We start from the raw sequence: 57671 nt of genomic DNA on the forward strand, positions 1-57671 counted from the left end.
TGTTGGCGTAGGCGTTTGGCAGCATTGGAATCCAATTGTCTTGGCATTAACCCCGGAGCACGTTCCACCACGGACGCGGAAAGCCCCAGGTCGATCATGACTTTGGCCGCTTCCAATCCCAATAGGCCACCACCAATGACCAGTCCCGTGGAGGCTCCGGTTTCGTCAACATGTCGACGGATGGACTGCAAGTCTTCCAACGTGCGATAAACGAAAACACCGGTCAGGTCCGCACCGGGAATCGGAGGAACGAACGCGGAGGATCCCGTCGCCAACACCAGTCGATCATAGGGATGCCGAACGCCGTTCGAATCGACGACCTCGCACTTGGTTCGATCGATACAGTGAATCCGGCGTCCGGTGTGCAGTTCAATTTGATGGTCGGCGTACCACTGACGGTCGGCCAACAGTAAATCGTCTTCACTACGACCGCCAAAGTACGACGACAAGTGAACGCGATCGTATGCCGGCGTCGGTTCGTCACCAATCAGCGTGATTTGATAGAAGTGGTTGGCATTGCGTCGCACCAAGCGGTCGCAAAGTCCCCACCCGGCCATGCCGCCACCGACAATGACCAAGCGTTCGTGAATGGTCGATGCCGGATCCCCGGTCGGCGCGGTCCGCAGCGATGCGGGATCGGTCGGCGAATCGGGAAATGTTTGCATGCGGCGGCCGAAACCAAGAAGCGAACGATGCATCGCAACGGTTTCCTGGTCCCCCAACAATCAAGCCGACCATCCTGCAGAAAATGGCTTGCAGGAATTGGCGATCATTCATCGTGGGCGGTCCGAGGCCGCTGCGTTGCCCGACACGCATTCGCAACCGCAGCGCCGTAACGTCGACAAAGGGCAATGAAAAAGAACAGCGGTGTTGGAAACCACGTCGTGGTATTGCTAGCGGCACGCGGATGGCCGCAAAGGTCCGGTTCGACTCGGCCGGTTCCCACCGTCGACGTTGTGGGGAACGACCGTACGATGATGCGGTGCCCAGAATTAAGGCAGGGTGACGCGTGAAACTTTATCAGTTCACATCCTGCGATGTTTGATCGCATCGAGCGCCCGGCGGTGCTAAATCATCTGCCGAATGTCATGGCTGAAACTTGGGAAGACGAACAAGGTGGATTTGACGTCCGCTGCAGTCAAATTGTGTTTCATGGCCATCGCAAACAGGTTGATCGTTTCTTCGGCACCAGGGCCCAATAGATGGGCACCAAGGATTGCATCGGAGTCGCGGTCAATCAGGACCTTGTATCCCGCCACGGTTTTGCCGGTTTTACGTACACTGCTCCAATCGCTCATGTCACCGGTTCGCACCTCCAGATCGGCCGACGTTTGGCAGGCCTGTTCTTCGGACAGCCCGACCGAAGCGATTGCCGGGGTGGTAAAGCAAGCACGCGGAACCATCCCGTAATCAGGACTACGTACCGGACGATCCGCGAAAAGGTTTTTTGCCACGATCCTGGCGTCTTCATTGGCCACCGGTGTCAAACGTGGTTGAGCCGTGCGGGCGCAATCACCAACCGCGTAAACTCTTTCGTTGGATTGGCTCCGCAGATGTGCATCGACTGACACGCCATCTTGATCGTGTTGGATCCCAGCCACGTCCAGCTGCATTCGATCGATGTTGGGGACGCGTCCGGCGCCGTGGACCACACAGTCAGCCGACACCGTCTGGCCGTCGCGCAGCTTGATGCGACGTGATTCGTCACCCAGAACGTCGATACCTTCGATGGTTTGATTCAACAGGAACTGAATGCCCTGCTGATGAGAGTGCGCCGTCAATGTTTTCACCAGATCAGGATCAAACCCCGACAGAACGCCGGAGTTTTTTTCGATGATGGTTACCCGTGAACCTGCCCGCGCCGCCACGTGGGCGAACTCCATGGAGATGTATCCGCCACCGACGAATGCGATGTGTCGTGGCAATTGTGACAAATCCAGAAAATCATCACTGGAAATCAAACAAGCGCTGTTCGGGAAGTTCAGTGTTCGCGGGCGGCCGCCGGTTGCGATGACGATTCGTTCGGCTTCGTAAAATTCGCCCGCGATGGATAGCGTGCTGACGCCAATGAACTTGGCCGTCCCGTGCAGTGTGGTGATGCCGGAATCTTGAAACGATGCTTCGGATCCCTCAGCCACAGGACGCGTGAACGTTTCCTTGAATGCGTGCAATTTTACCCAGTCGATTCGCGTGGATGCATCAGCCACCAGTTGATCGTTGGAACGCCGAACACGGTCCACGAGTTGACCGGCATTGACGTAAACCTTTTTCGGATTGCACCCTCGCAACGCACAAGTTCCCCCAAAGGTGCGTTCGTCGACGATTGCAACCCGTTTGCCGGTTTCGGCGACTTTGCGGGCGACAGTTCCACCGGCGGGACCGGTGCCGATGACGATCAGATCAAAATGGGTGGGTGAAGACATCCGAACACTTGGGAAAGATGGAAACGCAAACTAACGCACTTGGGATCGGCATCCCTGGGCGCAGGGCAGGCGGTAAGGCTGTACCGGACCAAGTCGGCCAACTTGGCGAATAGACCAAGGGCAAAGAAAAAGGGGCGGCTGTCAATCAGCCGCCCCGATGGCGAAGTCAGTCACGAACGTGACCATCGATGTGTTACGCCTTTTTGAAAGAATCTCGCAGATCACGGATCTTGTCGTGACCCGATTTGACGATGGCGTATTGCGCATTCAGTACGTCGCTCATCGCGCTGCCGGCAGTTTCCTTCAAGACGTCTTCATAGGCATGCTTGATATGATCTTCGCCACGTTCGGCCTCGATCAAAATCACGTGCGGGTCACCACCGTTCAGCTTACCGCGAATGTCGATCCATGTGCGGTGGATGGACGCCGCGACGGACCCATCGGTTTCCGGTGCTTCGCCATTCCAGCTGACAAAGTTTTGCAGTTCGGTCGCGAACTTGGACCGCTGATGTGCGATCTGTCGAAACAAATCTGCCAATGCGGGATGTTCAATCTCTTCGGCCGATTCACGAAAGCCATCATAGGCGTCGATATTGGCCTGAATCAGTTGTTGCAGTCTCTTGACGGTCGTTTCGTTCAATTGGTCTTTGGTTTCCAAAGTCATGATGACTCCTTTGAGTGTTGTTTAGCGATGCACACGGTCACGCCAGCGACGCAGTGGCGTCGGATTGGTCGCGGTGTGAATCGAGTTTCGATCTAGGGAATGTGGAATTGAATGTCGAGCGGCGATATGCCGTAGACAGGCTGCGTCAGGATCAGACAGCGGAGCCTCGGCGACCAAAGATCAGGCTCAAGACGAACAACACCAAGAAGACGACGAACAGGATCTGTGCGATGCCTGCGGCGCTACCGGCGATTCCGCCAAACCCGAACAGTGCGGCGATCAGTGCGATCACGAGAAAGGTCAATGCCCAACCCAACATGTTTATTCTCCCAACGAGTGATATTTCGAAGCACAACCAACCGGAACAGTTTCCGGCGTGTCGTGGTACGAGGGAGACTTAACGCATAAGCCGTACCAATTCCCGACGACACGGCAAAATGCTGGTTCAACCCGTCAAGTTCTCGGATATCGCGGTTGCTTTGCCGCTAGGAGAGACATCGATCCACAACGAGAGCAACGGAATATCGTCCAATCCGGTTGCTTGGCGATCAAATGCCCTTCTTTGCGAGGCCTTGTGTTGTCCCTTGACCATACCGTCGCCATCGATGGGCAACTCAAGCGAAAGGCAGCAGTGTCTCCGGAAAAGGCATCGAGGCTGAAACCGTGTCCGCAACTTCGGTCGTCGACACCGACCTCAGATCAAAAATTGACGAAGATGCCAAAGCGGCCCAACGGTTCGCCGAAAGGCGTTCTGCGACGATGTAGCTTCGGGGCTTCATGGATCTCCAAAAATCGTCGTACCGCTGAGCATGGAACGTGGGAACTGAAATCGCGGGAAAGCAGAGACTATTGTTCGGACAATCGCTTGTGGAGATCTCGTTCGGGCAACAGTACAAGCATCCATAGTGTCAGCTCGTCGCCCAGTTGGAATTGTTTCGCTGCTCCCCACCATTGATCGCCGTTCGATTCAAAACGATAAATTTGCTTTCGGTCGCTATTGAACGAGAAGACACTTGCAGCTTGCGTCGCATACGGTTGATTGATTTCTTCCAGGGGTTTCATGAACCACTGTTTCCATTGCATTGGCGTCGCAAACTGAGCGTCTTTGGGCAGCGCGACTAGCCTCGCATCCTCCGTCAGTACCAGCAACTTTCCGTTCTGTGTCGGTTGTTTTCGCGTGGTGAATCGTGTGATGTCCTGAAGCAATAAGTCGAAAGCGACAACCGTTGTGACATGACCTCCATTCGAATCGGGGATCGCCATTGATGCTGTAATGCCCAAGTCTTTGGTCGTAAAGAACAGGTAGGGTTCTGTCCAATGAATTGCTTGCCGTCGGTTCTGGTCGGCATTGGATTCGTCAAGTCCGTTGACGGCTGTCCGAAACCAAGGTCGGGTGCGAGGGTCGTACGAAAGCGATTCGGTGTGCTGTTGAATCGTGGGTTGCTTGCTCGTCCATTCCGTCCAGCGAACCTCATCCTGCCACTGATCGAGCCTTGTTTGCCTGCACCTCCAAAGATGGTTGGTTTGCCCGTCTATTTGTTGTTCGGTTCGCAGAAGCATATGCTCGCGTCCGCGGTCATCAGCGATCATCAGTGATGAAACTTGCGGATAATATTCGATCAGCGGGACCAGAAAATCATTCGCGTCTTTTGGCGTTTCCACGTCGATCAGACCGGCGCCCACCCTGTCTCCGGTCACAGACAACTGCTGTTCGACAGGCTGAAAGAAGAGTCTGAGCCACTCATCGGTCTCCGACAGTGTCTTGCTCAACACCATGTTCGATAACGTTTCGACAGATCGTTGTTGTTGCTCGAAACGACGCTGCTCTGCTTTCGCGCGATTTAAGAAAGTTGTGACGGTGATCGCTGCAAAAAACACCGTGAAAAGCAGTCCGGCGGAAAGCAGCGTCGGAAGCGGATTACGTCGACACCATCGCCAGAGATGTTCAATCTGACCAACAGGCCGTGAACGAATGGGTTCGCCACGCCGAAAGGAAGTGAGCTCCTCCACCAATTCGTTAGCTGTTCGAAAGCGACGTTTGATATCCTTGTGGAGGCATTTCAAACAAATCGTTTCCAGATCGCGAGGGATGCGCGAGTTGATTCGTCGGAGTGGGATAGGATCCTGATGGATAACTTGATTGAGGGTCTCCATCGCCGTCGGTCCCTGAAACGGGGGATGGCCCGTCAATAGCTTGTAAAGCATTGCGCCGAGCGCGTAGATATCCGCCGTTGGCCCGATCAGTGACTTTTGGCCGGATGCTTGCTCTGGTGGCATGTAAAAGACGGACCCCATGATGGCGCCGTCCTGCGTCAGTTCGTCATCGGAATCAATCAGTTTCGCCAGTCCGAAATCAGTGATCCGTGGCTGGCCGTCGCGATCGATCAAAACATTTTCTGGCTTGAGATCGCGATGAATGACGCCTTGCGCGTGAGCGTACGCAACCGCGTCTGCGATCTTCAAAATCAATGCGGCTGCCTCATCCGCTGGCATCGGATGTTCGCCGACTTTTTCTGCCAGGCTTGGTCCATCCACATAGGCCATTGAGAAATAGTTCGTGCCGCCGTGTTCCCCGAAGTCGTAGACGGGAACAATTCCGGGATGGTCCAGGTTTGCCGAAGCCTCCGCTTCGACCAAGAACCTTTTGACATTCTGTTCCGATGCAAGTGCACCACCCAGGATCATCTTGACCGCAACGAGACGTTTCAGGCGAGTCTGCTGGGCTTTGTAGACAATGCCCATGCCACCGCGTGCGATTTCTTCAAGCAACTCGTAGTCGCCGAAGTAATGAACACGTTCTCCCTGGCGATCCGTTGCCGCTTGTTCGCTGGGGTTTTGTTCGCTGGTGGCATGTTCGCGGGGCGTTGCGTCGGCGAGTGTCCTTTCCAGCGTCGGAGCCGAAGCCGCTGTGTCCCCAGGCTCTCGATACTGAGTCGGTTCGAGATGGGGAGCAGGTGAATCTGGGCTCTCGTCGTTTGGCTTGTTTGAGATGTCTCTTCGCGGCGACACTGTTACCCGCTATCGAATGTTGTTTGTTGAAAAAAGTTGGTCGATGATTCCCGCTCCGTACCGGCAAAAGTATACTGCCGGATCGGTCGGCATTGCTTGCCGAATTCCCCCGAGCGAAGAATCCGCTGGCGGATCGGGGGCTTTTCCGTGCTTTTCTTGCAATTCGCTGTTGCGGAGACCTGGAGTCTGGTTGACATGAAGAACCAAGCCCTTCCGGATCGTGCGTTTTCTTTTCTAGCCGCTTTGACGATTGGATTTTTCGGTTCGCTGCAAGCGCAGGAATCCGACCAAGCCACTGCGGAGAGTTCCGCCGCGCGAGACGAAACCGGTCAAGTCGACCGTGAGGACATTCACCACACGATGGAGCATTTTGTCAAAGCGTTCGAGTCCCGGGATGCGGATGCCCTTGCCAGCTTCTTCACGGTCCAGTGTGAGTTTGAAAACGTCGAGGGAATGAAGGTACGGGGACGGGCAGCACTCAATGATGCCTTCGCCAATTTCTTTGCTCAAACTCCCGAGGTCAGTGCGAAAGTCACCTCCGAGTCGCTCAGATTTTTGTCACGTGGCACCGCAATTGATGAGGGCGTAGTCAAGATCCAAAGGGGCCCGGCCGCTAGCCAGACAGAGGCGAACTACAGCGCTTTACTGGTGCGTGACGGTGAAGCCTGGCGGATCGCGAGTTTTCAAGAATCACCCAAGACCGATGAACCCACGATCGATGATTTGGAGTGGTTGATTGGCAAGTGGACGTCGAGAGCTGACACGGGCGCGATGATTCGGACAACCTATCAATGGTTGCCTGGTCGCCGCTTTATCAAGTCGCAGTTCTCAATCGACGATGCGGAGCTCTCATTCGCTGGTGCTCAAATCATCGGAGTCGATCCTGCGACCGGAATGCTGCATTCATGGACGTACGAGTCGGATGGTGGGATCGGTGAAGCTGACTGGTATCCCGATGACAACCACTGGTCACTCGACGCGGTCGGAACGTTGGCAGACGGAAGAACGCTAGCTGAACTGAATATTCTGCGGCGGATCGACAACGATACGTTTACGTGGCAGTCCACCAATCGTGAACTTGATGGAGAATCGTTATCTGATCTGGCACCGGTGAAGGTCGTTCGAGTCAGAGAAGCAGTTTCCGAATGAGTCTGCGACACGCGATTTTGATCCGAAGTGAGCCCAATCATGAGTTTTAGGTCGATTCTTCTTGTTTCCATGATCGTTGGCATGCTCTGGCCGGGGCCCTGTTTGCAAGCGCAGCGGGGAGGGCGTGGCGGCAGCGGTGGGCGAGGCGGGGCCGAACGCGGCGGTGGAAGCCAACGTGGTGGATCGCGAGGTGGGAGCGGTCAGAGTGGTGGCGGTATGCAACGCGGTGAGCGTGGCGGAAGCTCCGGAAGTTTCGGAGGCTTCGGTAGCGGATTTGGAGGCCGGGGCGGAAGCAGCAGCCTAGGCGGATCTAGCGGGCAATCGCAGCAGGACCGGAGAGGCTTTGGGCGCGGATCGCAACAAGGAAGTGGCAGAGGATCCGGTGGTGCCCAGCTCGGTGGCGGGAGCCAGTTCGGTGGTCGTGGCCAGCAGCGGAGCGGTGGAGGATTTGGGGCTCGCTCTGGGGGCGCTGACTCCGGTCGATTCACCGGTCCGCAACGGGGCGGTTTCAATGGACGAGGCGACCAAAGGGAAACATCGTCTGCGGTTTCGTCGGGTAGATCAGGGCGTAGCGGCGGATTCGGCGCCGGGCTTCCATCGAATCGATTCGGCGGAGAATCTGAAGTGGGCAGGCCATCTATTGGTCCCTTCGGCAATCAGTCCGGATCCGACGTGTCCGACCGTGGCTCTGGACGCGGATTCTCACGAGATCAAGCGGCGAAGGATCTACCCGAGAGATTGCAGTCGCGACTGGGCGGCGGCGGAGTTGGCGGGCCGGCGAGTGGCATTGGTGTTCGCCCGGGAGCAGGAGCCGGTGGCGCGGGTGGACCGGCCAGCGGTGTTGGTGTTCGCCCGGGGGCCGGAGCGGGGCCCGCCGGAGCGCCGAGCGGCTTTGGTGAAGGAACACGCTATGTCACGGCGAACTCCCTGTCGGCACAGGGAGCGGCCGTTCGCAGTCAAGCGTCTCGCTACGGGGCGTATTCAGTGGCGACTTTCCGGGGGCACCCCGACGCCTGGGTGCCGATCAACGTCGTCACCTCCTCGCTCTACACGCACCCCGGCTATCGAAATCTCGCCGTCGGTCTGGGACTGAGTCAACAACCGATCGCATACGACTACGGAGGCAATGTCGTCGTTCAGCAAGATACTGTTTATGCCAATGGCAACGTATCTGGGACGACGCAGGAGTATGCGGCACAAGCGGCTCGGATTGCCGAAACTGGACAGAGTGCTGAACCAAACGGGGATACAAAGTGGTTGCCGCTTGGCGTCTTTGCGCTGGTCGAAGCAAACGATTCGACGTCAGATAACATCTTTGAAATTGCTGTTAGCCAAAAGGGAATCATCCGCGGTAATTACCACAATCGACGCACCGACGAGATCGAGCCTCTTTCCGGAGCAGTCGACAAAGAAACCCAGCGGGCAGCTTGGACGATTGGTGGCGATCAAACGCCGATCTACGAAAGCGGCATCGCCAACCTCACCAAAGACGAAACGCCACTGCTGGTGCATCTCGGCGAAGGGCAAACACGGCAAGTCGCACTCGTGAGGTTGCAACAACCCGACCAGTAGCATTCAAGCCCGGTAGTATCCAGATTCATTGCAATCGGAAATCCATCGTTACCATGTGCATTACTTCCCCGGCCCCAAGTATGACTTCATCGGAGAAGGCATCTTTTTCCACGCGATTGAAAGCGAGTGGTGAGCGACCCGCGACGGTATCGAAAATTTTAATGCTTTTCTCGCTTGGTTTGGCGATTCTGGGATGCCCGCTCGATCGATGCTCAGCGCAGATTGCTCTTGACCCAGCTGAGATTCGCAATTTGTCGGAGCAGGCGTTTATCTATGGCTACCCGATCGTGGCCGGTTATGGGGTGATGCACCAATACGCCATTGATCGATCGGCCGCTGAATACAAGGCGCCCTTCAACACGCTTTACAACACGGCTCGAGTCTACACACCTGCCGACACGGCCGTGGTGACCCCCAACAGCGACACGCCGTACTCGTTTGTCTGGGCGGATTTGCGTGCCGAGCCACTCGTGTTTCACGTACCCCAAATCGAAGACGGTCGGTATTACTCGGTCCAACTTGTGGATCTTTACACGTTCAATTTCGGATATGTCGGGACGCGCACCACGGGGAATCAAGCCGGCACCTACATGATCGCCGGGCCAGGATGGAAAGGCCAGAAGCCTGATGGAGTTGATCAGCTATACCGTTGTGAGACGGATTTTTGCTTTGCGATTTTCCGCACGCAATTGTTCGGTCCCGAAGACCTGGAAAATGTCAAACAAGTCCAGTCCGGTTATCACGTGGAAACGCTGTCCGCGTTTCTGGGTCAGCAAGCACCACCGGCAGCTCCCGAAATCGAGTGGCCGAAGTACGACCAAGCGACGGCGACGACCAATCCGTTCCGCTATCTCAATTTCATGCTGCAGTTTTGCCCGAAGACGGAAGCCACAGAAAACGAGAAAGTCCTGCGGGAGCAATTTGCAAAGATTGGAGTTGAAGCAGGTGCGCCATATTCCCTCGATCCGTTGTCGGAAGAAGAACGAACGGCCATCAAGCAGGGGCAGGAGGCGGCGCTGGCGAAGATCAAACAGCAGGTCGAAAACGTAGGCAGGTCGCGTTCCGGCTGGCGACTGGGCTCGGCGGCCGGCGATCGTCATTTTTTTGATGGCGACTGGTTACTGAGGGCAGCCGGGGCCATGGCCGGGATTTATGGTAACTCGCAATCAGAAGCGTTCTATCCATTTCTTGTCCAGGACAGCAAAGGCAACAAACCCAACGGTCGCCTGCACGACTACACGATGACTTTCCCAGCTGGTGGATTACCTCCGGTCAACGCCTTTTGGTCCGTAACGATGTATGATGCAAGGACGCAGTATCTGGTTGAAAATCCGATCGATCGCTACCTCGTCAATTCGCCCATGCTGGACCAGATGCGGAAAAATGATGATGGTTCCCTTACGATTTATATTCAGAGAGATTCGCCAGGCAAAGAATATGCGTCCAACTGGTTGCCGGCGCCGGATGGACCGATTTTTCTCGTGATGCGTCTGTACTGGCCGAAGCACGAGTCTCTGGATGGGACATGGAATCCGCCTCCGCTCGTGCCGGTGAGCGATAATCCAAAGGCTGCAATTCAGCACCATCGGCGATTGCGTTTCGGCGATAAGTCTCTCGAGAACATCGTTCGCACGGACGAAAGATACGGCCACGACGATTTGTTCCAGGGGCCCAGAGGATGGGCTTATTGGAATAGTCTCCAAAATCCGCGACCGATTCAAAATCCGAATCTTTGGCCGGATACACAATCGACCTATTTCATCGGACGGTTTGAGCTACCGGGCGGCAGTCGTCTGACGATTCCGATAAGTTTCCCCCGCGCGCGGTATTTTCAGTTCGCCCTGTACAAGAGCCAAAACAACACGTTTGTGTCGATTGGTGAATCTCTCACGGGCGCGGACATTGTGCCTGACCACGGTTCGATCAATCCGTTTCGGGTGGGAGCGAACCGGAGAGCCAGCAATCGAAAATGCACGTTAAGAATTGTCGCCGAGGACGCACCCGGCGCGCAGACGGAACGCGAAGCCAACACCATGTATGTCGGCGAAGACGGCGGGCTATTTCAAAGCGTGATCCGCATCTACTTGCCTGATCAAGGCTGGGACGGAGCGGGCTGGGCACCGTCGAGCTCTTCCCATTGTAGCAATGCTTTTGAATATCGAGGGGCATTGGCGGACGGAACCTCATTGACGAAAACGGACATTGTTGATCGGTTTGCGCGGCCCATCGCGGGGGCGACGGAAGCACCGATCGCTGCAGAACAATGGATCTCGTTGGTTAACGACAGCACAAACGATCCGGCGCTCGATCCGGAGACCGCTCCGGCACGCGCGGAACCGAAATGGGAAAAGTATTGGGGAATTCCTTATTCGATCCTAGGAGCGTTTAAGTCGCCCCAGGCTCGTGCCAAGATTCCTTTCGGGGGCGCAATCGACGGCGGTGGAGACCCGAGCACTCAGTACTTCCTGACGCTACTGAACAGAAAATTTGGGCCGGTCTACGTCATGCAAGGAAAGATGCCGAGTTTCCCCGACACCTACGCCGGAGCGGACGGGAAGGGACGCATCCTCATGCCCGAGGCACAAACCCAGTATTGGTCTCTGGTTAGCTGCGAAGCTGCTCCGTCGGGACAAATCGTTGATGGTCTTGCTGACATGCAGGTCCCGCTCGACGAAAACCGCAATTACACGATCGTCTATAGCCGACTGGAAGACCGCCCCAAGAACGCCACGCCTGAAAATGGCGTCGCCTGGATCGAATGGAGTCCTCGTGGTGAAGGATTGGATCATCCGCACAATCGCGAAGACTTCGGCATGTTGATGCTTCGAATCATGAAGACCAACCCGCAATGGAGTCAGCGGCCGGACCTTGTCACGAAACCTGGCATGGAAGAACAGGTCATGGGCGAGTATCTACCCCGTGGATACTACACGGATCGATCGACATTCGAAACGAGTGGACCCAAGATCAAGTAGAGCCATCACCCGCGAGAGAATTTAAGAAATGTCGTTCAAACCAATCTACGTTTACTCATTGTTCTCGATGATTCTGCTCATCTGGATGGGAAACCCGTTGTCGGCGCAACGGAGTGCCGGGCAACAGGATCAAATCTCAGATCTTTCAGCGGCGAATGGTCCGTTCCCGGGCGACCTCAGTCTCTATCAGCACGAACTCGAGATTTCGAAAAATACAACCTCGCCTGGATACTATCCATCCTTGAACGCCGCCGAGATATCGGGCGCTCAACGCAGCGGCTTCTTTCCGGGGGCATCGTTTACCGGTTCCTTTGAAGGCCCCAACCAAGTCTTTGCGTGGCGGAGCGCGGACAAGTATCAAGGCCTAACCTACATCTGCAATCGCGAGCCCGGTGAACTGTATCTTGTCGGCGGTGACTATCCGCCACCAACCGGTTTGATGCCGGCTGGTCCCTATCTTGCCAAAGCCGATGCCACGACCGGCAAAGAGATCTGGAGGACGTACGTTGATAACGCCAATGTCTCTGGGCGTTGGATTGGTAACGGCAATCTGAACATTATGGAAGACGGAAACATACGCTTCTCGTGGTCGAATCAGATCGTGTTGATCGATGGCGACAGTGGCCGGATCCTCAAGCACAACACACTGCCCTCCGGTAAAGCACCGGCGGGAGATGTCAATTACAAGCACCTCACGATTGCTCCCGACCGCACCTTGCTTTTGAAGTGCCAAACTCGACCGACGGGCGAAAAGTCGCAAGGGACAATGGCGATCTTCAAGGGCTTGGCGAAAGGGCTCAAGCAGCCGAATTCACATCTTGTTGCCGTCCATCCGGACACGCTGGACGTTCTCGACGAGACACCGCTTCCCGAACCGGCCTCAGCGCCTCATATCGTCACGATGCATGATGGCAAGATCGCGACGTACATCCCGGTCGACAGTGGCATCCTTCGATATTTCTGGAATCCCGAAAAGCAGCAACTCTCTAAAGACGATGGCTGGCTGATGACCGCCCAGCAAGAAGGCCAATCAGCATCAACCGCAGCGACGCTGATCGGAGACTGGGTCGCCGTCCAGACAAACGGAGCGGGCTCGTTTGATTCGGCATCGAGCATCGTCGTTGCTCACCGGAACGACGCTAACAAAAAACATACTATTTTCCCCTTTGGTGATCTGAATCAGGGGGAATGGAGTTTCGCGCCGCCGAAAGCGGGCGTTGACCCTGAGAACAACATGATCTATTCCGCGGATGCCGGCGTCGGAAAAGTCGCTGGAATTGAAGTTGATCCGGAGTCAGGTGAACTGTCTGTCGCATTTGTGGTTGACGATCGCACGACCACATTCCAGCCGACGATTGGGCCGAAAGACAAACGGGTCTTGCTGCTGACCAACATCAAAATGAATGATCCGCAGCAACCTATGATGCAGGCCATGTTCTCCGCAAACTACAAAGAACAGCTGACTTGGAGAGAAGCGTCGTCCGGTAGGATTCTTGCCGAATCCGATTTTTTTGAACCGCTGACGATCAATTCACTGACAACTCCCGGTTTTGGCGGCCGAGTCTATTTCCCCACGATCAACGACTACATCATGTTTCAGGTGCTTCCAGTTTCTCGTTGACCAGATCGACCGTTCCATCCCCATTCGACGACGCGGTGGGCAAGCGAATGTCCTCTTCGCAGGAGGCGATGTCGTCGGGTCAGAACTTTGCTTTGAGTCTTGTAACGGCACAGGCTTTGAAAGTGTTGCTTTGGAATTCGATTTTTGGAATTGAAGTGGTAATCCGACGCGTGAGCGAGGCAAATTGAATCGCCCCCGTCAATCCCTCTGACGCATCGGGTTATCAATGAGATCTGGCGATTGTTTTCGAACGCTTATGCCCTATCAGTTAGCATAAGTTCTGCGTCCTCGGTCGCGATGATCGATACTGAGTCTTCGCTGAATGCTCGCTGCTTATAACTCGGTGCAATGTTGCTGGCGCGGGGCCCGAAGGCTTTTCCGGGCGCGGCGCGGTCTTCGTTCATCACTCGCAAGCGGCGAAAACCCCGATGCTGTGAGGCGCGGTCACCGCCGAACGAAAACGTGTGATTGGTGTGCAGGCACCCATGGTCGGGATAGCCACGGTTTTCTGCTTTGCGAACGGAACAACACTGGTCATCTCTCGATGGTTTGTGGCTCAAAACCAAACTCGACACAGTGTCGGAAGCAGCGATTAAAATTCGGCTTCAAGAGTCACCACGTGTCACGCGGATGATTGATGCCGCGTTTCTTTGAAAAAGTCTTCCTCCATGATTCGTTGTTCACGTTTGCCGTTATTGTTCTGTTCCGTCTGGATGGCAGTCGCCTTAGGGTTTGCGCAGGCCAAAGCACAGGAGGCGGCCAGGCCGGCCGATCCGGCAGCGGCGACTTACCAGTATGAAGCCAAGCCAAACGACGTCGCGTTCGAAAAGCTGAATCCGCGGTTGGCACCGCCGCCACCGGCAAAGCTGTTGCTGGAAAAGGGCGATTTGTTGGCGATCGCGGGGGATTCCATCACCGAGCAACGCATGTATTCGCGTCTGATCGAGACCTATTTGATCGCCTGCATGCCTGAAATGGAAATCGAAGTCCGGCAGTACGGCTGGAGCGGTGAAAAGACCGACGGTTTTTTGCGTCGGATGGACAACGATTGTCTGCGATTTCAACCCGACGTCGTCACACTTAGTTATGGCATGAACGATGCAAGGTATCGGCCATACGACGTGACCAACGGGCGATGGTACGCGGACCACTATCGGCAAATCGTTCGCAAGTGTCAGGCGGCGGGTGCGGAGGTTGTCGTCGGATCACCGGGGTGCAGCGGCAAGATCGCGACATGGGTCAAGAGTCGATCAGGCACTCTGGATGAACACAACCAGCATTTGTGTGCGCTTCGGGACATTGCCATTGATGTCGCCGAACAACAGCACGTCGCGTTTGCCGATGTCTTTTGGCCGATGTATCAAGCCAAAGTGTTTGCGCCGGGACGCTACCCCGGGCAAGGTTGGCGACCTTATGAAATGTGTGGCCGCGACGGCATCCACCCGGATTGGGCGGGACATGCGATCATGGCTTACGCCTATTTGCGTGCTTTGGGTATCGACGGCGATTTGGGACGCATTCACGTCGACATGTCGGCGGACACGGCAACGGCTGAGGGCGGTCATGAAGTCGTGTCGATGAAACAGGGCGAAGTGTCTTTGATCAGCCACCGTTATCCGTTCTGCGCCGACGGCCCGGTCGATCGCGACGATTCGGTGCGATCGGGGATGACGTTCGTTCCCTTTGACGATGACTTGAATCGATTGATGTTGACGGTGTCGGGATTGTCGGGGATCGCGACGGTCACGTGGGGGAATCAGTCGCACACCTATTCACCTGCTCAGTTGACCGCCGGTGTGAACCTGGCCGCCGAATTCACCGACAACCCGTTTGTCGACGCGTTTGAAGATGTCAGCCAAGCGGTGGCCGAGAAGCAGGCCTTTGAAACTCACCAGATCAAGAAGGTGTTTCACGGCCAATCGGGTCAGAAGAATATGGAGAAAGCCGTTCGTGAAACGGAACAGCAACGTGCACCGTTGGCTCAGGCCGTTCGTCAGGCGGTCCGGCCCGTCCGACACGTGATTCGAATTCACACGAAGGGTTGATCGATGCCGTAGAGTCCCACTGAAGATCACCTGTCAGGTTTTCCCTTGAGAGTGAAGCGATGGCCGACCTCACGCCACCGTCGACTTTCCAACGACATGCTTGGCGGATGTCGACTCGTCGGTGGCTATTGCAATCGATAGGCCCGCCGCTGATTCGCGAAACCTGCGACTGGGGATCGGGTTTTAAACCAGCAGGGTTTGATTGAAACAATGCTGACGCACGGCAAACGATCATCAATGGGGACGAATATGGAATCCGAAACCATCACCGCGATATGTCCGCTGGGGCATTTTGTTCACGACGATGCGACCAAAGTCGGAACTTGGGTGAACTGTCCGCAATGCGACGCCGGTTTTGAATTTAGTGATTCTCAACAACCCAACGTCATCACCCAGCCCACACACGCGCCGGCGTCGGTCACCGATTCGTGCGTGATGCGAATTTTGGAATCGGATGTTCCCCAGCAAGACCAGGAGACAAAGCAGTCACAGGCGGATGTCGCGACGGAAACATCGCATTCGGACGTTGTGTTAAGTCTGCGACCGGGTGGCGTCGCCGCAGCAGTGCGTGCAATTCGGTCCGCGTTCGCGGTGTAGGCGGCGGTTCGTTTGGGTGCGGCAACAAGTCTGCCCGAAGGCAAGATTCAAACCAATCCACGGCGGATGGCTGCCGCCGTCGCGCCGGCGCGCGTGTTGACGTGTAACTTCTGGTAGATCGCGCGAACGTGTTTGTCGACGGTGTGTCGGCTGATGCCCAACGCGACCCCGATCTCCTCCTTGGTCATGCCTTCGACTAGACGGCTGAGCACTTCCATTTCTCTGGGCGAAAGACCGCTGTCGTCGGCGGTCGGTCGCGAATGGTTCATCAGCGTGAGGACTTTTCGAGCCACTTGCGGCGTCATCGAAGCGCCGCCGGCAAGGGTTTCACGAATCGCCCGCTCGATATCTTCGTTGGACGAAGTTTTCAACAGATAGCCATCGGCGCCGGCACACACGGCACCGAAGATGCGATCGTGATCGTCAAAGACCGTCAGGATGACCAGCTTGCAATCGGGATAGATCTCTCGAATCTGGCCGATCGCTGTGATGCCATCGATACCCGGCAAGCCAATGTCCAACAAGACGACATCCGGTTGTCTGCCTTCCTTGAATCGCCGGATCGCCGATTCGGCGCTGTCAAAATCGTATTCGCATACGCAGTCGTCCAGCAGGTCGATGACGCGTGACAAGCTACGTCGGTACGCATCGTTGTCTTCGATCAACCAGACTCGGATATTCGAACCGGGCGTGGCCGCGGGTGAGATTTCGGCGTTGTGTTCAGGGTTCATAAGTGGCGGCGAAGTTTAGCTGATTTTCGTTTGCAACGTTGCGACACGTCGATCTTGTTGGACAAAGCGGATGTGGCCGCCAATTTCTCGCATACGTTTTTCGATGTTGGTCAGGCCTTCGCCCCGATGCACGGTGGCGGGATGGAACTTTCGGCCGTCGTCGGTGATAACGATCTGAAATCGTGGTGCCCGGTATTCGATCCAGATGGAAACGTGTTCGGGATGTCCGTGTTTTTGCAGGTTGTGAAGCAATTCTTTATAGCACAAGAAAACATTCCGTCGCCAAGCGACCGAGACCTCCATCGCAGGGATGTTCTCGGTCACATCGACTTGTAACTGACAGTGTCCCAGCATTCGGTTGGCGGTCTGTCGTAGACGACCCACAAATTCATCCAAATTCATCGTTGTCGGCTTGATCAGCCACAAGATGTCACGCATCGAATCGCTTGTTTCGGTGGCGATCTTGGCGATCTCGTGGATGTCTTGGCGGAGTTCGTCATCGCAATGCGGGTTCATCAAGATCGTTTGGCTGATCAATCGGATGGTTCCCAGATTGCTGCCGATGTCATCGTGCAAATCGCTGGCGATGCGATCACGAAGACGTTTGGTTTCTCGTTTCGCTCGGGCGCGTTCGCTGGTCATGCCCCAAGTCAGCGATCCGATGATCACCAAAATCGTCGCTCCGCCGCCGGCCGCCAAACGCCGCCACAGTTGCGAATAGGCATTGCCCAATTCACCACGAATCTTCTGTAACGCCTGTTCGTCGAATTGTCGGCGTTTGATTCGCACCAACCAATCATAGTCGGGAATCAGTTTCCAGCGGCTGTTGAATCCATCGACCAGTGCCGATGAACTCCAGCGTTCCGACGTTTCGGATGCCGAGACAGATTTTCCAAGTGCAACGTTCTCATTGCCCGCGAAAACTTGTAGTTCTGCTAACGCGATCACGGGAGGCGATAGTCGTGAATCACTGCCCGATACGTACACTTTGACGAAGCGTGCGGTGACCGGGTCAACGGGCATTTCCGGAATGGATTCCGACGGAGAGGCGGCGAACAGGGGTTGGTTGCGAGTGAAGAACGGACGCGTGCCAACGGGAATGATTAGCGGTCGATCCGTCCAGTGCCTAAGATCAAATCCTTCGAAACCCAGCAGCACCGTCGGGTCAGCAAAATCCGCGGTTTGACTGACTTCCACGCGGAATCGTGCCGGAAATCCCCAGCCCGGTGTGAAGGGTTCCGATTTCGGCTGTGCCGGATACAACCTCAGTTCATCGATGTCGTAGGTCTGACCCAAATCGACGACGATTTCATGGGGCAGTGTCAGGGTGTCACGGACGAGATAGCCATCGGTGCTGCTTGGCGTGGCAATCTGTGGAGCCGACAGGATTGAGAATTCGTCGACTAGAAATTCCACTGACCATCGCATGTCGGTCTCAATCGAACTGGACGTCTTCAGTGGTCGCCACTGGGCCACATTCCGATTGCCCGAAATGACGATCAGTTCGCCCAGCGACGCAAAATACTGTCCGTCCTTGTCGGCCAATTCCGAAAGAGTCACCCGAATGAATCGTCCACGTCGGCCGTGCGAAACGAACTGAATCGGGTAACGCCCCGTCGTCTCCGATGCATTTAGTTGTCGTTCAGCCAGCAATCGCGGCGACGCAAAGTCTTCGGTATCGGAGGCTTCGATTTTGACGTGTCGGGGCAGACCATATCCGGTGACCAAACGATTGTTGTTGTCGCGGATGCATGTGGGCGCCAGAACGATTCGATCCAATGCAAATTCTTTGCCCAGATCCACGATGACCCATTCGTTGGCGTCGGCAGAATCCTGGTATCGCGTGTGGAATCCGGCCCGCAAGGGATCTTGAGGTTCGTACAAAACGTCGCGGTCCACCGTGGACGACAAGTACGCTTCTTCTTGTTGCAGACGTCGGACCTCCGCCGGCAACCAGCGTCCGTCGACTCGCAACACCAGTGTCATCATCAGGGCCAGCATCCCAAGGCCGCCCACAAGCAGGATCAGTCGCCAACGCCGGCTTTCGGCGATCCATCGCGAAAAACGATCGGGCAACAAGTTCATCAATTCGGTGGCGACGTGGCGTGGGGACAGGAAGATCGCGACCAAAGGTCGCGGGCTTTGGCGGGTGGGGCGCCCCGGTCCAGTTTAACCACATCGTGGATCAGCCGAGCGGAAGCGAAACCCGACCGCCCGCCAATCGTGACGATGCAGATGACGGAACCTGGTTGCCGGATCGCCGTTGCCGCAGGACTGAATGTTGGACGACTGGCCGTTGCAAGTTGGAGGGTCCGGCGGGAAAATGTCGGGTTTGAAGATTGGAGCATAGTCAACCGCTGGTGTCTGATCCTGTCGCGACGCGATCAACATCCGCTCGCCCACCGCCCCTCCCTGACGCATCCCACCTCTTGCCGAGCCGTCTGAATGAATCAAGACCCGGAGAACGTCCCCACCGAATCCTCGACCGCTGAAAACTCGACCACCGAATCCGTAACGCCGCCACAGCGACCGAATTGGATCACCGATATGCGGACCAGCGAAGACTGGTGGGCGATCTGGTGCGGCGGCACGCTGTTGTTGATCTGCATGGCAGCGGTTTGGCTGGGCCGTCCGGTCGGACTGGAAGAAAGCATTGCGGCCGGTGAACCGATGGATGTGGTCAGCCCGCTGAAATCGTTCTTGGCCAAGCCGGGCGGTTGGTCGGTCAATCCGCTGGCCGGGTTGGCGGGCAACTGGATCGGAATCGCCGGCGCTCTTGTCACGATCGGCGTGTTGTTCGCCTTGGCGATGCAGTTGCGCGGTCGATCGGCCAAGCAGTTTTTGGTGGCTTTTCCGGCGGTGTTTGCCCTGGCGGCCCTGGCCTACGTGATGGCCGGCCAGGAAGTCTTGAAGTCTTACAACTTGGAATACGCGTTGTGGGCATTGCTGGTCGGTTTGGTGATCAGCAACACCGTCGGCACGCCGGAGTTTTTGCGGCCAGCGATTTTAACGGAGTTCTTTATCAAGACGGGCTTGGTCCTGTTGGGAGCGGAAGTCTTGATGAGCCGCTTATTGGCGTTGGGGGTGCCCGGCGTGTTCGTCGCTTGGGTGGTGACACCGGTCGTGTTGATTTCCACGTATGTGTTTGGCCAAAAGGTTTTGAAGGTTCCTTCCAAATCATTGAACATGGTGGTCTCCGCGGACATGTCCGTCTGCGGGGTTTCGGCGGCGATCGCGACGGCGGCGTCGTGCAAAGCCAAAAAGGAAGAATTGTCGCTGGCGATCGGTCTGTCGCTAAGCTTCACCGTCATCATGATGGTCGTCTTGCCGGCGATCATCAAAGCGGTCGGTATGGACCCGATTCTGGGGGGCGCTTGGCTGGGCGGGACGATCGATTCAACTGGTGCGGTGGCCGCGGCGGGCGCCGTGCTGGGCGATGATGCGTTGGAAGTCGCCGCGACGGTGAAGATGATTCAAAACATTTTGATCGGCGTCACGGCGTTTTGTGTCGCCGTGTATTGGGTGACTTACGTCGAACGCGATCCGGCGGGTCCGCGTGTCGGTGTTTCGGAAATCTGGTACCGCTTTCCCAAGTTCGTCTTGGGCTTCATCGCGATGTCGGTCTTGTTTTCGATTCTGTACGCGACACTGCCCGCCGGACCGGAGTTGGTCAATGCGATGATCAAGGGTTCGACAAAAACCTTGCGTGGCTGGTTCTTCTGCCTTGCTTTCGTTTGCATCGGGCTGGAAACGAACTTTCGTCAATTGTTGCCACAGCTGAAGGGTGGCAAACCGTTGATTCTGTACGTGTGCGGACAGTCGCTGAACTTGGTTTTGACCTTGGTCATGGCGTATCTGATGTTCAAAGTCGTCTTCCCAACGACGGCCACACCGTGATGCGATTGACGAACAACCTTCGACGATCGGCCAACCGACGACGTTTGGCGTTGGGCTTGGCGGTAACGGTGCTGGCAACGATTTGGTTGGTGGTGCTGCCTGCCGTGGCCAAACGTCCAGCCGTTCGACAACGCGTCCGCTGGCTCAAGAGCGAAGGGATCGATCCCAGCGCCATGTACTACACCGAGTTGGATAGGATGGAGTGGATCCTGGATCGACGACGGGCCGAAGAATTGGCCGGCCGGTCGACGGGATTCCCGCCTTCCACCATCCAACCCACCGGTGAATGATGAAACGACGAAGCTTTTTGCAAGCGGTCGCGGCGACCAGCGTTGCCACCGCAGCAAATCTGCGAAACGCCACGGCGGACACCGCCGGCGAAAAATCCAAACACAAAGTTGAACGCGTCGGCATCGGTGCCATCGGCATGCGATACCAGGGATCGGTAATCGCCGAGAAGGCAAGGCTGTACGGAGACGTCGTTCGCATCGCCGACGTGGATCGGCATGTCCGCGAACAGGCCCGCGCCAGTTTCGGCAGCACGCCCAAGATCAGCGAAGATTATCAGGAACTGTTGGCCGACAAGAACGTCGACGTGGTGTTGATCGGCGCACCGGACCACTGGCATGCCAAGATGCTGATCGATGCCGTGCGAGCGGGCAAAGACGTCTATTGCGAAAAACCGCTAACGTTGACCATCGACGAAGGCAAAGTCATTCGCGACGTGGCCGCGTCCCATGATCGTGTGATCCAAGTCGGAACTTGGCAGCGAAACGATTCGCGGTTTCGCTTGGCTGCCGAGATGGTGCGTGCCGGACGGATCGGAAAATTACGTCGCGTGACCTGCACCACAGACAAGAACCCCAGTGGCGGGCCGTTTCAACCGGTTCCCGTTCCCAGTCACTTGAATTGGGATCTTTGGCTGGGCCAGGCACCGCGCGTGCCTTATCTTGCCGAGCGGTGTCACTACACGTTTCGCTGGTGGTACGAATACGCCGGTGGAAAAATGACCGACTGGGGAGCCCACCATGTCGACATCGCCCAATGGGCGATCGGATCGCTGCCGACGCAGATCGAGACGCGTGCCAAGCTTCCCGGCATCGCCGACGGTTACAACGTCGCCACCGATTTCGAAGCCGATATCCAGTACCAAAACGGAGTGCAGTTGTTGGTCCGCGACACCGGTCGACGCGGTATTTTGTTCGAAGGTGACCAAGGACGTCTGTTCGTCAATCGCAGCGTGTTGGACGGGGCTCCGGTGCAGCGACTGGAAACCGAACCGCTGCCCCGCGAAACGTACACGCTGTATGAAGACGATAATCTCCAGCGTCCACCGCGTGCCGGAAAATTGGACGCGATTATCAACCACATGGGCAACTTCTTTGACTGTGTCCATTCCCGCCGGACGCCGATCTCGGACGTGGAGAGTCAACACCGCAGCGCCACGACTTGCCACTTGGCCAATTTGTCGATGCGACTGGGGCGTTCGTTGACTTGGGATCCGGTCGCAGAAAACTTTGGTGACGATTCAGCGGCCAACGACATGATGCGGCGTCCGCAACGCAGCGGATTCGAAGTCGTCTGAATCGCGAATCGTTTTATCGACCGCTTAAATTTCTGATTCACCTCCCTCGCATTGAAACCCGGACCACGCCATGTCGGAACGTCCCAAAGTCTTGATCATCATTGGTGATGCCAGCGAAACGCTGGACACGATGTATCCGTTTTACCGTTTGATCGAAGCGGGGATGCAGCCCGTGGTCGCCGCGCCGGAAAAACGTCGTTACCAGATGGTGATGCATGAAGTGAAACCCGGTTGGACGATCACCAAGGAATGGGAAGGCTACACGATTGAGGCGGACATCACGTTTGCCGAAATCGATCCCGATCAGTATGCCGGCATCATGTTTTCCGGCGGGCGTGCACCGGAATACATCCGTTACGACCGGGACCTGGTTCGCGTGACGAAGGCATTTTTCGCGGCGGAAAAACCGATCGCCAGTGTCTGTCACGGTGTTGAAATCCCTGCGTACGCGGATTGTGTACGCGGGCGGCGGATGGCGACCGTTCCCAAATGCCAGTTCGATCTGGAAGTGTGTGGCGGAATTTTCGTCGACGAACCCTGTGTCGTCGATGGAAATTTGGTCAGCGGACGGACCTTCCACGACAACGGACATTACCTGGGCCCGTGGATCGACATGTTGGTCAAGGCCACAAGTGGGGCGGGAACTGTCGCGTCATCTTGATTGCGTCGTCGCCGATGGTTCGTCGATTCGATCGTTTCGCTATCGCAGGGCGTTACCGGCGGGGCGTGTGGGGGACGACGACGTTTCGTTACATCTGACTTGGTTGATCGTTTTGTGTTTCTTCCGGAGGTTGACATGACTGTGGTTAAGTATGGCGTTGGCGTCGCTTTGTTGGTCGTCTCGTTTATCAGTTTGGGTGCCAGTCGCGTGATGGCTCAGCGTGGTGCAGGCGGCAGCGGCGACCGAATTCCCGGCGACGTTCAACTGGAAAAAGGCCCCGTTGCGTTGGACGACTTTGAACGCAACGCGTTAACGGTTCTTGATGACATCGGTCGAAATCAGCGTTTCCGAAATGTGCCCCAGCACGACGGCCGTTTGTTGCGGATCATGGCCCAGTCGATCAATGCGCAGCACGTGGTGGAACTGGGGACTTCCACCGGAATTTCCGGCATTTGGATCGGCTTGGGGCTACGGCAGACCGGCGGCAAGCTAACGACGTACGAGATTGACGCCGATCGTGCTCGCACCGCGCGTGAAAACTTTCAACGGGCGGGGCTTTCCGACGTGATCACCTTGGTCGAAGGCGATGCACACGTCGAATTGAAAAAGCTGTCGGGGACCGTCGACATGATCTTTCTGGATGCCGACAAGGAAGGCTACATCGATTACCTAAACACGTTGATGCCGATGTTGCGTCCGGGAGGTTTGATTTTGGCGCACAACATCAATCCGCGTATGGCACACCCGCCGTTTATGGAAGCGATCACGACCAACCCGAAATTGGAAACGGTGGTTCGCGGCGGCATGTCGATATCGCTGAAGAAGCAATAGCGAACACCGTTTCGGCGCAACGATTGCACGACTTGTCGAAACGGATGATGCCCCTTCATCCGTCTCGACTTTTTTCGTGACTTACCCCCACAAAGCAGGAGTGCAATCATGCGTCATCCGTTCATCGAAGATCAGTGGAAACAACTGTGTGATCGCGTCAATCAATCGGCCGAACATTTAGCCGGTGACCAAGACGACGTTGCCAGTGCGTGGGCGCAACAGGTGGATCAGTTCGCCCAGCAAGACCCACCGGGATCGTATCCCGACCTGCTGCGACGCGTCGCTCAGGCGGCCGATTTGGTTTCGACTTGGCGCGACGATCAGACACTCGTTGCCGGAACACAGGAATCTGCCACGGATCGCCCTGCGACGTCTGATCCCGTCGAATCGGAAGACTGGGTGACCGAAGCGGGAATGGAATCGTTCCCGGCAAGCGATCCACCATCCTGGACTTCGGCGGCGGTCTAGTCGGCCAGCGCTCCAAACCCCAGGGCCCAAGCGATCGGCAAGGTGCCGCGAAAATCTGTGACAAAGTCGTCCAAAGGGCCGAACATGGATGCGTGACAATCTGTCTCAGTTGCCAGTTATCACACGCTTCCCTTCAACGCCCCCGTGGCACCCACTGAAATGACCACCATCGACTTGATACGCAGGTTGCATCAGCATCGTACTTGGACCAATCAACAACTGTTGGCCTCGGTCGGCCAAGTCGCCGAAGTACGATTGCACACCTCGCTGTCGATCGGTCAGGGAAGCATTTGGAAAACCCTGGTCCACTTGATGGCCGCGGAATACGTTTGGTTGGAAGCATTGCAGGGGAACGAAGACCCGGTGATGCCAGGGGACGTTCGCGGACGCTTGCCAGGAAACCAGCAAGGCGACGGAGCGATCGAAAACTTGGCCGAACTCAGGCGTCGTTGGAACGATCTGGACCGACGCTGGACGGACTATTTGGCCGGGCTGACCGGCGATGACCTGCAGCGTCCCGTGATCAAGGTCAGCACCAGTTCGGGCAATGGGACGCGTCACGCATGTCCTCGCGCCGACGTTTTGATGCACGTCTGTACGCACGCCCAGTACACCTCCGCACAACTGGTCAACATGCTGCGTCAGTTGGGTGTGGACACGTTGCCGGACGTGATGTTGATCACACTGGCACGACAGGAGCACGACTGTCAGGTCCACGCGACCGAACCGGCCTTTGGCGGCACCGCCATGCCAGCCGTTGCGGTTGCCGGAAGCGTCGCGGGATAGACCCGGTAGCATTGTCGGATAGACCCGGAATGCGTGTCTCCGAACACGTGGGCATCCGCGGCCCGTGTTGCATCATCGGTTCCGATAGAATGGGCGACCGTTTCAGTTCTGTTCCACAAGGGACAGCGTTCGGTCGCCCATTGATCGGGATGCGATTCCAAAATGCTCGGGTACATTCATCGGTCGATGCTTGCCGCGTCGGTCTGTCTTTTCTTCGGCACGGTTTTGGCGTTCGCGGACACGGCGATGCAGCGTCCCAATGTCGTTTTGATCCTGGCCGATGACTTGGGGTATTCGGATCTGGGATGTTATGGCGGCGAGATCCAAACGCCGCGCCTGGATCAGCTTGCCAAGAACGGTTTGCGGTTTGCCCGTTTCTACAATTCACATAAGTGCGAACCCACGCGTGCATCGCTTGTCAGTGGCCAGTATTGGCACGATTGTGGGTTGGGCATCCAAACCGGGCTAACCATGGGACAGGCCATGCGGGGGCAAGGGTATGCGACCATCGCGGTGGGCAAGTGGCACTTGAACGGCAATCCCATCGATCGAGGTTTCGATCACTACTTTGGGCATCTGAGCGGTGCCAGCAATTACTTCAAAGGCCATCCGTCGCATCGGTTGTATGACCAGCCGTTTCAGCCCAAGGATGATCGCTTTTATACGACCGATGCCAATGCGGACTACACGATCGAGTTCATTGATAAGGTCCGCCAGGGCAATCCTGACCAGCCGTTCTTTGTCTATCTAGCGTTCAATGCACCGCACGGTCCGCTGCAGGCTTGGCCCGATGATGTCGCCCGCTATCGCGGAAAATACAAAACCGGTTGGGATCAATTGCGTCGGGATCGATACCAACGGCAATTACAAATGGGGCTGGTGCGAAGCGAGTGGGCTTTGCCGCGGCGGCCAGACACCATTCCTGCCTGGGATGAACTGTCTGCGGAAGATCAAGACTTTGAGGATCTGCGGTTCAGCACCTACGCCGCGATGGTCGACCGAATGGACCAAGCCATCGGACGGGTCGTCGATCATCTGAGCAACACCGGTGAACTGGACAACACACTGATCCTTTTCTTAAGCGACAACGGTGCCTCGCCATACGACCGTGGCCGCCGTGGGACGCCGCCCGACGGTGATTCGGCATGGGAATACGGCGTCGGTTGGGCTCATCTGAGCAACACGCCGTTTCGTCACTACAAACGGAATGTTTTTAACGGGGGCAGTTGCACGCCGTTGATCGCGCACTGGCCGGCGGGCATGACGACCGATCCGGGCAGCATCACCGATCAACCGGGACACATCATTGATCTGATGGCCACGCTGATCGACGTCAGCGGTGGTCGATGGCCGCAACAGGCGAACGGACAGCCGCTGCGTTCGTTTCCGGGTAAGTCGTTGGTGCCGATCTTTCAAGGAAAGCAACGGCGTCCACACGACGCGCTCTATTTTCACTTGTTCGATCACCGCGCAATCATCGCGGGGGATTGGAAGCTGGCTTCGGACTGGAGTCGCCCCTGGCAATTGTTCGATCTTCGCCATGATCGCACCGAGACCAATGACTTGGCGTCCAACATGCCCGGCAAAGTCGCGGAGCTTCAATCGCGATGGGATGACTGGTTTCCCGATTCGATGAATTCGAAACTGCGTAGCGAGGGTGACGAACCGGTGTACCGGTCGCTAGGAGAAATATCCGGCGATGACGGCAAGATTGGTGACGCAAAGGCGACCAAGCGAAAAGGCAGAAGCAAACCATCGGGCAAATCACGCGTCAGCGAAGTTGACGGCGTGCGTGCACGCATCGGAACAACGATCACGTTGAAAGATGGCGTCATGGTGATGCAGTGCCGCGGGGATGATCCGGGGCTGGCGATCGACCGAGTCGGCATCGGCCAGCGCGTCGGACCGTTCGTGTTGCGGATGTCCGTCCGCAGCAATTCCAGCGGCCAAGGTCATGTTTTTTGGACCCGCGACCAAGCCACAAAGCTTCCCAGTGGGCAACAGTTGCCCATCGATGTCGTTCACGATCAACAATGGCACGATCTCACGGTCCGGTTGGAAGCCGATCCGGGATCCGAAGCACCGGTGTTCGGTATTCGAGTCGACTTGTGCGAAGGCCCGGGGCGTGTCGAAATCAAAGACTTGCGTTTGGAAGACACCGACGGCAACGTGTTGAAACGGTGGCCGTCGCGGTGAAGCGGTGCACCCTGTCTGTCATGGTCGTCGTCTGTCGTGGTCGTCCCGCTTGTTTCGGCCCGATCGTCGACGGACTAAGATGATCGCTTGGTCGCGACCGTCACGCTTGTGCAAGCTGATGATGGCCGGCCATCCCGCCCACCACTGCTACATTCCCACCTCCCATGGCCTTATTGAAGGACCTTTCCATGATGCGACGTTTCTTGTCTGCGGCGATCGTGTCGCTGACGCTGATCTGCATGTTCGCCAACAGTGCGACGGCGGATAACGCACAGCGGCCCAACGTGTTGATGATCGCGGTCGATGATCTGAATCATTGGCTGACCTTCATGGGACGCAACCCACAGGCCCAGACACCCAATTTTGATCGGCTGGCCAAGATGGGCACCGCGTTCACACAGGCTTACTGTGCAGTGCCCGCGTGCGAACCATCACGGTGCGCTTTGATGGGGGGGCGCCGTCCGTGGGTGACCGGGTGCTATAAGAATGGCGACAAGTGGAAAACCCACCAACCGGCCGGCGATGGTTTGTCGGCTCAGTTTCTAAAGGCCGGCTACTATGTCGCCGGTGCTGGCAAGATCTATCACAGCATGGACTATCACGAGTCCGAGTGGACCGAATACATGTCCAAGACCGGGTTCACGCTGAACGGCCCGAACGTTGAAAAGATGGACGGTTACCACAATGACAAAGTGCATCCGAATCTAAAAGACGAAGATTTGATCGATTGGCACAGCACCAACTACATCATCGATCGGTTAAACCGGGATGACGACCAGCCGTTCTTTTTGGCGTTGGGTTTGTACAAGCCTCACCTGCCTTTTGTCGTCCCGCGAAAGTACTACGATGCGTTCCCGTTGGAATCGATTCAGTTGCCGCCTCACCGCGAAGACGACTTAGATGATTTGCCTCCCGCGGCCGTGAAGATGGCACGCAACGGGGATCACGAAAAGTTCTTGAAGAGTGGACGTTGGAAGGCAGCGATCCAGTCGTATCTGGCGACGTGTGCCTATACCGATATGAATCTGGGTCGCCTGTTGGATGCGTTTGAAAAAAGTCCTGAGCGTGATAACACGATCGTCGTGTTTTGGACCGATCACGGTTGGTCGTTTGGTGAAAAGGAACACTGGCGTAAGTTCGCACTTTGGGAAGAACCGACGCGAACGCCGATGATTTGGGTCGTTCCCGGAATGACCAAGCCGTCGACCCGATGCGAACGCACGGTTGACCTCATGAGCGTTTATCCGACGTTGTGTCAATTGGCCGGGATCCCCAAGCCCGGGCACGTCAGCGGGTACGACATCACGCCACTGTTGAAAGATCCGTCCGCATCCTGGGATTACCCCGCCATCACCACGCATGGGTATGAGAACCATACCGTGCGGACGCAACAGCATCGCTACATTCGCTATGCCAACGGTGATGAAGAACTGTACGACAGCGTTGCCGATCCATACGAATGGAAAAACTTGGCAAACGATCCGGCGTTTACATCCGTCAAGAAGGATTTGGCCGAGTGGTTGCCCAGCGATGCGGTCAAACCGAAACGGAAGAAATGATTCAGTCGACGCCTGCGGTGATCAGTTCCGATCGAAACGCTTGCCAGAATGCCATGTCGCGTTCATAGCGGTCGGACGGAATCTGGCTGCGAAAGGCGTTTAGGTAATCGATCATGTCCTCGGTCGCCCCGCGATACGAATAGTCTTCGCTGGCCATCGGGTTGATCCAATCGGGATCGCCGGGCTGGCGAAAATGCGAAAAGGTGCCGTCCGGTTTCACCACGGCGTTGGACGTCAGCACCGGCAACTTCATGTGCAGCATATGCATCATGCGTTCGCTTTCATCCATGTCCGCGGTCGCGTTATCCCAAGCGGTCACGACATCCGGTGGCGTCTGGCTGTCGGGAAAGCGAATGCCGTATGCCTTGCCGGATTCGGTCAGACCGTCGTTGTCCAGATCGATCTGTGCGGCCGGCGGCAACAACAGGTTCAGTGCGCCTTCTTCGCTTAACGACGACACGCGAATCGGTTCGGCCAGCGCATGAATCTGACGGACCGTTTCCATCTGGTCTTCGGACAACTGGTTCAGAAAGCCGATCGGATCGACATAGCCCGCCGACTCCGACGCCTGGACCATGACGTCCGCAAAGGTCTGGCCGAGTTGCTGTCGGTTTTCGGTTTGTCGGTACCGTCCCAGCGATTCGTTGCGGTACCACTGGTCCCAGGCTTCGGCGATCCCCGGTGTCTGCCCGTCGATCGCGTCCGGCGTTTCCGCGCTGGCGTACCCGTCACGCCCGGCGGCTTCCAGCACTTGATCAAACACGTTTTGGACCAGATGGTCGTTGTTGCGTCGCCGTTGATCAAAGGTCACAAACCCGGTCGCCGATTGATCGATCTTCATCACAGCCCCGTCCATTTTTTGGTGGCATTCCCGTGGGCGTTATCGGACGCCGGATCGCGGCGGCTTGAGTCCGCTGTGTCGGGCGGCTTGTCCAGTCTGCGTGGTCTGCCCAAGTTGCTTGGTGGGATGACTGGGGCATGTTTCGTTGCTGTACGCCCGCATCGTTTGGTCGTGGGGCTGAAGAGTTTTCAGCGATTTTCGACGAATCGCGCCGCGCTTCGGTTGCGGCGGGATCCTTCCAAGCATGTGGACCCCATCTGGACGAAACGCCAAGCCTTTTGTGATCGCATCGGCGGTGGTGCTGACCGGTTGCGGGCTATCGATTCCGGGTTTCTACGATTGGACGGAATCGGACCAAAGCGACCAGTCCCATTTGCTTTGGATCATTCCGCTGGCCAGCTGGATCATTTCCAGCGTGCTTTGTTTTATCGCCGGTCGCTATTGGCCTATCGCATTTCGACTGAATGATGATTCGTCGGTTGGCATCGGCGACACGTCGGCGAGATCGAAACTTGGGCCAGGACGTTATGGATTGCGGTGGCTGTTGATGGTGCCCTTGGTTGTTGCTGCGGTGATCGTCGGATGCCAGAAGATCCCGTTGGCAACGACGGTGCTGGTTTGCCTCGGTGCCTGGTCGGCATGGGGATTCAGTGTGTGGCGACGTCGCATGGTCCGTCCCGAACTGGTGGTGTTGGTCCTGGGAATGATGTTGCCGTTTGCTTGGGTTTACACCGATGCGGATTTGATGAACGAGTTTCCACGGACTGTTTGGGCCAGTCTTGCAATGCCGGGCATATTGACCGCCATGCTGTCGGGCCAGTTCCTGGAAAGCTCCATTCATCAGGCCCAGTGGTTGCCTTTCATCACGACGGCGGTGCATCTGTTGGTCGGTGTGTCGGTGATCCGATTCCATGTTCGGCTGGGGCACTATTTCATCCTGTTCATCACGCACGTGTCGCTGATGGGATCGATCGTGCTGCAGATGTTGGTGCGAGCCTAAACCGGATGACGGGTGAGACCAAAGGTCGATGGTTTTTTGCGTCCAGCGTTTTTCGGATCCGTCGATTGCCAGTCAAGCGTTGGAATAGGGTTTGCTTTTCCAGAATGCATCGACTTTCAATTTCCAAGCCCTGGATCATCACACACCATCGCGATGGATAAACCACAAGCACATTGGCAGGATTCCTTTCACCAGTGGGCGCGTCACCTGGCATCGGACGTCGATGACGCGTTTGACGCCGGACTTCGTAAGCTTCGCAAACGGTATGGCAAACCGGGAACGCCACAGCTCTATCCTTATGTGGGGCACGCGACCCGGCAATCGATTCACTTGAGCGGACGTGTGCTGCGGAACCCGCCACTGGATCCCGATTTTCGCAATGACCGCTGGTGGGACAACATGCTGGACGCCGTGCGTCGGTTTGCATCCGATGAAGTCCCCGGCGTGATCGTTCGTGCCAGTGTCGGTGATCAAGATGCTCGGGCGACCAGTGACCGGGAAGGCTATTTCCATCTGGAAGTTCCCCGCGTTGGCGAATCCGCCGGGCCGATTCCGTATTGGTCATCCGCGGTGTTGCGAATCGAAGGTTCAGGAAACTCGGATGTCGTTTCACCCGTTGTTTGTCCCTTCCTCGCGGTGCCACCATCGGCACGTTTTGCGGTGGTCAGCGACGTCGACGATACGATTTTGCACACCGGTGCGACCAGCCTGATGACCATGGCCAAGTTGACGTTCTTCGGTAATGCGCGAACACGAGCGCCATTAGACGGCGTTGCCGAGTTTTACCAGCGGTTGCAAGCCGACGGTGAACTTGACGGACGTGAATCTGGTGACGACGGTTTGGACAACGATCCAGTCAACCCAATCTTTTACGTGTCCAGTTCGCCTTGGAACTTACACGACTTGTTATCGGACTTCTTGGAGTTGAATTCCATTCCCGCCGGTCCGCTGTTGTTGCGCGATCTGGGAATCGATCGCGACAAGTTCATTAAGTCAGGTCATGACCAAAAAAAGGTCAAAGCGTTGCGGCTGATGCACGACTATCCCGATTTGCCTTTCATCCTGATTGGTGACTCTGGACAGGAAGACGCCAGACTGTATGCCGAGATCGCCGCAGAGCACCCGAAACGAATCGCCGCCATCTTGATTCGTGACGTGGATCCCGAAACGATCAGTCATCACGATCAGAAAATGGACGCGTATGTTCGGCAGTGTGATGAACTGGGCGTGCCGATGTATTTGATCAAAGACAGCATCGACGCCGCGCGGCGTTTGATTGATCAAGGTTTGATGTCGAAGCAGTCTCTGTCTCGAATCGAAGTGGCGACGGCCCGTGACAGGCAACGCTCATCGATGCCGTTTCAGCCCTGATCGCATTGCATCAATTCGTGGGAATCAGACGGTTGCCGCGATTCCTTGGACGGCGGGCGAAGTGCCACACAATTGTTGAATGGCTCCGCGTACCGCCGTGATACCCGCCGGTTGAAATAACACCGAGTTGTGCGTTGCATTGATCGTTTTCAGCTCATGCAAATCACTCGGCGGGGCCTTCATCAGCCATTCCCATCGCGTCCATAAAACGATTCGCTGGACGTTGGGCGGATAAGCCGATCGCACCGCGCGGCGGTCCGACATGATTCGGATTTCTTCGCTGAATCGGCCCAGCAGTGGTCGCACCCGTCGTGCCATCGGAACGGCATCGATGACCGGTGCGATGGACACAGCTTTGACAACCTTAGGCGAATCGGAATGGTCACCACGTGACAGAGCCGCACGTGCCACCCAGTCGCCAAAGGAATGAGTGACCAAGACCCAGCGATCGACTGGTCCGGCGTCGATTCGATTTCGTAGTTGCCCGACAGTTTTTGACAGGTTCGAAAACACGCGTGGATAGTCGAACAGCACGGTGGTCGCGAATCTGTCACGTAGTGCCCGATGCAGCGGCCGCATCATCCAAGCGGGTGACATGAATCCGGGGATCAGTATCAGACCGGTCGCGGGAAATTCGGTTTTGGTCATGTTTTTGGGGCGGTCAACACGATTTGATTTCGTAACCGGTCTTCGATTTCGTCATGGCCTGAATGTTTTAGCGCTAAACCATTCGACTGCGGATGGTGCACATGTGATACCAAAAAAAAACGGGCCCGCCGGTCAGGTTGCCGGTGGGCCCGTTGTCGGATCGATCAAACAAACGGTTCGATCAAGTTCGTTCGCCTGGATTAGCGTTGAAAGATGCGCGTCGGTTCTTCGGCGCGGATCCGACTGTCCAATTCATTGCTGACCAATTCGGCTTGCATTTGAATCGGGCCGTTGCCGTCGCCCTTGGCGGTCACGGTGTAGGTGACTTCATCGCCGGGCTTCAGCGTTTCGATCGGTTGAAAGACGACGTGATTGCCTTCGGACTTCACTTCCGTCGGCCCATCGGCTTGGACGAAGGAGAGTTGCTCAGGCAATCGGGCCGACAGCTTCACGTTTTGGTCCGCCGCATCGCCCTCGTTCCAAACGCGAATCGTGTAAACCACTTCATCGCCCTTTTTGACCGGATCTTCGTCGTCCACAACGGTCAATTGCAGTGCTGCCAGACGCACGATCTTGGTTTGCGCGGTGGAAGTCGACGAGGCACGCGAGGTGGCGTTGTTCTGGTCTTCGGCCGCGTCAACGGTACAAACATTTGTGGCGACGACTTTGGTCATCACGTTGTCCAGTTCGCCGGGACGAATGGCATAGTCGAACGTGGCGGATTGGCCGGGTTCCAATCGGTCAATCGTCAGCGTGCGATCGGCCATCTGGGCGTTTTGATCGCTGTTGTTCGACGATTCGTTGTTGTTCGAATCGTTGTCGGATGATCCGTTTTGGTTGGACTTCGATTGGTTGCCGTTGGCGTTCTTCTTCTCGGCACGACTCATTTGCGGATCGCTCAGATCAACCAGATTGGCGTCTTGCGGCCACATCACTTTCACACGGACGTCTTCGGCCGTCGCATCACCACGGTTGGTGATCGTCGCGGTGAATTGAGCCAGTTCGTCGCCATACAAACGATTGGGGCCATCGACATTGGCGGCCAATTCGGCGGCGACAACTTTGGTCGTCGTCTTTTGACTGCGCGACTTCAAATCGCTGTCGTCGGCTTTGGCGGTCGCACGGCTGCTGAATTCGCCCGTTTTCGACGCATAAACACGAGCGACAAAGCGGCGTGTGTCGCCGGCTTTCAGGCCATCGACGTCAAACTTTAGCTGGTTTTCGCCATCAATCGTTGCCAAGCCTTTGCCTAGCGAATCGGTGATGGTGATCGGGCCGACGTCGCCGGTTCCGCCGTTTTTCAAGGCGTATTCCAGTTCGATCATGTTGCATCGATTGGCGGTCTTGGGGGCGACTTTGGTCAACTCCAGTTGCGGTTTGACGGCACGGGCGGTCACACACATCGCCGGTTTGTAGTCGACAATTTCCAAACAGCTGCGTAATTCGCCCTGTTTGTCCGCGGTCGCCTGGATGTCGAAGGTCTTGGTTTCGCCGGGCTTCAGCGTCGCGATCGACAGTGTGTTGTTCTGATTCGATCGTTGGTTCTTCTGTTTCTTCGACTTGTCTTGCGAAGACTGGTTGCCGGACGCTTGGTCACCAGTTGGTTGATCGTTTTTGTCGCCTTGCATGGCAACCGAATCAATGCTGACGCCTTGCATGTTTTTTTGCGCCAACTTGATGGCATGCAAGGTCACATTGTCGGAAACGTTTTCAACGTCCACGGTGTATGAAAAAGAATCACCCACGCGGACTTCTTCGGGCCACGATGTGTGCACGGCGATCAATCCGTCGCCGGTACGCATGGAGGATTCGTTGTTTTGGGCCTGGATAGCGGTCGCCGTTGCCACGACGGTTGCGAACATGGCCAGACTTCGTCCCATCGAAGTCATGAGTCACCTCGTCAGTAAATGGAAGCTAAGGAAAAAGGGAACCGAACGACATCCATGGGCGCCGTCCGACGATGCCGGCGAGGTCGAGCAAGTGGTGTTCCGGCGATGGCGGTCGTGGCCATCACAAATCAACTTTTCATCAAATCCGCTGGCGCGTTCGCAGCGGAGATGAACGCAGCGAAGATGAACGAAGCAATGTTTGCATTTCCGCTGGAGGTCGCCGCGGGCGTGGGACGATGTGGCCGTGAGAAGTTGCGACCTCGGGAATCTGCGGCGGTCGTGAAGCTGAGATCCTTGTGAAGCTGAGTCGACGGACGATGCGGTGAATCGAATCCGATGATTCAAGCCACACCGACGCATCCATCAATTTGTCGCGGACGCCGCCGGGGCGCACCATTGTCAACAGTCGATCGCGTATATTGAACTTTCGCCGTGGGTGGGCGACCCGCGGCCGTGATTGTCATCAAGGATGTCCCGTTTGCGTGATGCGAATTATTCGCAGGTGGTAACATGAGCACAGGATTAAAAGTCGTCGAAAAGGTGTACGCCAGCTTCTCGGCACAAAACGATGATGCCGCACGTGAGTTGCTGGCCGACGACGTCCAGTGGATTCAGTGCAAGGGGTTCCCCGGTGGTGGGCATCATCGCGGGCGGGACGAAGTGATCGAAAAGGTCATGCACGCGTTGCACGGGGAATGGAATTCGTTTTCGGCCACGATGGACGAAGTCATCGACGCCGACCATCATGTGATCGTGTTAGGCACGTACCGTGGCGTGCACAGCTTGACGGGAAAGCCGATGGAAGCCGTGTTTGCTCACGTGTTCGACATCGAAGACGGCAAAGTGGCACGATTCCGCCAATACGCCGACACGTTTCCGATGCACGCGGCGATGGAATTGTTCGATTGACAACGCCATCGCTTGCCCGCCGCCTGTCGCGGCATGCGATGGGTTCGGCAACCTCGCCACATGAATGCACGACGATCTGGGAGCATGACGATTGAGTAGTGCGGTGGCCGCGACCGAGCCTTTGCTGACGCCCGACTTGTTGGGCCGGTTGGAGCGTTTGGAGTTGGTGTCGCGGCGAGTCTTTCGGGGCAGCATCAAAGGCGAGCGACGCAGTCGGCGGAAAGGCCAGAGTGTCGAATTCGCCGACTTTCGCAATTACGTCCCCGGCGACGATTTGCGTTTGATCGATTGGAACTTGTACGCGCGGCTGGACCAGCTGTTCTTGAAGCTGTTCCAAGAAGAGGAAGACCTGCACTTTTACGCTTTGGTCGATTGCAGCGGGTCGATGGAATTCGGCAAGCCGTCCAAATTGCGTGTCGCCAAACAGTTGGCCGCGGCACTGGGCTACATCGGACTGTGTCGTGCCGACCGCGTGTGTGTGTCCGCATTGGGCCCGCCGGGGCGATCGGCACCGGTGTTACGCGGCCGATCCAATTTGTGGCGAATGTTGCAGTATCTGGAATCGGTCGACGGCGGTCACAACGTCACGTTGCATGACGGCGTCAAGGACTTTTCGATTCGGCATTCCGGTTCGGGCATTTGCGTCTTGATCACGGACATGATGGACAAGACCGGTTACGAATCGGCCCTGCGGATGCTGGTCGGACGCCGGATGGACGTCTTTGTGATGCACGTTTTGTCGCCGGAGGAACTGGACCCACCGCTGCGTGGTGACCGCCGGCTGATCGATATCGAAGACGGTGATCAAACCGAGATCACCATCAATTCATTCGTCTTGGAAAGGTACCGGGAAACGGTTCGCTCCTTCATCGACGGTGTGAAATCGTTCTGCAGTCGCCGATCGATCGCCTACATTCCCGTCGCGACCGAGACACCGGTCGATGTCGTGGTGACGAATTATCTTCGCAAGCGTGGCGTGGTGCGGTAAGTGGCGTGGTGCGGTGACGCGTACGGAAGGTAAAAGGGCGAACAAATGACTTGGATCCCCGCGCTGCAGTCGCCTTGGCTTTGGGGCCTGTTGGCCGCCGTGCCGATCGGCATCGTGCTGCTGTATTTTCTGAAGCTGCGTCGTGAACCGGTGGAAGTCCCCAGCACTTATTTGTGGATGCGGACGATCGAAGACTTGCACGTCAACAGTCTGTTGCAGCGGCTGCGTCGCAGTTTGTTGTTGTTGGCTCAATTGCTGGTCGTCGCTTTAGCCGCGATCGCCCTGTTTCGTCCTGGGCTGCGTGGGCAATCCGAATCGTTGGATCGGATGGTGTTTCTGTTGGACAGTTCGGCCAGCATGCAGGCGACCGATTTGGAGGGCAACACACGATTCGAAGCGGCCAAGGAAATGATCGGCGGGCAGATCGACGCAATGACCGACCAGGATTCGGCAATGTTGATCACCTTCGACGATCGTGCGAAAGTCATGCAGTCCTTCACGTCCGACCGGCGGCGGTTGCGTGACGCGTTGCAGCGATCGGAAGTCAGCAACCGTTCGACCGATGTGTTGTCCGCGCTGCGTGCGGCTGATGGCTTGGCCAATCCGCGACGCAGCAGCGAAATGGGGGACGTCAACGATGTCCAGGTCGCCGACGCGATGCCGGCAACCTTGAAGTTGTACAGTGACGGCGGATTCAGTCCGGTGACGGAATTCGATCTGGGGAATCTGACGCCGGAATACCATGCGGTCGGGACCGGCGAAGTCGACAACCTGGCGATCATCGCGTTCAGTGCCCAGCGCAACGTCGAAGATCCGACTCAGGTGCAAGCGTTTGCGACAATTGCAAATGCCGGAACCGTGGATGTGTCGACCACGGTCTCGCTGATGATCGGGGACGACTTGGTCGACGCGCAGGCGGTGGACGTTGGTGCGTCGGAACAAACGGGAATTTCGTTCGCATTTGCCGCCGATGAAGCGACGACGATGCGGTTGCGGATCGACCGCAAGGACCAGTTGGACTTGGACAATGTCGCTTATGCGGGGCTGTCGCCGATCCGTTCGGTCCGGGTGTTGGTGGTCACGCCTGGCAATGAGCCGTTGGAATTGGCATTGGCGACCGAAAAGGCTGCCAAGATTTGTACGGCGGATGTCGTCAGTCCGGATTTCTTGGAATCCGAATCTTTTGAAAAACGCATGTTGTCGGGCGTGGACGACTTGGTGATCTTTGACCGCTGTCGTCCCGATGCGTTGCCGGCGACCAACACGTTTTTTATCGGCGCGTTGCCGCCGGGCGAATGGTCCTGGCGTGGTGATCCGCAACCCGTGGTCTTGGTCGATGTCGACCGATCGCATCCGCTGTTGCGGTTTGTGGATTTGTTTTCGCTGCTGATCTTTCAGGGGCGTTCCTTGGACGGCCCGGATGGTTCAGCGGTATTGGTCGAAGGGGATGCGGGACCCGTGCTGACGATCGCACCGCGTGATGGCTACCAGGATCTGGTGTTGGGATTCGAGGTGGTGTCGCAAGACGATGACGGCGCGACGGTGGCCAACACGAATTGGTATGCCGAACGATCGTGGCCGGTGTTTATCTTGAACGTGCTGCGTTATCTGGCCGGGGCGGCCGAAGCGGGGGGCGCACCGTCGCATCCGACCGGTCAAACGGTGCGATTGCGTCTGGAAAGCGCGGTCGATGAAGTCACTGTCGGACGCGAAGCGGAAGCGGCAAGAACGATTCAGCCGTCGGAGACTGGTTTCTTGGAAGTCGTCGATACGGACCAACCCGGCAACTATCTGGTCCGTGACGACGATCGCGTGTTGTCTTTGTTTTCGATCAACTTGTTCGATCGCACCGAAAGCAGGATTGCCGCCAAGCCCGAAATCGAATTGGGGTACCGTTCGGTCGAAGCGGCGGACAACACGGTCCAGCAGCGTCAGGAGTATTGGCGGATCGCGTTGTTGGTCATGCTGGGCTTGTTAGCGGTCGAATGGTGGTACTTTGGCAAGCGGATCGCTTGAACGAATACGGTTTGCGGATCCGACATGTGGAAGACCGGTATTTATCGAATCGATGACCTTCGTGGTGACGCGAAAACGCGACTTCGTGGCGAGCCAAAGAACATCTCGGTGACGCTGTATCCGGCGGTCTGCGAATCTCCGGGGTTGGAACCCTGGGCCGAGCGGATTCTGGATCGCTTTTCTGATCAGTGCGGGGCTTTCAAGCGAACGTATGCCGGCCGGTTCGATGAATTTGACCGGCGTGTGACCTCACGGCTGAAGCAATCGTGGGATGGGCGTCCATTGCGGGTGCACGATGTCGGCGTCAGCGATGCCCGGACGTCGGTCGATTGGTTTCAGACGTTGTCCAAGTCATTTCCCAATGTCCAATACATGGCCAGTGATTTTCAGCCCACCGTTTGGGTGCTGGCGGAAAGTCGTTGCACCGTGACCGTAACCGAAGCCGGCGATTTGCTGGAGATCGTTTTTCCCCCGTTTGTGTTCAATTGCATCAAGCGTGACAGTTACCGGCATTATCCCATCAATCATTTGGTGCGATCGTGGGTCCAGCGTTATGTGGCCGAACCGCTGGCCGAAAAGTATCGACGGCATCAGATCGCCGGTCGTGCTATCCAATTGTTTGCACCGGAGGCGGTGCGTTTGGATCATAGCGACGCGCGATTCCAGTTGTCACAACACGACATGACCGGACCGATGCCGCAGAACGTCGACTGTGTTCGCGCGATGAACGTGCTGAATCCGTCTTATTTCAGCGACGACCAATTCAACGTGATCTTGGCGAATTTCTATGACGGATTGTCGGCCGAGGGATTCTTGATCACCGGTTCCAATGGTGACGCGGGCACCCCCGTCGACGGCGGTGTGTACCGCAAAACCGATTCGGGATTCGCGCTGGTCGAATCCTTCGGTGGCGGTTCGCCGATTGCGGATCGGATCGACCGATTTCGATCGTCTTAGCCCAATTCATCGCCGCGTTGTTTGGCGGCGGCAACGGCGTCGGCCATTGCGGCCCGAACGGCGCGGCGTTCCAGCGTATTTAGTCCCGTGATCGTCGTTCCCGCCGGGCTGGCCACGGCGTCTTTTAGTTGTCCCGGGTGCTGGCCGGTTTCTTTCAACATCGTCGCCGCACCCAGGACCGTTTGCACGGCCAATTGCATCGCCAGATCACGCGGCAGACCCGCCAGCACGCCACCATCGGCCAAGCCTTCGACGATGGTGAAGACGTACGCGGGGCCGGATCCGCTAAGACCGGTGACGGCATTCATCTGTTTTTCATCAACGGCGATCGCGATGCCGACCGCTTCCAGCATCGTTTTGACGTGTCCTTGGTCTTCGTCGGTTGCCCCGGCCGCGGCGCAGAATGCGCTGGCGCCTTGGCCGACCAGGCAGGGGGTGTTGGGCATCACGCGGATCACACGATCGTGACCGAACCAGGTTTGCATGGAATCCAGGGTGATCCCCGCCGCCACGCTGACCAGCAATCGGCCGGCCCACTGCTTGGGGGCGGATTGGGCGACCCGTTGCATGACCGGCGGCTTAACGGCCAGCAGAACGATAGACGGCATGGTTTCCACCGCCTCGGCCGACGCGTGACACTTGGCCGTCGGATGCTGGTCGATCCACCACTGTCGACACTGGGCACTGGGATCCACGACGACCAAGTCGTCTGGGCGGATGGTTCCCGCTTGGATCAGTCCGCCGACGATGGCGCGACCCATTTGGCCGCCACCGATCAGGCACAGCGATGGAAGCGGTTGGCTGGCATTGGAATTTTCGGTCATGGCAATCGATGGTCCTTGCGGGGGTGGTGGCAAAGCCGGGTGGCCGACGTCCGGCGGGGCACCTACACTACTCGGTTTTTCCTTTCGGCCACCCTGTGGCGGCTGGACGTTGGATCGGCGGACCGCCGTGCGACCAGTTTGCCAGGACCGAGCCTGTGGAGATAGCCGGTTGGACCAAGCGATCGCAAAAGCGGACACCCTTTTGGAAGCGATGGGATGGATCCGTCAGTTCCGCGGGAAAACGACGGTCATCAAGCTGGGCGGCAGCCTGTTGGAAGATCGTACGGCGCTGCATCACATCTTGCTGGACGTGATCTTTATGGAAACCGTCGGCATGCGTCCGGTGGTGGTTCATGGCGGCGGCAAAGCGATCAACCAAGCGTTGGCCGATGCGGGAATCGAAGCCAAGTTCAGCCGAGGCCGGCGGATCACCGATGCCCCGACTTTGGAAATCGTCAAACGCGTGCTGGCCGGTGACGTCAACCGTTTGTTGACCGACGAAATCGAACGGCTGGGTGGTCGCGCGATGAACCTGTCTTTTGAGACGACGAACGTTCTATTCGGCGAAAAACTGGTCCCCGAGGACGGTGAGGATCTTGGTTTTGTCGGCCATGTCACTCGGGTCGACCGCCAAGTCATCGAAGGGCTGTCGTACACCGATCAGGTGCCGATCATCCCGTCGATGTGCCAGGGCGACGATGGTGCCCAGTACAACGTCAACGCGGACACCGCGGCGATGGCCGTCGCCCAGGCGTTGGGTGCGGAAAAGCTGGTGTTCCTGTCTGACGTCAACGGTGTCCGACGGGACAAAGACGATCCGGAAACCGTGATCCATTCGTTGAATGTTTCCGAAGCCAATCGGCTGATCAGCGAAGGCGTGATTGCCAGCGGCATGATTCCCAAAGTCGAAGCGTGCTTGGATACGCTGGGCCGTGGCGTCGGAAAGATCCACATCATCGACGGCAAACTTCGCCACAGCTTGTTGCTGGAAATTTACACGACCGACGGTGTGGGGACACAGATCGTGAAAGACCCAAACTCGGCGGGCCAGCCCACCGGTTCGGCATAGCTTTTTCTTGCGGCGTATCACGATGGAAGGAAGTCCGGCGATGTCCGATGGCCAACAATATGGCGGGTTGTGGCGATTGCGTGACGATCAGTCCGCGGTCATCGACGCGGTGTGCGGTCGTGTCAGTACGCTGGGCTTGGGCGATCCCGTCGTCTCCGATGCAATTAGTGGTGCGCATCAACAGTATTTGGGCGATGCCTGTTCTTTGAACGACGAAGCCGGGCAACCGGAATTGGCGGAAGAACTGTTTGATCGATTGGATCGGTTGGTGCGATCGCGACAATTCACTGGCAGCCGCGAGGGAACGGAACAATTTTTACAGTCGGCGACTTTGTGCCCGTGTCGTGACTTGGCCTTGGAGGCTGCGGTCTGGGACGCCCGGACCCATTCGGATGCTCGATTTCAAATCCTCAGTCTTGTCGGCAGTGAACACGGCGTGACCACGTTGGCACGAACCATCAGTGGGCGACCGGAATTGCACGAAGGTTTTGGACCATTGGTGCCCGGCGTGATGTATGTGCCGGCCGATGACGTGGATGCGTTGGCCCAACGGTTGGACGAAACGGTGGCCTGTGTGGTCGTCCAGCCGGCCGATGTGGATGCCGGCATGGCATCGCTTTCGGAATCTTGGTTGGAAACGGTCAGCGAACTTTGTGCCCGCCAGGATGTCCGTTTTGTGGTGGACGAAAGCCGTTTGGTCTTCGGCGGAACCGGTGGCCCGTTTAGCTTGGACGCGATTCAAGTCACACCGGCAACGGATTTTTTGTGGTCGGCGGGATTGTTCGGCGGTTTACCCGGCGGGCTTTGGCTGCGGTTGGGCGACCAGCCGGCAGATCCGTCACACTCCAAAGTCACGTTGAAGCCGGGAACGATTCTTGCGGCCAAGGTGGCGTCGGCCACGATTGCGGCTTGGGACGGGCGGCGCGACGAAGATGCCGATCCGCCGGGACGCACGATGGCCACCGCATTGGCCGAAAAAGTGGGCGGCTTCGAATTTGTACGCGATATTCAGTATCTGGGAACGAATTTGGCCATCCAGTCGGATATCCCCGGCGACGAAGTGGTCACTGCCGCGTTGCAACGCGGGTTGATTTTGGAATCGACCGGCGGTGGTTGGGTGCGGCTGCAATTGCCACCGACCGCGTCGGAAAGTGATTGGGATGAATTGTTGTCACGGATGGCTGCGGCAATGGAAGCGTTGGAAAGTGAAACCGTCGATCTTGGTTAAGACGGACAATCGATTGAATCGTCAATGATGTGAAAGCGAATCATGCGACACCTGCTGACCCTGTTTGATCTGAACTCGCACGAACTGAATCGCATTTTGAGTGCGGCGCGTGTGCTAAAAAAAATGCACTCACGAGGTCAACGACCTGCGGTACTTCAGCATCGCGTCTTGGCGTTGATTTTTGAAAAGCCCAGCTTGCGGACGCGCGTCAGTTTTGAATCCGGGATGGCGCAGCTTGGCGGCAGCAGTTTGTTTTTGGGTGACGATGTCGGATTTGGCAAACGCGAAGCCCCATCGGACTTCACCCGCGTGCTCGGCCAGTTCGTCGACGGCGTTGTGTGCCGTTCGTTTTCGCATGACACCGTCGCCACGCTTGCGAAATACGACAGCGTGCCGGTGATCAACGGCTTGACCGATTTGGCTCACCCGTGCCAAGCGATGGCCGATGTTTTGACGATCGAAGGCGAATTTCCCGATCGCCCCCTGACCGACAACCATTTGGTGTTTGTCGGTGATGGGAACAACGTCAGCCGGTCGCTGGCACTGATTTGTGCCATGTTGGGCATGAAATTCACGCTGGCTTGTCCCAAGGGATACGAGCTTGATCAGCCGTGGATGTCAAAGATCAGCGAACGCTATCCCGACGCGAAGCTTCACCAGACCACCGATCCGATTGCCGCGGTTTCCACCGCCGACGCGATTTACACCGACGTTTGGACCAGCATGGGCCAGGAGGCCGAATCGGCCCAACGCCGCAAGGATTTTGCGGACTATCAGGTCAACGCCGGCTTGATGAAGCACGCGCCAGAAACGGCAATCGTGCTGCACTGCCTGCCCGCCGTGCGAGGCGAAGAGATCACCGATGATGTGATCGATGGCCCGCAAAGCCGCGTGATCGAACAAGCGGGCAATCGGATGCATGCGCAAAAGGGTTTGCTGGCTTGGCTGTTGAACCCGCATTGGGTCGGCGAGAACGTTCCCGAATAGTTTCCCAGACGTGTGGTTCGCACGCTTTGCCGAAACGTGCATTCTTCTTTGATACGAATTTTTGCACCTGAGTTGTCCATGTCGACCGATTCTGTCACCCGTCCATCCGATCAGATCCGCGAAGTCAAAATCGAACGCGGCTACTTGAAGTCCTGTCCGGCCAGCGTGCTGTACAGCAGCGGTGATACGGTCGTGTTGTGTGCCGCGTCGGTCGAACCATCCGTGCCGCCTTGGTTGGAGGGCAAAGGCAAGGGATGGGTGACGGCGGAATACAACATGCTGCCGGGCAGCACCAGTCCGCGAAAACGTCGCGACCGTAGCAAGGTGGATGGCCGGACCACCGAGATTCAGCGGTTGATCGGCCGCAGTTTGCGTTCCATCATCGATTTGAATGCGTTGGGCGAGCAGATGATCACGGTCGATTGTGACGTGCTGCAGGCCGACGGCGGCACACGAACCGCTTCGATCACCGGCGGCTTCATCGCGTTGGCTGATGCGGTGGCATCCATCATCCCCGGTTCAACGATTGGGAACGGCCCGCTGTTGGACAGCGTCGCCGCGATCAGTGTGGGGGTGATCGGCGATGAACTGAAACTGGACTTGGATTACGAACTGGACAGCGCCGCCGATGTCGACATGAACGTCATCATGACCGGCAGCGGTCGGTTCGTGGAAATCCAAGGGACTGGTGAAGAAGCCACGTTTGATGACGAACAACTGGCGGGGCTGATTCGGCTGGCCAAAAAAGGCATCGGCGAATTGACGACGATGCAACGGACGGTGTTGGAACAGTAGGCGGCTGAGTCGCGGGCCGAGTTGGATCGCACGCCGATCCGAAATCACCAGGGGCGTCGCGGGTAGTGTCGGTTCCGACGATGCCCGGCGCGACGTGCGTGTTCTTGAAGGGCAGCACCGGCCGCAGATGCCATCGCGTTCAGCAAGACTTGGGTCATCGGGTGCGTGGCGACTTCGGTGATGCGATCCATCGTCGACGGGCCCCAGCTTTGCGTTCGCCGAATTTGGTCCCACACCGCTTCGACGTCGTAAGTGTCGTCGGCGCGTGCCAATGATCCCAAGACGTCCAGCGAATCGGCAAACAGGCATCGCCCACTGGCAAAACCTGCACTGCGAAAACGCTGAATCAGTCGTCCGATTGCTTCGAAGATCTGTTGGTGATTCGCAATCTGGTTTCGCCAACCGGCGACCGTCGCGTCCAGTTGGCCGATCTCCGATTCCAAGCCGTTCATTCGTGCGATGATTTGGTCGTCGGTCAGCGAAACCGTTTGGCGGGCGCGTTCTTGCAATGCCCGGGTGTCGCTGCGTTCGATCATTCCGCGAAAGGCGGCGATCGCTTTTTGGTAATAGTCACAGTGTCGATCCGCCAGAGCGTTCAATTCACGATGGATTTGTTCACTCTGTTGATCCAGCTTGTTTAGTTCATCGGTCGCTTGATTGCGATCGGCCGTGATTTGTTGACGTCGGACCTTCAGTGCATCGGCGCCCAGTTCGCGGGCCACGTCGTCGCGCATGCGTTCCAGTTCCGCCATCACGGTGTCCAGTGCCGCGCGATCCTCGGCAATGATTTGCCGCATTGATTCAGGCGTCGACTTTAGAAAGTCATAGTTCCGTTTCGCCTGTTGGTATCCGATCAGCTTGGCCAACCAACGATCGATGCGACGCGTCATGCCGCGTGGTTTGTATTTTCCGGTGCCGAAGTCGCGATCCTTCAGGTAAGTGAAAAGATCGCTTTCATCGTAAGCGGGCAGCTTGCGGGCGGCGTCTTGATCGGCCTCGTTCAGGTTGTCTTCGGCTCGTTCCAAAGCGGCTTCGGCACGAGCGGCCTGTTCGGACAGCTGTGCAAACTTTGGGTCGGCCGCCAAACGCGATTCGATGGTGGTGGCCAGTGATTCGATTTCTTCTTCGATCAAGTCATGTTGGGCATTCCATTCGGTCAGCGTTTGTTCGGCGTGCCCATGCTGCAATGCGATCTGGTCCAGTTGTTGTCGCAGATCATCGACCGCCTGTTCCTTACGGTGCAGGATCTCGTTGATCGTCGGGCGAATTTCCTGCCAGGTCGTGCGTACCGCGTCTGGGGTCAGTTCCGGCAGAAAGTACTCCGCCAGTTCGACCATCGTATGGTCGCGTTGCTGTTCCAGTTGTTCGCGTCGTTGGTCCGCGTTTTGGATTTGTTGCCGAGCTTGCTGCAGCCGATTTTGTTGTCCGGCCTGAGCGGTCAGCAGTTGTTGGTGGACTTGGGGGCCGGTCAAAGGCATGGCGGGTGAATCAATGAAGGCTTTGGCGGATGCAGAAAAGGTGGCGGCGTGGCCAGTGGACTGGGATCGGTCGGTCAACCGAACCAGTACCACAGGCCGCCAGCCGCGGCGGCGATCGTGGCCAAAGTCCAGGCGACTTGGTGTCGGCGGACCCAGAGGTGGGCCAAGAAACTGTTCATCCCTGGCGCGGGATCTTGATAGGTGTGCAGCCGATCCATGTATTGCTGGATTGCGGTATCCAATTCCGCTTCGGTCAAATTGTCGCCCGAAAGCCGCGCGGTTTTCATCAGTTTTTCGCGTAGCTTTTGACGGACCTCATCGCGGCGAAACATTTCCTCGGCGGTTTGCCGGCGGTCACGCAGTTCCCGGGCGACGTCCATGACCCGCAAGGTTTCTTCCAGCGTCAAATTTTCCGCCGGATGGGCCTGGGATTCGCGCCCCGATGGTGCCCTTTGTTGTGCCTGGGCAGGTCGGACGTCTGACATATTGGTTCACAATCCCTACAAACGGCGATGAAGCGATCGGCAAGACAGCGATGGTGGTGGGCTGGGGAAAACTCCGACGCCCCCGTCGGCGATCAATCGCAAGTACGGGGACTTGGACCTCTTGGCCGTCGTGCCCGCGACACCGGACCGCCGGTGATTCGAATCGGATCCCCAAGACCGGGTGTCGCATGCCCGAATGTTACGAAAACGGCGTTGGGCTGCCTAGCTTTCGCCGCCATCGTCCCGCCGCGTCCGCTTCTTGCTTCTGTCGCCCCGAAGCGCTAACTTGAAGCCATCCTGGCGGGACGGATTCGATCGGATCACGGATACTATTCACGCGGACGCAACTTTCGCATCTTCCTTCTTCACTTTGCAGTTAGCACGGAAAATACAGTCATGTCACAAGCCCAAGCTTCCGCACCGGCCAACCAAACGTCCGGCGTCGATGAAACGCGTTCAATGCGCGAGTATTTGGATCGTGCTTTGGACACGCTCAAGAAATTCGGCGGTGAAGACCGTGCATCGGCACCCCAGGAATTGATCAGCCTGTTGGAAAGTGTGCGGCATTTGGATGAAGCCAAGGTCTTGGCGATCGCCGATGTGATCAAGCACATGGGCAGTTTCAACGCGATGGTCCGCGAGAATGTGGAGTCGATCGAGGTCGGCAACCGCTACATGGAAATCACCCAGATGTTCGATTCGGTTCGCGAAGACAGCAAGCGTCTGATCGGCCAATTGGATGACGGCAAGATCAGCGGCACTGAAAAGATTTCCAATTGGTGGATGAAGCTGCGACGTGGCACCCCCAGTGACCGTTTTGAAAAGATTGCGGAGGTCTACACGGATGTCGCCAAGGACACGAAGGACGCGTTGGGCAAAGAAGAACAGATCATGGATGCCTACATCGACTTTCGCTTTGCTTTGAAAGAAGCGGAAGTGTTGGCACGCGAGATTTTGGACAAGCAGGTTCCGGTGCTCGAAGACGCCAAGAACGCGTTGGCTTCGACCCAAAAGGCTTTGGACGAATACAACGGCACCGAAGAAGCCGAGAAGAGCCAACTGGAACTGCGTCGCGATGAAGCGCGGCAGAAGTATGAAGACGAAGACGAAACGTACCAATTGCTGAAGGACATCGCTGAGAACCTGGAGATCGGTTACGACGTCGGCGAAACGTTGATCACCAAACTGAAGCAGACGCACGACGTCAAGGAACGTGTCTATCGTCGTGCGGTGACTTTCTTCACCACCAACGAACACGTCTTCACGATTCTTGGAACGGTTTACACCAGCCAGCACGGCTTGCATGAGGTGACTCAGGCCACCGAAGCGATGAAGGAAGGCGTCAACAAAGGTTTGGAAGACATCGCGGATCTCGGACGTGAACTGGAACGTGCGGCGTTGAAAGCTGGATACGGCAGCACGATTGACCCGAAGAGCGTCCAGAAGCTGGTCGATGCGATCAGCGGTTTCCAAGTCGAATCGCTGGAAATGATCGCGGAATTGCGAAAGGAAAGCGAAGAAAGCACTCGAGCCATTCGCGCAACGGTCGAAGAAGGCAAGAAGAAGTACATGGAAACGTTGGCCAAGCACGCACGCGGCGAAACCGGCAAATAGTCACGATCCGCTTCATCGAAGCTCGCTTATAGCGGCTTGCAAGGTCACCTTTCGTTCTGCGAAAGCAGCGCAAAGGAAACGCCAGCATCGACGTTGAGCTATTCCGCGACAAACTTGCCCCATTGCCGTGCCAGGAACCGGGGCAGCATCAGCAACATGCGTTCGCTATCCGGATCAACGATTCGTCGATAGACATCACGATTGGAATCGGACATGACGGCATCCAATTGTGAAACCAGTCGGCTTTGTTGAGCTTCGGTGAGTGGTGCGGTCCAGATCACGATCGGCAATCGGTCGTAACGTGCATCCGGGCCGACCCACCAGTACGACGGACTGACTTCGCGGATTCGCATGTTGAACGGCCCCAAGGTGGTTCGGACCATTTCGGTGAATCCGTCGCCCGCGTGCGGCAGCACCAATTGTTGCGGCGACATTTGTCGTCGGCCGGCGTCGGTCCAGTGAACCAGAACGGATGCGTCGTTACGTCGAGCCGTTCCCGCCAACCATTGGGCGATCGGCATGGCTGTCGGCGACTGGGGGCCGGTTTGTCCGTCGTCCAGGATGCGCCAAGCAAAGTCGGCGTTGGCCGTCGACTGGTCCGATGCCCAGCGTGCGAAGACCTCGTCAGGGACTTTGGGGTCGATCGAACGCATTCGCCGGAGCGCATCGGTCGCAAAGGCCGCAAGCTGTCGGTTACTGCGGCGTCGCACCCAGGCCATGCGGTCCTCCGGTGCAACCGGCGGTTCGCCTTCGTTTGCCTCAGGCTCCGGAATCGCATTCGGGTCTGCCAGGAATGCAGCCAAAACTTCATCGGCCGATGCCTGGCCCGAACCAAAATCGTCGGTTGATGTGATCGGCGCGACAGCGGCTTCGAACGCTTCGTCGCTGACCGTCAGCCGCAACAGCGCGTTGTCTTCTTGAGTCATTCCGTCGGCTTGAGATGCGATCGAGGCGAAATGTTCCGACGCCGCGACGGGGCGACTGATCGTTTTGATCGGGCGGCGAACATCGATACCGGCGACGTCAAACGACACCCAGTCGATTTCAATGGGGACGCCCGTCAGCTGGCTGATCAACATGACGTAGTCCGCCATGGGATACGTCGGTGGCCGAGCGAGCGCGAATTCGATCGACATCGAACGCGTTAAGTCGACCGCGCTGGGCGGGTTGGCCACCATCATCGGGTCCAAGTCGACTTCCGCCGGGCGGTCCAGCATCGCTTGGTTGCGATCGACGGGCGTTTGCAGGGCCGGCGGCGCATCGGGGGCCGGTGCCGAAAGGTCCATCAAAAACGGTTTGAAGGAATCCAGCCCGGTCAGGTCGGCCGGGCCGCCGGAGGATTCTGAATCCGCGTCATCGCCGCGTGGCACGACGACTGGACCGTCGGATTCGGCGTCTCCGGGCGACACTTCAGACGAAAGAGGGTTCTTCGGTATCAAGCTGCCCAAGCCAGGCGTATCCGGGGCGCGGGCCAGGTCGCCCGGGATCATCGAAGGACCGCCCGTGTCGTCGTCGGTCGGCGGTGAATCCTCAGCGGGCTCTGGTGCTTGATCGGTCGCTTCGGTTGGATCGGCATCACCGCCGTCCGACGCTTGTGCATCCGGCCGGGCGGGTCCGGGGTCATCTTGACTGGTAGCAGCTTGGTTGGGATCCGCCTGGTTGTCGGCGTCGTCGGATGCCAGAGGCTGGTTGTCGTCGCCGGCCTTCGAATCGTTCGCGGTGTCGTCCTGGGGTGTTTGCGGTGCCGTGGGATTCTGGACCGTTGTTTGTACGGATTCGTCTTTTTGCCAAGACCGCACGAAGATCACGAACAGTAATGCCGCGATGCACAAACCGGTCGCCGCCAGCACGCCGACCAAAACCATTTGTCGCCGCCGCGTCGTGTCCGGATTTTCCCAGCCGATTGGTACAGGCGGTGCTGGTGCTTCGCCATCGGCCGTGGCGTCCGTCGGGATGGAGTCATCGACTTCGAATCGGGGTGCGTCGGGATCGACGACTGGTGGCGGTCCGCTGCGGTCGCCGGTGACGATCGAACTGGCTTCGGTGATCGCGTCGCTGTCGACGCTGTGTCGGCCGACCGCGATGGCGGGCTGTTCGGCAAGTGGTGGCTGACCGGGTGACTCGGGGGAGTCCGGAGCATCGGCGGGCGATTCGATTTGCATCATCGAACCGCAATTGGGACACGCAACGATCATCCCGACCAAGTCTGGGCGGGTGACACGAAACTGCGTGTCGCAGGTCATGCAGCGTTGGGGAAAAGGTTGGAAATTCACAAGATCCATTTTGAGCGCCCCGCCAGTCCAGACCAAGCGATATGGAGGATCACGTGGGCGAAGTTTTCAAAAATGAGCCCGTCGCCGGCGGGTGAGCACGTTTATCGCGATCGGCCGACCCCTTAGACTTGGCAACCCATTGGTCTGGCCGCCACCGCCTAAAGTGGCGGCCCGCCCGTCCCGACGTACTTCCCCCACCGTTTAAGTTTTCGCAATCGTTTTCGCCTTTCGGATCGACAAGATTGGACATGATGGACCTGAACGTTCCCATTGACGTCGCGGCCGTGGGGGTTGCCCGTCACACCGGTGTTTTTGATGGCTTGGCACTGGCCGCATCGCTGACCGAAACCGCGGTCGAACCGGCGCCCAAATGGGTGATGTTGTTGTTCGCTGCCGTGATGATGGTCACTTATGTCGGGGTCGCGATCGAGCGATTCCACAAGACCGTCGCGGCGTTGTGCGGCGCCGCGGTGCTGATCGTGTTGTCGATCGCGTTGGGTTTGTTCGAATATCCCAAGGTCTACGAATTCATCAAAGAAGACCTGAACATTTTCGGGGTCATCATCGGTACGGGCATCCTGGTGGACGTCGTCGGCCGCAGCGGCTTGTTCCACTTCATCGGCATGTGGATCGTGCGCTTGACCGGTGGTGGTGCGTCAACGTTGTACTTCACCCTGTGTGCGGTCACGTTTTTATTCGTCGCGGTACTGACCATCGTGCCGGCGATGTTGATTCTCAGTTCGCTGGTTCTGGTGATCTGTCGGTCGCTGGACTACAAGCCGACGCCGTTGTTGTTAAGCGTCGCGATTTGTGCCAACAGCGGCGCGATCGCGACGTTCGCCAGCGGGTTGCCCAACATCATGATCGGGACGGCGGCGATGATCCCGTACATGCAGTTCATCCGTGTGTCGTTGCCCTACGCGGTGGTCAGCCTGATCGTTGCCGTTGTGATGATGCGGTTTTTCTTTCGCAATGATTTGCCATGGCACCAGACGCCTCAGCAACGCGAAGACTTGAAGGCACGCATTGAAACGTTTGACCCGTGGGCGTTGGTGGAAGACCGACGCGTGCTGCTTCGCAGTGCAATCATTCTGTTGGTGACCGTGATCGGTTTTGCGTTGGCCGGACAACTGGGCGTCGGCATGGACTTCATCGCCATGGTCGGTGCGACAGCTGCGTTGTTGTTTGCCGGTAAAGGGGTGGAAGACGCGATCGGCAAAGTCAATTGGACGGTGATCCTGTTCTTCATGGGCTTGTTCGTCATCATCGGATGCGTCAAGCAAACCGGCGCGTTGGCTTGGGTGGCCGAGCAGGTCGTCGCGGTATCGGGCAACCGACTGGCGTTGCTGGTTCCACTGTTGGGCGTGTTTTCGGCGGTGGCCAGTTCGATTGTGGACAACATTCCCGTGGCCGCCACCTTGATCCCGATCGTACGAGACATCTCCGGCGGATCGGTGCCCGCCGAACCGCTGTGGTGGACGCTGGTGATCTGCTGCAACCTGGGCGGCAATGGAACACCGATCGGGTCGATCAGTTGTGTGATCGCGATTTACGCGTTGAAAAGAGAGGTCGGCGTGCACGTCGGCTGGGGACAGTTTTTAAAGCTGGGTGGCAGCGTGATGTTGATCCAGGTGGCCGGCGCCATCGTGTACATCCTGTTGCTTGAAAGCCAGAATCTATTACCGGAGCTTGCCAGCCATGGCGTTTGATTCCAACCGTCAATCCTTGGACCGCGACGTCGATGAATCGATGCGGATGTTCGAACGGTCTCAGGTCGGCCCCGCCCCCGAGATCACACCGGTTCGACCCGCCCGGATTTTGCTGGCACTGGACGGTTCGCCACAAGATGCGACGTCGATCGCCGCGGCTCAGTACCTGCGTGAACAGGTCAACGTCGAAACACTGATCTTGGATCTGCGAGAGTTTTTGCGCAGCGACACGCCAGATTCGTCGGCCGATCCACCCATGCCGATCGAGGAAATGGTCAAGCAGATCAGCGGGGCTCGTCCGATTCAATCGACCGGTGACGAACCGTATGAACGAATTCTGCAAGCGACGAAAGATCATCAGCTGGACATGCTGATCGTGCCCAGTCCGTTCGGTCGTTCGTTCGACAAGATCGGTGTGGACAGCATCGGAACGGTGCTGGACGTCTTGCTGGCGCGGTGCAGCGTGCCGACGCTGGTCATCCGTCGCGACGATCAACGGCTGGACGAATGTGTCGGGCGGATCGCCTTGGTTGTCGGCAGCGAATGCGATATCGAAAGTCGTGCGGCGGCTTGGTGTTTCGGCTTGGCGGGACCGTCGGCGCAGGTCACATTGAACCTGGTGTTGGAAAAAGAACAGTTTGAAAATTTGCGATCGATCATTCAAGCGATGGATCCCGAAGGCACGCTAAGCGAACAACAGGTCAGCGATGCGTTGGCCAAGTCGCACCATGCACTGCACGGATCCATGTTGAAGACGGCGACGGCGCGAAAGCTGGCTTATCGCTTGGTGCCACAAGCGGGCGAAGTCGCACCGCCCAACCCGCTGAACGACACCGTCAAGCAATTGTTGGTCATGCCGCTGGAGGTCGATGATCGATTCGGACAAGGCTTTGCTCAAGATCGAATCCGGCGCAGCCCTCATCCAGTGCTTGTGGTCCCCAGTCACGTGGTCGACGACGACGAATGAATCATCCCACCCCCGCCGGAACACCGCCGGCGTCGTCACTGTTAAAGCTGGACCAGGTCACGGTGTGGCGTGAAAGCACGCGTATCTTGGACCGCATCGAATTAGATATTCCCGTCGGACGGCACACCGCGATTCTGGGCCCCAACGGAGCGGGCAAAACGTCGTTGTTGAAACTGTTGGTCCGCCAGTTTTATCCCTCGATCGATGACGACGGGACACAGGGAAGGGTCAGCATTTTGGGGCGATCGGATTGGCCCGTTGACCAGCTGCGGTGTCAGATGGGAATCGTGTCACAGTCGTTGGAGCATGAATTCCTATCTGGACGTAGCGGACGCATGTCGGTTCGTGACGTGATCCACAGCGGTTTCAACGCAACGATGTTGTCGGCGTTTGGACCAAACATGACACCGGCGATGAAAGAGGCCGCGGATCATGCGGCACACTCGGTGGGCGTGGACCACTTGGCCGACCGCCGCTTGGAAACACTGTCGACAGGGGAACGACGCCGGACCCTGATCGCACGCAGTCTGGTGCACCGACCCCCGGTGTTGGTTTTGGACGAACCGACCAGCGGATTGGATCTGGCCGCGCGGCACCAGTTCCTGCAGACGATGTTACAGATGCTGCAAATGCATGACTTGACGTTGGTGCTGGTCACTCACGCCTTGGAGGAGATTGCACCGCCGATCGGTCACGTCGTCTTGCTCGATTCCGGTCGTATCGCTTTTGATGGTTCCAAGGCCGATGCGCTTTCGTCGGACCGTCTGAGTCGGTTGTACGGCGTGCCGGCAACGGTGCACCAACATGCCGGCGGTTGGTATTCCGCATCGGTGGGCTAAGGGGCCAATGTCTTTCGGCTTGTTCAGCGCCGACGGTCGATCGACCAGTTAAAATCGAAGCCATGAAAGTTTGCAATTCTTGGTTATCGATCCGTGCGGCCGCCATGCGTTGGGCGGTTTTCATCGTCGCGATGTTGGTCCTTGCCGGCCTGAACGCATCGGCCGTTGATTTTTCCCACGACGTGGTTCCGGTGCTTCGACAGCACTGCGCCGATTGTCACACGGGCGATGAGGCCGAAGGCGGGTTCAATTTCAATTCTCGGTCATTGGCATTGGAATCCGGAGTGATCGAAGCGGGCAGTGCCGATGAATCGATCCTGGTCGAACGTTTGGTCACCGACGACCCCGACATGCGGATGCCGCCACCGGATCGTCCGGGATTGTCGGCCAGTGAAATCCGAGTGCTGATCGACTGGATTGATCAGGGCGTTGCCTGGCAAGCCGGATTTCAGTTCGGCGAAGCGAAGCCGGAATTGCCGTTGCGTTTGAAATCCGTTTCATTGCCCGGACCATCTGGCGATCATCCCATCGATCAATTGGTCGGTCGGTATTTTCAGCAACACGAGGTTCGTTGGCCCGAAGCCGCCGATGATTCCACGTTGCTGCGTCGAACCATGCTGGATTGGGTCGGGCGATTGCCGTCGCCCCGAGAAACCACCGATTACTTGGCCGACACGTCCCCACAGAAACACACACGGCTGATCCAGCGTTTGGCGGATGACCGGGTGGGATATGCGGATCATTGGCTGACGTTTTGGAACGATTTACTGCGCAATGACTACGAGGGCACCGGGTTCATCACCAAAGGTCGCACGCAAATCAGCGGATGGCTGTACCAAGCGCTCTTGGAAAATCGTCCGTATGACCAGATGGTTCGTCAGTTGATCAACCCGCCGGACGATTCCAGTGCCGGGTTCATCAATGGGATCAAGTGGCGTGGCGAAGTCAGCGCGGGTCAATCATTGCCGATCCAGTTTTCGCAAAGCGTTTCCCAGGCGTTGCTGGGAATCAATATGAAATGTGCGTCCTGTCATGACAGCTTCATTGACCGTTGGACGTTGAGCGACGCCTATTCGCTGGCCGCGGTTTACTCGGACAAGCCGTTGGCCATGTACCGCTGCGACAAGCCGATCGGTGCGGTGGCATCGGCGGCGTGGATCTATCCTGAACTGGGCCAGGTCGATCCACAGGCCGATCGCGGGGCACGGCTTCGCCGGTTGGCGGGACTGATGACGGCCGAATCCAATGGGCGTTTTTCACGGACGATCGTCAATCGCTTGTGGGCTCAACTGATGGGCCGGGGATTGATCCATCCCACCGATGCGATGCAGACGCCGCCTTGGGACCACGATCTGTTGGACTATTTGGCCAGCGACTTTGTGCGTCGTGGATACAATCTTCAGGGAACGCTGCGTCTGATCACGACATCGCGAATCTATCGCTGCCGAACGGTGATTGATTCAGGTTCGGTCGACGACGAAGGCGATGCATTTGTGTTTCGCGGACCGGTGGCCAAACGTTTGACGGCGGAGCAGTTTGTCGACGCAATCGGAACAATCACCGGCCAGACGCCGAAGAAAGCGGATGCTCCGGTGCAACGAGATGCGGACCGTGTGCGGGCGTCTTTGGTGAAAGCCGACTCGCTGCAACGGTCGCTCGGACGTCCCAATCGTGACCAGATCGTGACGTCACGGCCCAGTGACGTGACGACATTGGAAGCCTTGACCCTTGCGAACGATCCGATGTTGGCCCAGCGTCTGCGGCAGGGCGCCAGCCGATTGCTCGATCAGTATCGCGGCCCGTCAGTGGACATCGATGGAGAACGATTGATTGACGATGTTTATCTGACTTGTTTCGCACGGCACGCGACGTCCCGCGAACGCCAAGTCGTGCTTGATTCGTTGGGAGATCAGCCGACGGTCGATGGCTTGGCAGATTTCTTGTGGGCCGTGATCGTTCAACCCGAATTTTGGTACGTACGATGATTCAAGACTGGACGCAGGATTCCGCATCGATGGAACGACAACGCCATCGGCGCGACTTTTTGAAATCGTTGGCCGCTGCTTCGGCAGCGACACTGGCCGCACCGACGGCGCGTGCTTTGGCCGCCGGACATGACTTGATCGAACAACCCGAGCCGACCGCTGACCATTGCATCTTGTTGTGGATGGCGGGCGGTATGGCGGCACCGGAAACGTTTGATCCCAAGACGTATGCACCCTTTGAAAAAGGCATGCCCGTCGACCGGATGGTCAGCACGTTTCCGGCCATCGACACAGCGGTCGACGACATCAAGATTTGCGAGGGCTTGGAAAACATCGCTGGCGTCATGGATCGCGCGACGTTGATTCGTTCGGCGGTCCAGCCGGATCTGGGACACATCCTGCATTCCCGCCACCAATATCACTGGCATACCGGATATGTGCCGCCGCAAACCGTGGCCGCGCCGCACTTGGGGGCTTGGATGGCGAAGGTGCTGGGCCCGTTGGATCCGGTGATGCCCGCGTTCGTGAACATCGGCCAGCGTTTGGAAGGTGTGGGTGAAAAGGAAGAACTGAAAGCGTTCACGACGGGAGGATTCTTTGGCAGCGAATTTGGGCCGATGAATTTGCCGTTCCCCGAGCAGGCCGCCGCCGCGGTCGCACCGCCACAGGGAATGAATCGTCGGCGGTTTGCCGAGCGTCAGCAGTTGTTCCAACAGTTGCTAAGCAGTGGGCCGGCAAGTGAAAACATCAGCGATGATCATCGCGAATCGATGCTGCGATCGCTGGACCGGGCGTATCGATTGCTCAGCAGTTCAAAAAGCCAGGCCTTTGACATCCACGCCGAACCCAAGGACAGTTTCGAACGCTATGACACCGGGCGATTTGGTCGCGGATGTCTGCTCGCACGTCGACTGGTCGAAGCCGGCTGTCGATTTGTCGAAGTCACGACCGAGTACGTGCCCTTTCTGCACTGGGATACGCACAAAGACGGTCACGCGACGGTGGATCGGTTGCACCAGGAGATTGACCGTCCGATCGCGACGCTGATTCAAGACTTGGAATCCAAAGGGTTGCTGGACCGCACTTTGGTGATCGTGGCCAGCGAATTCAGTCGTGATGCGATTGTTGAAGGTGTCCCCGGATCGACGGCGCGCGATCAAGCGACCGTGAAAACAGAATCGGTGACCGAGCCCCAGCACTACGGGCTGCACCGCCACTTCACCGGCGGAACCAGCGTGGTCATGTTCGGCGGCGGGATGAAGAAAGGTTTTTTGTACGGCGCGACGGCCCCGGAGCGTCCTTTGCTGGCGATCGAAAACCCCGTCACCGTGACGGATCTGCACGCGACGATCATGCGTGCGATGGGAATCAGCCCGCGCACCGGATTCGATGTGGAAGGTCGCCCGTTTTATGTCACCCGCGACGGCTTGGGAAAACCGGTGATGGAATTATTCGCCTGATCGCTTAGACTTCCCGCCGCACGACCCGTGGAGATATGCCATCTTTCAGGGTCACATTTACGGTTCAAACGCGGTGCGGGGACGGTTCGACAATGTCTATCGATCAATTGCGGGGAAAGCTGGCTTTGGTGACCGGCGGCGCGGGCTTCATCGGTTCGCATCTGTGTGACGCGTTGATCGATGTCGGTGCCAAGGTTCGCGTGCTGGATAATTTGAGCACCGGGTTTCGCACCAACGTCGAACACTTGGTTGGTCGCGACGATTTTGAATTCATCACCGGCGATGCGTCCGACCCGGATGTGGTTCGAACGGCCGTCGCCGATGTCGACGTGATCTTTCACGAAGCGGCGATGGCCAGTGTGCCGCGCAGCATGCGGGAACCGGCCCTTTGTCACGCGTGGTGTGCGACCAGCACGGTTGAGTTGTTGAATGCCGGTCAAGCGGCGGGCGTTCGTCGATTGGTGTTGGCATCCACCAGTGCCGCGTATGGAAATTCAACGTTTGTATCGAAACGTGAATCCGATCCGGTGTCACCGCTTTCGCCCTATGCGGCGGCAAAGTTGGCGGGCG

Annotated in this window: 46 protein-coding genes (2 of these 46 running past the window's edge); 32 read left to right on the forward strand and 14 right to left on the reverse strand. The window is 57.3% G+C overall.

Annotated elements, in window-relative coordinates:
• The 5 genes from HFP54_RS17995 to HFP54_RS18015 all read right to left on the reverse strand — a co-directional run.
• Positions 1–698 carry the beginning of an FAD-dependent oxidoreductase gene (locus HFP54_RS17995; protein WP_235951991.1) on the reverse strand. The gene continues 1381 nt to the left of window position 1, outside the view, so only the first 698 of its 2079 coding nucleotides appear in the window; its start codon is at positions 696–698; its stop codon lies beyond the left edge, outside the window.
• 369 nt (positions 699–1067) lie between these two features.
• The gene (locus HFP54_RS18000) at positions 1068–2423 is read right to left on the reverse strand and encodes a dihydrolipoyl dehydrogenase family protein (protein ID WP_168566213.1); all 1356 of its coding nucleotides are present in this window, start codon (positions 2421–2423) and stop codon (positions 1068–1070) included.
• Between the two features lie 193 nt (positions 2424–2616).
• Positions 2617–3087, reverse strand: coding sequence for a PA2169 family four-helix-bundle protein (locus tag HFP54_RS18005; RefSeq protein WP_168566214.1), 471 nt, complete (start codon positions 3085–3087; stop codon positions 2617–2619).
• Positions 3088–3238: 151 nt separating this feature from the next.
• Positions 3239–3406, reverse strand: coding sequence for a DUF1328 domain-containing protein (locus tag HFP54_RS18010; protein ID WP_146414495.1), 168 nt, complete (start codon positions 3404–3406; stop codon positions 3239–3241).
• A gap of 527 nt (positions 3407–3933) precedes the next feature.
• A complete protein-coding gene (locus HFP54_RS18015) occupies positions 3934–6096 on the reverse strand; it encodes a protein kinase domain-containing protein (RefSeq protein ID WP_168566215.1) in 2163 nt (720 codons plus the stop codon).
• A gap of 195 nt (positions 6097–6291) precedes the next feature.
• Between HFP54_RS18015 and HFP54_RS18020 the strand changes: the two genes are divergently transcribed.
• The 6 genes from HFP54_RS18020 to HFP54_RS18045 all read left to right on the forward strand — a co-directional run bounded on the left by HFP54_RS18020 (position 6292) and on the right by HFP54_RS18045 (position 16055).
• Entirely contained in the window at positions 6292–7245 is a 954-nt protein-coding gene (locus HFP54_RS18020) for a YybH family protein (RefSeq protein ID WP_261346967.1), read from the forward strand.
• A gap of 1017 nt (positions 7246–8262) precedes the next feature.
• Positions 8263–8817, forward strand: a complete 555-nt coding sequence (locus HFP54_RS18025; RefSeq protein ID WP_168566217.1) for a hypothetical protein — start codon at positions 8263–8265, stop codon at positions 8815–8817.
• Positions 8818–8897: 80 nt separating this feature from the next.
• Positions 8898–11792, forward strand: a complete 2895-nt coding sequence (locus tag HFP54_RS18030) for a DUF1254 domain-containing protein (RefSeq protein ID WP_206036280.1) — start codon at positions 8898–8900, stop codon at positions 11790–11792.
• 28 nt (positions 11793–11820) lie between these two features.
• A complete protein-coding gene (locus tag HFP54_RS18035; protein WP_168566218.1) occupies positions 11821–13413 on the forward strand; it encodes a hypothetical protein in 1593 nt (530 codons plus the stop codon).
• 713 nt (positions 13414–14126) lie between these two features.
• Positions 14127–15458: an SGNH/GDSL hydrolase family protein gene (locus tag HFP54_RS18040; protein ID WP_168566219.1), complete on the forward strand. Its 1332-nt coding sequence runs from the start codon at positions 14127–14129 to the stop codon at positions 15456–15458.
• Between the two features lie 249 nt (positions 15459–15707).
• A complete protein-coding gene (locus HFP54_RS18045) occupies positions 15708–16055 on the forward strand; it encodes a hypothetical protein (RefSeq protein WP_206036281.1) in 348 nt (115 codons plus the stop codon).
• Positions 16056–16102: 47 nt separating this feature from the next.
• On the opposite strand, the gene HFP54_RS18050 is transcribed toward HFP54_RS18045, so the two are convergent.
• Together HFP54_RS18050 and HFP54_RS18055 are read right to left on the reverse strand one after the other, a co-directional pair.
• A complete protein-coding gene (locus HFP54_RS18050) occupies positions 16103–16786 on the reverse strand; it encodes a response regulator transcription factor (protein WP_146414493.1) in 684 nt (227 codons plus the stop codon).
• 15 nt (positions 16787–16801) lie between these two features.
• Positions 16802–18871, reverse strand: coding sequence for a histidine kinase (locus HFP54_RS18055; protein ID WP_168566220.1), 2070 nt, complete (start codon positions 18869–18871; stop codon positions 16802–16804).
• 360 nt (positions 18872–19231) lie between these two features.
• Between HFP54_RS18055 and HFP54_RS18060 the strand changes: the two genes are divergently transcribed.
• The 9 genes from HFP54_RS18060 to HFP54_RS18100 all read left to right on the forward strand — a co-directional run bounded on the left by HFP54_RS18060 (position 19232) and on the right by HFP54_RS18100 (position 28769).
• Complete coding sequence (locus HFP54_RS18060; RefSeq protein WP_235951992.1) at positions 19232–20683, forward strand: YeiH family protein; 1452 nt, start codon at positions 19232–19234, stop codon at positions 20681–20683.
• Complete coding sequence (locus tag HFP54_RS18065) at positions 20683–20973, forward strand: hypothetical protein (protein WP_168566221.1); 291 nt, start codon at positions 20683–20685, stop codon at positions 20971–20973. The genes HFP54_RS18060 and HFP54_RS18065 overlap by 1 nt, the downstream gene beginning before the upstream one ends.
• Positions 20973–22268, forward strand: coding sequence for a Gfo/Idh/MocA family protein (locus tag HFP54_RS18070; RefSeq protein WP_235951993.1), 1296 nt, complete (start codon positions 20973–20975; stop codon positions 22266–22268). Before HFP54_RS18065 ends, HFP54_RS18070 begins: the two co-directional genes overlap by 1 nt.
• A 70-nt stretch (positions 22269–22338) precedes the next feature.
• Positions 22339–22929, forward strand: a complete 591-nt coding sequence (locus HFP54_RS18075; protein ID WP_168566223.1) for a DJ-1/PfpI family protein — start codon at positions 22339–22341, stop codon at positions 22927–22929.
• Between the two features lie 135 nt (positions 22930–23064).
• The gene (locus tag HFP54_RS18080) at positions 23065–23760 is read left to right on the forward strand and encodes an O-methyltransferase (protein WP_168566224.1); all 696 of its coding nucleotides are present in this window, start codon (positions 23065–23067) and stop codon (positions 23758–23760) included.
• A 108-nt stretch (positions 23761–23868) separates the two neighbouring features.
• Positions 23869–24228 (forward strand): hypothetical protein, encoded by a 360-nt coding sequence (locus tag HFP54_RS18085; RefSeq protein ID WP_168566225.1) that lies wholly within the window; start codon positions 23869–23871, stop codon positions 24226–24228.
• Between the two features lie 159 nt (positions 24229–24387).
• Complete coding sequence (locus tag HFP54_RS18090) at positions 24388–25014, forward strand: DinB family protein (RefSeq protein ID WP_168566226.1); 627 nt, start codon at positions 24388–24390, stop codon at positions 25012–25014.
• A gap of 162 nt (positions 25015–25176) precedes the next feature.
• Complete coding sequence (locus tag HFP54_RS18095; protein ID WP_168566227.1) at positions 25177–27210, forward strand: arylsulfatase; 2034 nt, start codon at positions 25177–25179, stop codon at positions 27208–27210.
• A 239-nt stretch (positions 27211–27449) separates the two neighbouring features.
• Entirely contained in the window at positions 27450–28769 is a 1320-nt protein-coding gene (locus tag HFP54_RS18100; RefSeq protein WP_390657754.1) for a sulfatase, read from the forward strand.
• A gap of 1 nt (position 28770) precedes the next feature.
• Here the strand turns inward: HFP54_RS18100 and HFP54_RS18105 are convergent, their stop codons facing one another.
• The gene (locus HFP54_RS18105) at positions 28771–29610 is read right to left on the reverse strand and encodes a hypothetical protein (RefSeq protein WP_168566228.1); all 840 of its coding nucleotides are present in this window, start codon (positions 29608–29610) and stop codon (positions 28771–28773) included.
• A 244-nt stretch (positions 29611–29854) separates the two neighbouring features.
• Here HFP54_RS18105 and HFP54_RS18110 point away from each other — a divergent pair, with 244 nt between their 5' ends.
• Together HFP54_RS18110 and HFP54_RS18115 are read left to right on the forward strand one after the other, a co-directional pair.
• Positions 29855–30610 carry a hypothetical protein gene (locus HFP54_RS18110; protein WP_168566229.1) on the forward strand — a complete coding sequence of 252 codons (756 nt, stop codon included), beginning with the start codon at positions 29855–29857 and terminating at the stop codon, positions 30608–30610.
• A gap of 153 nt (positions 30611–30763) precedes the next feature.
• Positions 30764–31981, forward strand: coding sequence for an App1 family protein phosphatidate phosphatase (locus HFP54_RS18115; protein WP_168566230.1), 1218 nt, complete (start codon positions 30764–30766; stop codon positions 31979–31981).
• A gap of 24 nt (positions 31982–32005) precedes the next feature.
• Here the strand turns inward: HFP54_RS18115 and HFP54_RS18120 are convergent, their stop codons facing one another.
• Both HFP54_RS18120 and HFP54_RS18125 read right to left on the reverse strand, forming a co-directional pair.
• Positions 32006–32629 carry an esterase/lipase family protein gene (locus HFP54_RS18120; protein WP_168566231.1) on the reverse strand — a complete coding sequence of 208 codons (624 nt, stop codon included), beginning with the start codon at positions 32627–32629 and terminating at the stop codon, positions 32006–32008.
• Between the two features lie 200 nt (positions 32630–32829).
• Positions 32830–34518: a COG1361 family protein gene (locus tag HFP54_RS18125; protein ID WP_235951995.1), complete on the reverse strand. Its 1689-nt coding sequence runs from the start codon at positions 34516–34518 to the stop codon at positions 32830–32832.
• Between the two features lie 510 nt (positions 34519–35028).
• On the opposite strand from HFP54_RS18125, the gene HFP54_RS18130 reads away from it, so the two are divergent.
• The 4 genes from HFP54_RS18130 to HFP54_RS18145 all read left to right on the forward strand — a co-directional run bounded on the left by HFP54_RS18130 (position 35029) and on the right by HFP54_RS18145 (position 39388).
• Complete coding sequence (locus HFP54_RS18130; RefSeq protein ID WP_146414481.1) at positions 35029–35427, forward strand: nuclear transport factor 2 family protein; 399 nt, start codon at positions 35029–35031, stop codon at positions 35425–35427.
• A 91-nt stretch (positions 35428–35518) separates the two neighbouring features.
• Positions 35519–36415 carry a DUF58 domain-containing protein gene (locus HFP54_RS18135; RefSeq protein ID WP_235951996.1) on the forward strand — a complete coding sequence of 299 codons (897 nt, stop codon included), beginning with the start codon at positions 35519–35521 and terminating at the stop codon, positions 36413–36415.
• Positions 36416–36460: 45 nt separating this feature from the next.
• Positions 36461–38431: a vWA domain-containing protein gene (locus HFP54_RS18140; protein WP_168566232.1), complete on the forward strand. Its 1971-nt coding sequence runs from the start codon at positions 36461–36463 to the stop codon at positions 38429–38431.
• Positions 38432–38455: 24 nt separating this feature from the next.
• Positions 38456–39388 carry a hypothetical protein gene (locus tag HFP54_RS18145; RefSeq protein ID WP_168566233.1) on the forward strand — a complete coding sequence of 311 codons (933 nt, stop codon included), beginning with the start codon at positions 38456–38458 and terminating at the stop codon, positions 39386–39388.
• Here the strand turns inward: HFP54_RS18145 and proC are convergent.
• On the reverse strand, positions 39385–40212 hold the full coding sequence (proC, locus tag HFP54_RS18150; RefSeq protein WP_168566234.1) for a pyrroline-5-carboxylate reductase: 828 nt from the start codon (positions 40210–40212) through the stop codon (positions 39385–39387). The two genes, HFP54_RS18145 and proC, sit on opposite strands and share 4 nt — an antisense overlap.
• Positions 40213–40381: 169 nt before the next feature.
• On the opposite strand from proC, the gene argB reads away from it, so the two are divergent.
• The 4 genes from argB (at position 40382) to rph (ending at position 44291) form a co-directional block, all read left to right on the forward strand.
• Positions 40382–41281: an acetylglutamate kinase gene (argB, locus tag HFP54_RS18155; RefSeq protein ID WP_168566235.1), complete on the forward strand. Its 900-nt coding sequence runs from the start codon at positions 40382–40384 to the stop codon at positions 41279–41281.
• Between the two features lie 40 nt (positions 41282–41321).
• A complete protein-coding gene (locus HFP54_RS18160) occupies positions 41322–42509 on the forward strand; it encodes an aminotransferase class III-fold pyridoxal phosphate-dependent enzyme (RefSeq protein WP_168566236.1) in 1188 nt (395 codons plus the stop codon).
• A 42-nt stretch (positions 42510–42551) separates the two neighbouring features.
• The gene (gene argF, locus HFP54_RS18165; RefSeq protein ID WP_146414476.1) at positions 42552–43496 is read left to right on the forward strand and encodes an ornithine carbamoyltransferase; all 945 of its coding nucleotides are present in this window, start codon (positions 42552–42554) and stop codon (positions 43494–43496) included.
• Positions 43497–43568: 72 nt separating this feature from the next.
• Positions 43569–44291: a ribonuclease PH gene (gene rph, locus HFP54_RS18170; protein WP_168566237.1), complete on the forward strand. Its 723-nt coding sequence runs from the start codon at positions 43569–43571 to the stop codon at positions 44289–44291.
• Between the two features lie 44 nt (positions 44292–44335).
• Here rph and HFP54_RS18175 read toward each other — a convergent pair whose 3' ends face one another.
• Positions 44336–45769 carry a coiled-coil domain-containing protein gene (locus HFP54_RS18175; protein WP_168566238.1) on the reverse strand — a complete coding sequence of 478 codons (1434 nt, stop codon included), beginning with the start codon at positions 45767–45769 and terminating at the stop codon, positions 44336–44338.
• Positions 45770–45843: 74 nt separating this feature from the next.
• On the reverse strand, positions 45844–46254 hold the full coding sequence (locus tag HFP54_RS18180) for a DUF6384 family protein (RefSeq protein ID WP_168566239.1): 411 nt from the start codon (positions 46252–46254) through the stop codon (positions 45844–45846).
• Positions 46255–46650: 396 nt separating this feature from the next.
• Between HFP54_RS18180 and HFP54_RS18185 the strand changes: the two genes are divergently transcribed.
• Positions 46651–47868 carry an RLV_5639 family protein gene (locus tag HFP54_RS18185; protein ID WP_168566240.1) on the forward strand — a complete coding sequence of 406 codons (1218 nt, stop codon included), beginning with the start codon at positions 46651–46653 and terminating at the stop codon, positions 47866–47868.
• 98 nt (positions 47869–47966) lie between these two features.
• On the opposite strand, the gene HFP54_RS18190 is transcribed toward HFP54_RS18185, so the two are convergent.
• Complete coding sequence (locus tag HFP54_RS18190) at positions 47967–50111, reverse strand: hypothetical protein (RefSeq protein ID WP_168566241.1); 2145 nt, start codon at positions 50109–50111, stop codon at positions 47967–47969.
• 278 nt (positions 50112–50389) lie between these two features.
• Here HFP54_RS18190 and HFP54_RS18195 point away from each other — a divergent pair, with 278 nt between their 5' ends.
• The 6 genes from HFP54_RS18195 to HFP54_RS18220 all read left to right on the forward strand — a co-directional run.
• Positions 50390–51850, forward strand: coding sequence for an ArsB/NhaD family transporter (locus HFP54_RS18195; RefSeq protein ID WP_235951997.1), 1461 nt, complete (start codon positions 50390–50392; stop codon positions 51848–51850).
• Positions 51840–52817 (forward strand): adenine nucleotide alpha hydrolase family protein, encoded by a 978-nt coding sequence (locus HFP54_RS18200; protein WP_168566242.1) that lies wholly within the window; start codon positions 51840–51842, stop codon positions 52815–52817. Before HFP54_RS18195 ends, HFP54_RS18200 begins: the two co-directional genes overlap by 11 nt.
• On the forward strand, positions 52814–53656 hold the full coding sequence (locus HFP54_RS18205; RefSeq protein ID WP_168566243.1) for an ABC transporter ATP-binding protein: 843 nt from the start codon (positions 52814–52816) through the stop codon (positions 53654–53656). Before HFP54_RS18200 ends, HFP54_RS18205 begins: the two co-directional genes overlap by 4 nt.
• A 62-nt stretch (positions 53657–53718) precedes the next feature.
• A complete protein-coding gene (locus tag HFP54_RS18210; RefSeq protein WP_235951998.1) occupies positions 53719–55641 on the forward strand; it encodes a PSD1 and planctomycete cytochrome C domain-containing protein in 1923 nt (640 codons plus the stop codon).
• A 29-nt stretch (positions 55642–55670) separates the two neighbouring features.
• Entirely contained in the window at positions 55671–57101 is a 1431-nt protein-coding gene (locus tag HFP54_RS18215) for a DUF1501 domain-containing protein (protein ID WP_168566244.1), read from the forward strand.
• A 92-nt stretch (positions 57102–57193) separates the two neighbouring features.
• A protein-coding gene (locus tag HFP54_RS18220; RefSeq protein ID WP_168566245.1) for an SDR family NAD(P)-dependent oxidoreductase crosses the window boundary here: on the forward strand, positions 57194–57671 show its 5' end (the start). The gene runs 491 nt beyond the window's last position; only the first 478 of its 969 coding nucleotides appear in the window; it begins with the start codon at positions 57194–57196; its stop codon lies beyond the right edge, outside the window.

Origin of the sequence: Crateriforma spongiae (genome assembly GCF_012290005.1) — a bacterium.
Classification (GTDB): Bacteria; Planctomycetota; Planctomycetia; order Pirellulales; family Pirellulaceae; genus Crateriforma; species Crateriforma spongiae.

Bases quoted from the DNA above. Each gene is read 5' to 3' on its own strand.
- HFP54_RS18180 (WP_168566239.1), bottom strand. From the start codon at position 46,254: ATGTCAGACGTCCGACCTGCCCAGGCACAACAAAGGGCACCATCGGGG.
- HFP54_RS18105 (WP_168566228.1), bottom strand. From the start codon at position 29,610: ATGAAGATCGATCAATCGGCGACCGGGTTTGTGACCTTTGATCAACGG.
- HFP54_RS18140 (WP_168566232.1), top strand. From the start codon at position 36,461: ATGACTTGGATCCCCGCGCTGCAGTCGCCTTGGCTTTGGGGCCTGTTG.
- HFP54_RS18120 (WP_168566231.1), bottom strand. From the start codon at position 32,629: ATGACCAAAACCGAATTTCCCGCGACCGGTCTGATACTGATCCCCGGA.
- HFP54_RS18020 (WP_261346967.1), top strand. From the start codon at position 6,292: ATGAAGAACCAAGCCCTTCCGGATCGTGCGTTTTCTTTTCTAGCCGCT.
- HFP54_RS18030 (WP_206036280.1), top strand. From the start codon at position 8,898: ATGACTTCATCGGAGAAGGCATCTTTTTCCACGCGATTGAAAGCGAGT.
- HFP54_RS18205 (WP_168566243.1), top strand. From the start codon at position 52,814: ATGAATCATCCCACCCCCGCCGGAACACCGCCGGCGTCGTCACTGTTA.
- HFP54_RS18045 (WP_206036281.1), top strand. From the start codon at position 15,708: ATGGAATCCGAAACCATCACCGCGATATGTCCGCTGGGGCATTTTGTT.
- HFP54_RS18065 (WP_168566221.1), top strand. From the start codon at position 20,683: ATGCGATTGACGAACAACCTTCGACGATCGGCCAACCGACGACGTTTG.
- HFP54_RS18035 (WP_168566218.1), top strand. From the start codon at position 11,821: ATGTCGTTCAAACCAATCTACGTTTACTCATTGTTCTCGATGATTCTG.
- HFP54_RS18005 (WP_168566214.1), bottom strand. From the start codon at position 3,087: ATGACTTTGGAAACCAAAGACCAATTGAACGAAACGACCGTCAAGAGA.
- HFP54_RS18115 (WP_168566230.1), top strand. From the start codon at position 30,764: ATGGATAAACCACAAGCACATTGGCAGGATTCCTTTCACCAGTGGGCG.
- HFP54_RS18145 (WP_168566233.1), top strand. From the start codon at position 38,456: ATGTGGAAGACCGGTATTTATCGAATCGATGACCTTCGTGGTGACGCG.
- HFP54_RS18095 (WP_168566227.1), top strand. From the start codon at position 25,177: ATGCTCGGGTACATTCATCGGTCGATGCTTGCCGCGTCGGTCTGTCTT.
- HFP54_RS18040 (WP_168566219.1), top strand. From the start codon at position 14,127: ATGGCAGTCGCCTTAGGGTTTGCGCAGGCCAAAGCACAGGAGGCGGCC.
- HFP54_RS18215 (WP_168566244.1), top strand. From the start codon at position 55,671: ATGGAACGACAACGCCATCGGCGCGACTTTTTGAAATCGTTGGCCGCT.
- HFP54_RS18010 (WP_146414495.1), bottom strand. From the start codon at position 3,406: ATGTTGGGTTGGGCATTGACCTTTCTCGTGATCGCACTGATCGCCGCA.
- HFP54_RS18000 (WP_168566213.1), bottom strand. From the start codon at position 2,423: ATGTCTTCACCCACCCATTTTGATCTGATCGTCATCGGCACCGGTCCC.
- HFP54_RS18200 (WP_168566242.1), top strand. From the start codon at position 51,840: ATGGCGTTTGATTCCAACCGTCAATCCTTGGACCGCGACGTCGATGAA.
- HFP54_RS18210 (WP_235951998.1), top strand. From the start codon at position 53,719: ATGAAAGTTTGCAATTCTTGGTTATCGATCCGTGCGGCCGCCATGCGT.
- HFP54_RS18060 (WP_235951992.1), top strand. From the start codon at position 19,232: ATGAATCAAGACCCGGAGAACGTCCCCACCGAATCCTCGACCGCTGAA.
- HFP54_RS18195 (WP_235951997.1), top strand. From the start codon at position 50,390: ATGATGGACCTGAACGTTCCCATTGACGTCGCGGCCGTGGGGGTTGCC.
- HFP54_RS18080 (WP_168566224.1), top strand. From the start codon at position 23,065: ATGACTGTGGTTAAGTATGGCGTTGGCGTCGCTTTGTTGGTCGTCTCG.
- HFP54_RS18050 (WP_146414493.1), bottom strand. From the start codon at position 16,786: ATGAACCCTGAACACAACGCCGAAATCTCACCCGCGGCCACGCCCGGT.
- proC (WP_168566234.1), bottom strand. From the start codon at position 40,212: ATGACCGAAAATTCCAATGCCAGCCAACCGCTTCCATCGCTGTGCCTG.
- HFP54_RS18100 (WP_390657754.1), top strand. From the start codon at position 27,450: ATGTTCGCCAACAGTGCGACGGCGGATAACGCACAGCGGCCCAACGTG.
- HFP54_RS18110 (WP_168566229.1), top strand. From the start codon at position 29,855: ATGTGGACCCCATCTGGACGAAACGCCAAGCCTTTTGTGATCGCATCG.
- HFP54_RS18175 (WP_168566238.1), bottom strand. From the start codon at position 45,769: ATGCCTTTGACCGGCCCCCAAGTCCACCAACAACTGCTGACCGCTCAG.
- HFP54_RS18130 (WP_146414481.1), top strand. From the start codon at position 35,029: ATGAGCACAGGATTAAAAGTCGTCGAAAAGGTGTACGCCAGCTTCTCG.
- HFP54_RS18125 (WP_235951995.1), bottom strand. From the start codon at position 34,518: ATGACTTCGATGGGACGAAGTCTGGCCATGTTCGCAACCGTCGTGGCA.
- HFP54_RS18075 (WP_168566223.1), top strand. From the start codon at position 22,339: ATGTCGGAACGTCCCAAAGTCTTGATCATCATTGGTGATGCCAGCGAA.
- HFP54_RS18055 (WP_168566220.1), bottom strand. From the start codon at position 18,871: ATGAACTTGTTGCCCGATCGTTTTTCGCGATGGATCGCCGAAAGCCGG.
- HFP54_RS18190 (WP_168566241.1), bottom strand. From the start codon at position 50,111: ATGACCTGCGACACGCAGTTTCGTGTCACCCGCCCAGACTTGGTCGGG.
- HFP54_RS18070 (WP_235951993.1), top strand. From the start codon at position 20,973: ATGAAACGACGAAGCTTTTTGCAAGCGGTCGCGGCGACCAGCGTTGCC.
- HFP54_RS18160 (WP_168566236.1), top strand. From the start codon at position 41,322: ATGTCCGATGGCCAACAATATGGCGGGTTGTGGCGATTGCGTGACGAT.
- HFP54_RS18185 (WP_168566240.1), top strand. From the start codon at position 46,651: ATGTCACAAGCCCAAGCTTCCGCACCGGCCAACCAAACGTCCGGCGTC.
- HFP54_RS18090 (WP_168566226.1), top strand. From the start codon at position 24,388: ATGACCACCATCGACTTGATACGCAGGTTGCATCAGCATCGTACTTGG.
- HFP54_RS18085 (WP_168566225.1), top strand. From the start codon at position 23,869: ATGCGTCATCCGTTCATCGAAGATCAGTGGAAACAACTGTGTGATCGC.
- argF (WP_146414476.1), top strand. From the start codon at position 42,552: ATGCGACACCTGCTGACCCTGTTTGATCTGAACTCGCACGAACTGAAT.